This window comes from Thermosynechococcus sp. NK55a (assembly GCF_000505665.1).
GTDB lineage: Bacteria > Cyanobacteriota > Cyanobacteriia > Thermosynechococcales > Thermosynechococcaceae > Thermosynechococcus.
The window spans coordinates 1-57,671 of sequence record NC_023033.1; the positions used below are offsets into that span (position 1 = coordinate 1).

The following is a 57,671-nucleotide window of genomic DNA, read 5'->3' on the forward strand; positions in this document are numbered from 1 at the left end:
GTGATTAGCTCTGCCGAAGATCTCTGGCACCAAATTTTGGAGCGGTTGCAACTGTTACTCAGTCGACCGACCTTTGAAACTTGGATTAAGACGGCAACGGTGCAGTCCTTTGATGGCCAGACCTTGACTATTTGCACCCCCAATCCCTTTGCCCGCAATTGGCTGCAAAAGTACTATTTGAAAACCATTGCCGATGTGGCACGGGAAATTATTGGTCAGCCCGTGGAGATTGAGCTGGCGATCGCCCAAGGGGCAGAGCACGATACCAGCATTCGCCCCACCAGTCGTGCTGAAGTAGAGGCCACCCCCCCTGTGGCTCGCCATCGCGGCAGTGAACTGAATCCCAAGTATGTCTTTTCCCGCTATGTTGTTGGCCCCAATAACCGCATGGCCCATGCCGCCTGCTTGGCGGTGGCAGAATCACCGGGGCGGGAGTTTAATCCCCTCTTTCTCTGTGGCGGTGTTGGCTTGGGCAAGACCCATCTCATGCAGGCGATCGGTCACTATCGCTTAGAAATTGACCCCAATGCCAAGATCTTCTACGTCTCCACCGAGCAGTTTACGAATGATTTGATTGCTGCCATCCGCAAAGACAGTATGCAGAGCTTCCGCGAGCACTATCGGGCAGTGGATGTGATGCTCGTGGACGACATTCAATTTATTGAGGGCAAAGAATACACCCAAGAGGAGTTTTTCCACACCTTCAACACGCTGCACGAAGCTGGTAAGCAGGTGGTCTTGGCCAGCGATCGCCCCCCCAGTCAAATTCCCCGGCTGCAAGAGCGCCTGTGCTCCCGCTTTTCCATGGGACTCATTGCCGATATTCAACCCCCGGACTTGGAAACCCGCATGGCCATTCTCCAGAAAAAGGCAGAGTACGAGAATATCCGCCTGCCGCGGGAGGTGATTGAGTATATTGCCGCCAGCTACACTTCCAACATCCGGGAACTAGAGGGGGCACTGATTCGAGCGGTAGCCTATATTTCCATTTCTGGGTTGCCGATGACTGTGGAAAACATTGCCCCAGTCCTGAGTCCCACGGTGCGCAAAATTGAAACCTCCCCAGAGGTCATCCTGAAGGTGGTCTCTGAAGTCCTCAATGTCTCCATCAGTGATCTCAAGGGCAACTCTCGCCGCCGCGAAATTAGCATGGCTCGTCAGGTGGGGATGTATCTAATGCGCCAATACACGGGCTTGAGTCTGCCGAAAATTGGTGAAGAGTTTGGCGGCAAAGATCACACCACCGTCATGTATAGCTGCGACAAGGTGGCCGAACTGCAACGGACCGATCCAGAAATGGGCAGCCTGCTGCGGCAACTCAGCGATCGCATTAATTTGGCCAGCCGTTCCACAGAGCCATAGTGCCTAGAGCCTTCCTATGCCAAGATAAAAGCCAAGACAAAAACCGTCTTGAAAGGGGTATGAATGCACATCCTCATTCCTGCCGCCGGCATGGGTAAACGCATGGGGGCAAACCACAATAAACTGCGGTTGCAACTCTTGGGTAAGCCCCTTTTGGCATGGACATTAGAAGCGGTGGCGGCTGCCGAAGCGATTGAATGGATTGGGGTGATTGGCCAGCCAGAGGACTTTCCCCTTTGGGAAGCCCTCCTGGGGGAATTGAACCTACGGCAGCCCGTCCATCTCATCGCAGGGGGGCAGACCCGTCAAGCCTCAGTGTTTCATGGGTTACAGGCACTTCCCGAAACGGCTGAGCGGGTGCTGATCCATGATGGTGCCCGCTGTCTTGCCACCCCCAATCTGATTAATCGCTGTGCCCAAGCCCTAGGGACCTATGCGGGCTTAATTGCAGCGGTGCCCGTCAAAGATACAATTAAAATCGTTAATCGCGAAGGCGTTGTTGTCCAAACCCCAGAGCGAGACTCCCTTTGGGCCGCCCAAACTCCCCAAGGCTTTCGCGTCGAACCCTTGCGTATTGCCCATGAAATGGCTGTGGCTAAGGGCTGGGAAGTCACAGACGATGCTGCCCTCTTTGAACGCCTCGGCTATGCCGTACATATTGTTTTAGGCGAAGAAACAAATCTCAAGATAACCACCCCTAGCGACCTACCCCTTGCAGAACGAATCTTGGAGCATCGCCGGGAGCAAGACCAGAATGCCCTAGGCTAAAGTTTCCGGACAGTAGCCCAAGCCTTGAATAAACTGTTTGCGAAATGCCTCAATGTCATCGTAGTGGGGGTAGCCGTGGGAAACAATCGCCACTTGGTAACGGCGCATAACATCCACCATTGATTGGCCGGTTTCCAGGGCCCAGAATGCCATTTTGAGGGCGATCCCTGGTGTGTAGGAGAATCCCACCTCGTTCAAGAAGGCCCGGAAATCCCCTGCTTCTTTGTCGCTGAGGGGCGAATGCATTTTGATGCGGATTACCCACCCATCCACTTGATGAATCACGGTAACAAACTGAACTGGTAGCTTGGCGTATTCATGCAAGAACTGCACAACCCGCAGGGTAAGGCTGGCATTGTTAAGGTGATAAATGAAATCCATGGTGTTAACCTCTTACCCTTGATACCTTCATTTTCCGTGGCCGGGGGGGCGATCGCCTAGGGGAATTGTCCGCAATTTGTTGGGGGAACCTCCCTATCCTTAGGCCTGAGATAGTCGCTGCCGGGGAGTGCCACTGAGGAGATCATGGGCCGCTTGTAAAATCCTTGGAATCTTTTGCCGATGGGGACTGTGCTGTAAACAGGGGCCTAAATCCAAGTCTTTGATCCGTGCAGCATTTGCTCCCGGAAACCAGTGGCCACCGTTGCCCAGCAGGTTATAGCGCATACGGGCATAGTCCAGCAAATCGTAGGCCTGTACTAGGTTCCACAGCCAGAGAATGACGGGGATATTCACTTCACCGGGGGTGTGCTGGTAGTCTGGCAGTCCCTCATGCCAAGTGTGGTACCAGTCTTCCCCCAAGCGGTCAATGGCGGCTTGCTCCAGCCGTGCCAAGATCGGCGGTAGAATCTCACCTGCCTGATCCAGCAGCTCGAGGGCCTTGAGATGTTCATCAAAGTCACGGGGACGAGCAGCACCGATACTCAGGGTGTGCACCTGGGGATGGGAGAGGCAAAAGAGATCGTTAAAGACCATTGGGCTTAAGGGGGCACACAGTTCCACAAGGCGTTGGGGTGGTTTGTAGAGCATTCCCCCTTTGTCTGCTGGGCTAATGATAAAAACCCCCATATCATGGGCTTGAGCATCGAGGAGGGCGGGCCAATTCTGTTGATTGATGTAGTACCAGTGCAGATTAACGTAATCAAAGACATCGCTGGCGATCGCCTGGCGAATCACCTCTAAGCTGCCATGGGTAGAAAAACCAATGAAGCGAATCTTACCTGATGCTTGCCATTCCCGCGCCACGTCCAAGCATCCCCCGGGCCGCAGTACTTGCTCTAGATGCTCCGGTAGGTTTAGGCCATGGATAGCGAGTAAGTCAATGTAGTCTAACTCGAGATTCCGCAGTGACGTTTCTAGGGTTTCCCGAAATTCCTTGGCAGTGGGTCGCGGCCCCACCTTGGTTTGGACAATCAGCTTTTCGCGGGGCAGCCGCGGTAGAATTTTCCCCAACTGAATTTCAGAGGTGCCATAGCCGCGCGCTGTTTCAATGTGGGTGATGCCTAGCTCCAGAGCACGCTGAATGGTTGCCTCTAGGTTGCGTTGATTTTCTGCGGGAATGGTACTGGGATTGACATCCTGCCAAGAAAACTGATAGCGCATGCCGCCACAGGAAAAGACAGGCATTGGCAGTTCGGTACGACCAAAGCGACGGTAGCGCATACTGCACTCAACGAGAGTTCCTTTACTATTGTCTCGTACTGAGGAAACCCAGCAGCCAACACCCGCTATTCCTTTGAGCTAGGCTAGAAGAAATCACCGCAATTCTTTGTGTATGTCCCAAGGGAAAAGTCATTCTCTGCTGCCCCTACTCCTTTCCCTGCTGGCTACCCTCGGACTTCTGGGCATTGCTGGGGGGCTGGTGCTTCGCCTCATCAATAGCGGCGGAACCATGGGTAATGGCCGTCTCAATTTAGGAGCCAAGGGTCAATCCACCTTTACCCAGGTGAAGAATGTCCCCAGCGGTCTTTTTAATTACGGCGGTAGCACCACTTGGGCACCCATTCGCCGCGATGTCAATCCGCTGCTGCAAGCGGCTTGGCCCAATTTTCAACTGCGCTACGTAGACCCGCCCACAGGGACACCGGGATCGGGCAGGGGCATCCGCATGCTATTGAATGATCAACTGTCTTTCTCACAATCTTCCCGTCCCCTCAACGAGGAAGAGTTAGCCAAGGCGGCGGCTCGGGGCATGAAATTAACTGCCATTCCCGTTGCCATTGATGGGCTGGCGATCGCCGTCAATCCGAGGCTAGAGATTCCTGGACTGACCGTGCAACAAGTGGTGGATATTTATACGGGCAAAGTAACCAATTCGCAGCAGGTGGGTAGCCCCAACCAAAGGATTATCCCCTTCTCTCGCCGTCCGGAAGATGGTGGCACCGTTGAATACTTTATCCAAGAAGTGCTTGGGAAGCAGCCCTTTGGTTGCAATGTGGTTATGGTTCGGGATACTACCGATGGCCTACGGTGTGTTGCCGCGACACTGGGGAGCATTTACTATGCCTCTGCTCCAGAAGTGGTGGGTCAGTGCAGTGTCCACCCGCTTCCCCTCGGTCGCCAAGCCAATCAATATGTGCCTCCCTATCAAGAACCCTACGTTCCTGTGGAGCGTTGCCCCCAAGAGCGCCACCAACTGAATCACCGTGTATTTCAACAGGGGACTTATCCAATTACCCGCCGCCTATTTGTGATTGCCAAGGCGGACAATAGCCTCGATGCCAAGGCAGGCCGTGCCTATGCTGATCTCTTACTGACTGATCAAGGACAAGCGGCCATTGAAAAAGCAGGGTTTGTGCGCCTGCGCTAGGGGGCGATCGCCCACTGAATAAGCCTTTAGACAAAATCAGCATTCTGGCACCGCCACCCCAGATAATAGATCTTGCCACCTGCTTCTTAATCTGGATCCATGACCTACAAGCGACTCAGTGACAGCGAACGCCAGCGCGTCTTTCAACAGTACACTGCCGGACAAACGATCAAGGCGCTGGCAGCGGCATTTGGTGTTAGTGAAAACACAATTCGGCGTGTGATCAAACAAATGGAAGAGGAAGCGGCTGCCCCTGAAGCCCCTCTACTGGCTGTAGCGACGACGGATGAAGTGCCAGAGGAAGAGGATCTAGAAGAAGATGTAGAGACGCCAGAGGCCGTTGTTCTCGATGAGGATGACTACAGCGATGCAGCGGACGATGATCTCGAAGACGAGGATGAAGAGGAACTGGATGGTGACATTCCTCTCCCCGATCTCACCGATGTGGAAGTGGTGCAGTCCGTCGAGGTCATTCCCCTTTCCGAAGCGGTGCTGCCCCGTCCCTGCTACGTTGTCGTCGATCGGCGGGCGGAACTGCTCACCCGCCCCCTAGAAGCCTTTCGCGGTTTAGGTGCCCTCTCCAGTGAGGAAGCGCAACAAAGTACCCTACCCATTTTCGATAGCCGCCCTGTGGCTCTGCGCTATTCCCAACAAAACCAACGCCTCTATAAGGCCAGTGATGTCCAGTGGCGCAAGACCGTTGTCAAGGTACCTGACGGTGAAATGCTGCGGAAAGTGCGCAGCTATCTTCAGTCCAAAGGGATTACCCGCTTGCTTTACCATGGGCGGGTGTATGCCCTCGATTAAGGTAAGCTAGGGGCATTGATAATAGTGGGGGCAATTGCCCTAGACGTTTAAGGAGATTGGTAAAAGTTTTATGAAAGCAATGATCTTGGCGGCTGGAAAGGGCACGCGGGTACGCCCGATTACATACACCATTCCGAAGCCAATGATCCCAATTTTGCAAAAGCCCGTGATGGAATTTCTAGTGGAACTCCTGCGTCAGCATGGGTTTAACCAAATTATGGTAAATGTGAGCCACCTCGCCCATGAAATTGAAAGCTACTTTCAGGATGGGCAGCGGTTTGGAGTGGACATTGCCTATTCCTTTGAGGGCTATATCAAGGATGGCGAACTCGTTGGTAAAGCCCTAGGGTCTGCAGGGGGGATCAAGCGAATTCAGGATTTTAACCCCTTTTTTGATGACACCTTTGTGGTGCTGTGTGGGGATGCCCTCATTGACTTGGATTTGACAGCGGCCGTGGCTTGGCACCGCCAAAAGGGGGCGATCGCCACCGTGATTATGAAAACAGTGCCCAAAGAGGACGTCTCGAGCTATGGCGTTGTTGTTACCGATGAGAGCGATCGCATTGTTGCCTTCCAAGAAAAACCCAGTGTTGAAGAAGCCTTGAGCAACCATATCAACACGGGGATTTATATTTTTGAGCCAGAAGTGATCGACTATATCCCCTCCAATCAGGAATACGACATTGGCAGCCAGCTTTTCCCCAAACTGGTGGAAATGGGTGCCCCCTTCTATGGCTTGGCGATGGACTTTGAATGGATTGACATTGGTAAAGTCCCCGACTATTGGCAAGCGGTGCGCGGTGTTCTCAATGGCACGATTAAAAATGTTTCGATTCCCGGCCATGAGCAATTTCCCGGCATTTATACGGGGCTGAATGTGGCCGTCAACTGGGATAAGGTCACGATCCAGGGACCGGTCTACATTGGCGGCATGACGAAGATTGAAGATGGAGCGACAATTATTGGACCGACGATGATTGGCCCCAATTGCCACATTTGCAGCGGTGCCGTCGTCGATAACTGTGTCATTTTTGAATATTCTCGCCTGGGTTCTGACGTTCGTCTTGTGGATAAATTGGTCTTTGGTCGCTACTGTGTTGATAAAACAGGTACAACCATTGACCTGAAGGCCGCTGCCCTCGATTGGTTGATTACCGATTCACGGCAAACGGATATTCAGCCGAGTCCCCTCGGGTTGAAGGAGATTGTGTCCTAGACCCCGCTCTACGCCCATGACATTTGCGAATCAGTTGCAAAGTGGTTTTACCCTTTTTTGAGCCTACTGGTGGAGGCACTGCCGTTTCTACTGCTGGGCATTTTGCTCTCTAGCCTGCTGCTGCTATTTGTAGATGAGCAGGCACTGATTCGTCGCTTACCGCGATCGCCCCTGCTGGGGGCCTTGGTGGGCAGTTGCATCGGTTTTCTTTTTCCAGTGTGTGAGTGTGGCAATGTGCCAGTGGCGCGGCGATTACTGGTGCAGGGATTGCCCACATCCGTGGCCATTGGTTTTTTGTTGGCGGCACCCACAATCAACCCGATTGTGATTTGGGCAACTTGGACGGCCTTTCGCGATCAACCGGAGGTTGTTGTCTTCCGTGTCCTTTTTTCGCTGGCGATCGCCACCATTATTGGCTGGGTTTTTAGTTTCCAAAAGGATCTAACCCCCTTTTTGCAGCCCACGGTAACCAGTCTGATGCGTCGCCGCCAACCCCAGGCAACTGTTGTCCCTGCCCTGCTCCAGTCGGGCACCTACCTGTTGGGAACCCCCGGTCAACCCCTGGCCATGGAAACCCTAACGCTTTCGCCACCGACTGCAATGATTCCTTGGCAGCAACGCCTGCCCCAAGTCCTAGAGAATCTGGTGCAGGAATTTCGTGAATTGGGGGGGATTCTAGTTCTCGGTAGCCTAGTGGCAACAATTATTCAGGTGGCTGCTCCGCGGGAACTCATCCTTAGCCTTGGCCAAGGGCCAGTGAGCTCGATTGTGGCAATGATGATCCTGGGCACCGTGATTTCCATTTGCTCAACTGTTGATGCCTTCTTTGCCCTTGCCTTTGCTGCCACGTTTACGCCAGGGTCAATCCTTGCTTTTCTGGTCCTCGGGCCGATGGTCGATCTCAAGGGGCTAGGGTTATTGTTGACGATTTTTCGTCCCCGGGCTCTGATGTACATTTTTCTGTTGGTGGCCCAATTGACGTTTTCCCTTTGTTTGTTTTTGAATTTGCAGTGGAGTTAGCGGTGGTTGTGAAGCCAGAGTGGTTACGGGTCAAAGCACCCCAGTGGCAGCGGGTGGGTGCCGTCAAGGAGCTGTTGCAGGACTTAAACCTCAATACTGTTTGCGAAGAGGCCTCTTGCCCCAATATTGGTGAATGTTTCCATGGGGGAACGGCCACATTCTTAATGATGGGTCCAGCTTGCACCCGAGCTTGCCCCTACTGCGATATTGATTTTGAGAAAAAGCCACTGCCTCTGGATCCCACTGAACCCCAGCGACTAGCTGAAGCGGTGGTGCGGATGCGTCTCAATCATGTTGTCATTACCTCGGTGAATCGGGATGATTTGGCCGATGGGGGTGCCTCTCAGTTTGTGGCCACGATTGCGGCTGTGCGGCAGCGATCGCCCCAAACCACCATTGAAGTCCTGATTCCCGATCTCTGCGGCAACTGGCAGGCCTTGGATCAAATTCTTGCCGCCAGTCCGGAGGTGCTCAACCACAACACCGAAACCGTACCCCGTCTCTATCGGCGGGTGCGTCCCCAAGGCAGCTATCAGCGCAGTTTGGAACTGCTGCAGCGGGTGCGCGATCGCGCCCCTTGGATTTACTCAAAATCGGGCATCATGGTGGGTCTAGGGGAAACTAGCGAGGAAGTGGTGGCCCTCATGCAGGATTTGCGCCAAGTGGGTTGCGACATTCTCACCATTGGTCAGTATCTGCAGCCCAGTCCCAAACATCTAGCGGTACAAGCCTTTATTCCACCAGAGCAATTTGAGGAATGGCGCCGCCTGGGGGAATCGATGGGCTTCTTGCAGGTGGTTTCCTCTCCCCTCACCCGCAGTTCCTACCATGCTGAACAGGTGCGGGCTCTGATGCAGCAGTACCCACGTCAGCGCCCTGCCACAAGTCCTCTTGGATAAAGTTATTGCAATTTAGTTGCAACTAGTCTAGGCTAAGTAGTAGGAAAAATCTGCATTAAAAAACCCCCAACTTGGGGGAATTCTATGAACAACCATCAACTTATCCTAGGATTCGTTAACTCAGATTGCGGAAAACTACATCTTGAGGCTGTCATTGGCTAGGAAATGACCAATATGGTAAGCACGCTCCTCCGTTTTCAAGAGGATTTGATCGTAGAGGTAGGCCGTGGCGCGATCGCCCAAACTCTCAGCCTGGATTGCCTGTTGGCGCAGGATGGGAATGATGGCCTGCTCTGCTGCCAAATCATTGCTGAGCATTTGCCGGCAGTTGAAGGCACCTTCAGGTTCAGGGGTAAAGCAGCAGAGAGCCGCCAACTGCTGAAAACCGGCAACAGGAACAGCTCCCAGACCATTCAACCGTTCCCCCAAATCGTGAACATGCCCCTGCACCTGTTCATAGCAGTCTTGAAAGAACTGATGCAGTGGATAAAACTCTGCCCCCTCAACAACAAAATGATGTTTTTGGTACTGCAAGTACAGCGCTTGAAAACTGGCCAAAAGCCGGTTCATCCCCTCACATACCGGCGTGGTGGTGGCTTTCTCCAGCAACACAACCGTGTCACCCATCTCGCCAAAAGCTTGGCGTGGCAATGCACTAGTTGCCATAAGACAATGCTCCTTTGCGGACAGAATAGTGAAGCAGTCCAGTTACAGCCCTTTTTGCAAAATAGAGTCCTGTTAGTCCACCCTCAAAACGGCTCTATAGAAGGAGCAACTGATGCGGACATCGTCAAGACTCGCAGAAGAGCTGACACCTTTACAAGCCGATTTTAAACTATCCATCGCCACTTTTTCAATAAAGGAGTACTTATTGAATGTCTATAAACCCCCAGGTTATTGCAGTTCAGTGGCAATTACGTTGGCCAATTTATCAACGCTTGACCGAGCTAGAGGTGCCCTGTGAGTGTCTCCCCTATCAACCCCTTACTGTTGAAGTTCGCTCCCCCTTAGCTGCGCTGCAAGTCTGGTCAGTGGTGCGGCAGTTTTCTGCTTCCCGTGGCACCCTCGTCGATTGGCTAGAACAGTGCTGGCAGTGGAATTTGCCCAATTTCACTGAATATCCAGACTCTGCCGAGCGTTAGGGGAATGTACAACCGGCGGGGGGTGGAGCGCTGAATGTGGTAGCCGTGATATTCGTTACTGTCCCACTTGTATTGATCACCACACCACCGTTATTCGCGCTTAAATTAGGAAGAGCAACAATACTAGTATTGTTCAACCGGAAACCGGCACCACTGGTTTGGGTATTCCCAAATACGTTGGCACACAGTGTTGCATTACCATCAGCCCGCAGTTCCAAACTTCGCGTAGCGGAGTTTCCTTGAGTGAGGATATTATTGTTGACTGTAGCATTGAGACGAGAGGCATTTGGAGCAGTTGCAGTTGCGCGCAGTCGCACTGCTTCACCGACAGACGTTGTTTGGATACGGTTATTGCTAACTTCAAGTTGCAATGCAGCCTGGTTATTGGTATCAATCTCTATCCCGCGATCACTGACATTAGACAGCTCATTCCCAACAATTCTCACCCGTGCTGGTGCTGGACTAGCAGCATTCGTCGTGAACTCAATGTCAATGCCATCATTACTACCGCCAATACCACTCATAACATTATTCTCAATGTTCAACACCACTTGTCCCGCGCTATTCGACTCTAGAGTAATCCCATCATCATTGAGAATGTTGCTTATCTGATTATTGCGAATTGTGATGTTTGCAGTAGGGCTTGCAATTGGGGTGGCGCTGCTTACAATATCAAAGGTTATCCCTGCATCAGAAATACTGTTTATAACGTTACCCTCTAAAATAGCTGTGAGGTTAGCGCCATCTCCAATATTGAAGTCAATACCGTCGCTGCCATCAGTACCCGTGCCAATATTGCGAATCTGATTGTTCCGTACGATAACTGTTGCACTTGCGGGAGTGGTGCAATTCGCAAATTGATTATCAGTGAAGCGGTCAGCGACGTTGAAGCTATTTCCTCGACAAAGATTGAACTCAATGCCATCCACACGGTTCCCGGGCGTCAGATTGTTTTCAGTAACGTTATCCTCAATCGTGATATTGGCATTACCTCGATTATTTCGGATGAAGATACTTGCTTCCAGATTGGTATCTGTTGCTGTTTGACTAACATTGCGCACAGTGTTATTACGAATGATCACATTCCCAAGGGCATTATCTAGGCCAATTCCCTCCCCAATGCCACCATTAACAATGTTATCTTCAATCACAGCGTTAGTACTTTCAGTTATGCTAATTCCACGGCGGTTAAAGGCAGGCACAGTTGTACTTGTGATTGTAACCGCGTTACCACGCACAATAGGAGATTGAGCATTTGTTATCTGAATTCCGGCTGCATTAATTGCTGCAATTTGATTGTTAATAATACGAGCTGAATCGATATTATTACCAATGATTGCAACTTGGCCAGCGGGCGGTTGAATATTGAACCCATCAATGGTGTTGTTTCTAGCCAAAACAATATTGGCAGAGATGATCGGTCTTTGGATACTCGGCGTGAGCGCAGGAATAGTAATCGTTCCTATTGTACTTGGCAGTTGCCGATCCACAGTTGTGGAAAGAAGTTGAACGCCATCTTGGAGATTCACGCTGCCTTGACCTGCGGTATTACCATCGGTGTCAAGAACACCGACTAGGACAATGTCATGTTGAGCAAGAGGTAAATCATTAATCCGAGCAGCGCTACCGGTTCCAGTATCAACGGTAAAAATTCGATAGGGTTGGCTTGTTGTAGGGTTGATTGCTGGAATTTGATCCTGAACTCTTTCGTTATCAATGGTAACAAAGCCGACGCGCTCCAGGGATTCCCCCAAGCGAACTGCTATGTTTTGGCCGCTTTCAGGGGTACGGCGCCGACTGCCGGCTATACCCGGAAAAGACACCCCTATCCCAAACCAAGCTCGGGTACCAAAGCGATCATCATTTTGAACAGTCGCGCTTAGGCTGAGGTACTCAATGGGGCGCAAAGATAAGCGTGCACGGACGCCAACAAAATCAGCAATGCTTTCACCAGTATAGTAGTACAGACCTGCGTAGCCTCGCAGATAGTCCTTACCCAGTGCAACCAAAGGGGTACCCACTTCCAAGTCAAAACCAGTAAGTGCTTCCTGGAAAAGGCGATTGCGATTGAGGAGAATTTGGTTATTCTCAATGGTGCCAACCAATCCGACTGCTTCATTAAGGAGAACTTGCCGATTCCCTAGAGGAACATAACCGTTTATCCGGACATCAACATTGCCTAAGAGTTCTAGACCAATTCCCAGCTGGTTAAAGCCAGTACTCCCTGTGTTACGAAAGTCATAGGATAAGTAACCACCGAGAGAGAATTTCTGGTTCGCTATCAGCATTCGGTAGCCCAGCATCAGATTGTAAGCCAGGGCTGTGTTGGATGTGGGCATTAGGAGTTTACCTTCAAAGAAACCAATGCTAGCACCTGGTTTTTGGAAGAGAGGAATAAATGTCTCTGCACTGAGGTAGTTGTCAAAGCCAGCCCCTTCACTGTTGAAACGAATGGTGCCACGGGGCTGTATCCGGGATCCTAACAATTTCGCTGCTGCAGGTCGACCAATGGCTACATCGTTGAATCCTAAAATCACAGTCAGGCCAAGTAGGCAGCTCCCTAAAAGCTTGTACCAAGAACGCATATTCACTCCTCAACACCTAAATCTAATCTGCAGTAGCCAGTCATGGGCAACTGCTGCTTCTGTCTGTACAAAGATACTGGTTGAAGCTTAAGAAGTAATAAAGAAATGCTTAGGTTAACATTAAAGACTCGAATGTAACAGGGGACTGCAAGTACGATCGCTCCAAATCATCCGGATTGTTTTGTCAGTAATGCACTCCCATCAAGTAGCTAAGGGAGTTCCCCCAGGATGCTCTAGGCCTTGAATTCTGATTTTCCGGTTTTGTATTCTTGTGCTTTCACAAAGAAGGCATTTCATTAGCTATCGTGACTATCTTAAGTTTTTCTATCTGACCATATTGCCCCCACTGCCATTGGTGCGGTAGCATGGTGCCGGCCCTGAGTCTAGAGATGACTCCAGGAATGATGGGTTACTCAGGTTTGCACCAGAGCTATTGCGCAGGTGAAAGCTTGGATAGAACTAGGTGCAGTACTGCTACGCTAAGGGCAATGGGGGACGCAACAGCAATTATTCCCTAGCGAATGTATTCCTTGAGGACGCTATTGCGGTTGGGATGGCGCAGCTTCCGCAGTGCTTTTGCCTCAATTTGGCGAATGCGCTCACGGGTTACGTTAAAGAGTTGACCAATTTCCTCCAACGTTTTCATGCGACCATCGTCCAAGCCATAGCGCAGTTTTAAGACATCTCGCTCGCGGGGGCTAAGGGTGCACAACACCATTTCTAAATCTTCGCGCAGCAGGTGCTTCGACACTTGATCTTCAGGGGTTTCACCGTCGGATTCAATAAAGTCCCCGAGACGGGAATCCTCTTCTTTGCCAATGGGCGTTTCTAGGGAGATCGGGAGTTGTGCTGATTTGGCAATGAAGCGCAGTTTTTCAATCGTCATTTCCATGCGATCGGCAATTTCCTCTTCCGTGGGTTTGCGCCCCATTTCCTGGGAGAGGAGTTTGGTGGTTTTCTTAATCCGTGAAATGGTTTCGTACAGGTGCACGGGCAGACGAATGGTGCGGGATTGATCGGCAATGGCGCGGGTAATGGCTTGGCGAATCCACCATGTCGCATAGGTGGAAAATTTATAGCCCTTTTCGTGATCAAATTTCTCAGCAGCGCGGATGAGCCCTAGGCTGCCCTCTTGAATCAAGTCCTGAAAGGATAGCCCCCGGTTCATGTATTTTTTGGCGATTGACACCACCAGTCGCAGGTTGGACTGAACCATTTTTTCTTTGGCTTTGCGACCGACAAAAAGACGATGGCGAAATGCCGGCACCGTCATCCCCAGTTCTTTGGCCCAAGCTTCAGGATTCCGCTCTAGTTCTTCAGGCGTACAGCCCAGTTCTTGACACAGGCGATCGCGGACCCGCTCGATTTCTAGAAGGTCGGCAATTTTACGAGCTAGTTCAATTTCCTCATCGGCACGCAACAGACGAATGCGGCCAATTTCTTGCAAATAGAGGCGAATCGAGTCCTCGGTGTAATGTTTCTTCTTGACTTGGGTCCGTCGTCGACTGGCACGACCTTTTGTAGGCTTGTCGTCGAGATCATCGCTGACCTCCTCAAAGTCTTCGCTCTCTTCTTCCTCAATCTCTACAGCCTCAAGGCCATAGTCACTGAGCAGAGCCACCTCATCTTCAAGGGGGGCTGTTGCGGGGTCGTAAACGTCAAGTACATTTGCTTGGGTCATGCCGTTGTCCTCGTAAAATCTCCCTAAATATATGGTGTCGGTGTGTTGTCGGCAACCGTTGCCTTCGGTGACGCTAGCGTCAGCCACATTTCAATGATGGAATGCGGCTAAGGAAAGCGGTTGGACGGGGGAATAGGCTCTAGATTCCGCACACTGGTACCTTTGAGATGGTCTTGAAAGAAATCCTGTGTGACCCGTAGGGTCAGGGAACAGGCAATCGTCAGCGGTTGGTCTCGTGCAGGAATCTGTTGAGCAATTTTAGCTAAAACCTCATTGATTGTAGCCTTTCTAACAGAAATCGCCTACTCCGGATCAGGAGTTTTCCTTGGAATCCGTTACTCGCGATCGCTCGCGTCAACAACCGCTAACAAATTCTAATTTGTTGTTCTCAGATAAAATTTATATCCTGGCTAAGGGAAATGTCTTTCTTCTAGCCTAGCTAATTGGTGACTGTTTGGAAGCACCCCCTAGTTTTTGATGGCGTTGGCCCCCAGGAAAGCCACTGCCATAGGCAAGCGTTATTGATCAGTTGGTGTATTCACGCCTAGAGCTGCGGCTGCTGCCGATGCCAAGGGGTGGCCTGTTCATAGGCATAGGCAACGTGAAATAGGGTCTCTTCGCCTAGGACGTTGCCAATCAATTGCAGGCCAATGGGCAGCCCTTCCCTATCAAAGCCGCAGGGGAGGCTCAGGCCGGGTAAGCCCGCAAGGTTTACAGGGATGGTCATCAAGTCTGACAGGTACATACTTAGGGGGTCGGTGGTTTTCTCCCCTGCCTTAAAAGCAGTGGTGGGAGCGGTGGGGCAAACCAGGAGATCCACTTGTTCAAAGGCACGGGCAAAGTCTTCTTTGATCAGGGTGCGTACTTTTTGGGCTCGTAGGTAGTAGGCATCGTAGTAGCCGGCAGACAGGGCGTAGGTGCCAATCATAATCCGTCGCTTTACTTCGGGGCCAAAGCCTTGAGCGCGGGTTTTCATGTACATCTCAAGCAGATCAGCGGCCCCTTCAGCCCGAAAACCAAAGTTCACGCCATCATAGCGGGCTAAGTTCGCCGAGGCTTCTGAAGGGGCAATGATGTAGTAGGTGGGCAGGCCGTAGGCAAAGCGGGGACAGGAGAGTTCAACAATGGTTGCCCCCAATTCCTCTAGGGTTTTTAGGGCGGCTTCAAGGGCGGACTTCACCTCCGGTTGCACGCCTTCATCCACGGTTTCTTGAATAAGGCCAATGCGCATGCCTTTGAGATCAGGCTTGAGGGCTTGGGTGTAGTCGGGAATCGGCACGCTGAGACTGGTGGCATCCTTGGCATCGTGGCCGGCGATCGCCCCCAAGAGAATAGCTGCATCAGTCACCGTCGGCGCTAAGGGACCCACTTGATCGAGGGAGGAGGCATAGGCAACCAGACCATAGCGGGACACCAAACCATAGGTGGGCTTGAGACCCACTACTCCGCAGAAGGCGGCGGGTTGACGAATGGACCCACCAGTATCGGAGCCCAGAGCAGCGGCACATTCCCCGGCAGCAACGGCTGCAGCGGATCCCCCTGAGGAGCCGCCAGAAACCCGCTGCGGGTTCCAAGGATTGGCCGTGAAACCAAAGGCGGAATTTTCCGTGGAGCTGCCCATGGCAAATTCATCAAGGTTGGTTTTGCCCACCATAATCGCGCCAGCGGCCTGCAATTTTTCGGTTACGGTGGATTCGTAGGGGGGTACAAAGTGCTCCAGCATCTTAGAAGCACAGGTGGTGCGAACGCCGTAGGTGCAAAGGTTATCCTTGATGGCCAGGGGAATTCCTGTGAGCAAACCAATTTCTTCACCCGCAGCAAGGCGTTTATCCACCTCGGCAGCTTGGGCAAGGGCGCGATCGCGCGTTACCGTCAAAAAGCTGTGGAGTGTTGGTTCTACTTGATCAATGCGATCCAAATAGGCCTGGGTAATTTCAGTGGCGGAGCGCTCTTTGCGAACGAGTTGACGGTGTAGCTCCTGAATCACTGACATAAACGCAGCTTCCCTAGCAATTATCGAACAACAATGCAATACTGGCGATCGCGAGCAGTGCCGCAAACAAGCCAATCTTCAGTCTAGCAAGGGGTGGGTATCCGTGGGGCGTTTTGCCATCGGCGATATATTAGGAATGAAGGAAGCTAAGCCTCAATCTTTTTGGGTTCTTTTAGAGCAGACAACGGTAGGCATGGCCCTGCGGAGTATTGGATGAAACCCCTCGACCCCGTGGATCAGGAAGCCTTTACCAATCCCACATTGCAGCGATTGTGGTTCTTTGTCTATTTGCTGCCCATTTTTGGCATGATTCCAGCACTGTGGCAATTGAGTCGCCGGGGGAGCGATCGCCAGACGCGCCAAGTGAGTCGCCTTGCTCTTGTGATTGGTCTTAGTTGGCTGTTGGGCTATGGTCTGCTGAATGGGCTTGCCAGCCTGAGTGAAGCCCAGTCTCTGCAGCATGGCCTGGCGCTATTGCTGAATAGTCTCTGGGGATCGGCCTACTTTCTGGTGAACTTAGGGCTAATGGTGCGCCTATGGCGGCGGCAATCGCTGAAATTGCCCTTCTTGCAGCGTCTGATGAAATACCTGCCATGACCCCCAGACGTTGGTTTTGGCCACTTTTGGGATTTGGCGCTATTCTGGTGCTCATCCTCTGGCTGATCTCGGCACTGACGTGGCTCTATGTGCAGGTGGCTTTTACGGCCCCCTTTTTGGCCAATCTCTTGGTGTTGATTTTCATTGGCCTATTGGGGGGACTGCTCTATACGTTCTTTCGCTACCTGTATTTACTTGAACGCCAGGGGAAGCCCAAGCCCGCCACCGCTGTACCCCAAGCCCCTCTGGATAAAACGGAGGCTGCCGCCGAAAACCTCAAAGCCCTACGGCAGCAACTGAGTCAAATTGAAGATGAGGTGGCACGGCAAGCCCTCTTAGCACGGGCACGGGAGCTAGAGGAGGACTTTTGTCGCCACGAATTGCGCATTGTTGTTTTTGGCACCGGCTCGGCCGGTAAAACCTCCCTGGTCAATGCGTTGCTGGGGGAGATGGTGGGGGAAGTGGCCCCCACAATGGGTACGACTGCCGTCGGCCAAACCTATCGTTTTTGGTTACCGAATACTGAGCGGGAAATTCTCATTACCGACACCCCCGGCATTTTGGAAGCAGGGGTCGCTGGCACCTACCGCGAGCAACTGGCTCGACAACTGGCCGCAGAGGCAGATTTACTGCTGTTTGTTCTGGATGATGACCTGCGGCAGTCGGAATATACCCCCTTGGTCAACTTGGTGGAAATGGGCAAGCGATCGCTGTTGGTCCTCAATAAAATTGACTTGCGCTGTGAGGCTGATCAACTGGCTCTGCTGCGCCATCTGCGGCAGCGGGTTAAGGGGTTGATTCCGCCCCAAGATGTGGTAGGTATTGCCGCTCGTCCCCAACCGATCCAGCTCGATACCGGAGAGTGGTTAGAACCCGAACCCCATATTTGGCCCCTGATTCGGCGGATGAGTGCCATTCTCCGCCAGGAAGGGGATGACCTTGTGGCAGACAATATCCTCTTGCAGTCTCAACGCCTAGGGGAGCAAGCCCGCAAAATCATTGATCAGCAACGGCGCCGCCAAGCGGATAAGGTGGTGGAGCGCTACCAGTGGATTGGTGCAGGTGTCGTCTGTGTCACGCCGATTCCCGGGGTAGATCTGCTAGCTGCTGCCGCCGTGAATGCGCAAATGGTCATGGAAATTGGCAAGGTCTATGGCTGTGACTTGAATCGCGATCGCGCCCGCGAGTTGGCCCTTTCCTTGGGCAAAACCCTTGCTAGTCTTGGGATTGTCAAAGGTGCTATGAATCTGGTGGGGACGGCTCTCCAGTTAAGTGTCGGGGGGCTAGTCGTTGGTAAAGCAGTTCAAGGGATTACGGCCGCCTACCTCACTCGCATTGCGGGTAAAAGTTTTATTGAGTATTTTCGCCACAACCAAGACTGGGGGGATGGGGGTATTGGTGAAGTGGTGCAACGGCAGTTTCAACTCAATCGCCGCGATGAATTTATTCGCTCCTTTGTGCAGCAGGCGATCGCCCGCTTACCAGCACAACTGGGAACCGTGATTCCTGAGGAGATAAAAACTCCCCTCTCCCGTGAAGAGGAGTTCTCTTAAGGGATGCTGAGGATTCCCCCAAGGGTCTCGGCAAAAACCGCTACTATGTTCAGTAACGATTTCATGTTGCCGATTTCGGATGAGTCCCTCGACCCGCAGTCCTGATCTGGAGGTGGCACAACTGCCGCAGTTATTGCAGGCAGCGCGGTCTCGCTATTTGGCCGGGGAGCGATCGCCCGCTGTGATAAAGCCCCTCTCTCAAGCCCTGCGAGCCATCCTCGAGCGCAACATTGATCCCCATCTCAGCCAGCGGGGAGGATATCTCCAACGCTTAGTGGAAGCCTATTTTCGTCTGTTTCCTCGCTGCCTCCAGCACCTCAGCCGCGATCAACTGCAACAGCAGGCTGTGCAAAAAACGGTGCTACGGTTACTGCAAATTCCCACCACTGTGATTCAAGATGAGTACGATCGCCTCAATCGTGCTCAGTACAACCAGTCCCTCAAGCACCTGGTGCTTGCCTTTAGTCGCCCTGTCCTAGCCAACTGTAATCCAGTGCCCAAACTCACGGAGGCCGAGTGTTTCCTTGCCTTTTTTATTCAGTGCCTACGCCAAGAACTTGGCGCAACGGTTCTCCTATCCCCCCAGTTTCGTCACGAGTACCGCGATCTGCTGCGTACCGTGTGTCTGGGTAGCTCTGATCCCGAACTATGCCAAAGCAACCTCACGGGGTGGCTTTGGGAAGCAATGAAATCCTTTGACCCCCTCAAGCCCTTTGATGCCACTGGCCATGGTCGTCCCACCTTTGAAGCATGGGTGCGCACAGTCATTAGCAATAAACTTGCCGATGAAAAACGCAAACTCCTCAAGCGCGAGGCGGATGAACTGCTCTTCTACGACAACCGTGCCCTGCAAGTGTTTCAAGATCGTTACCAAGCGGCGCCCCCTGAGGTGCAGCGGGGGATTGATCCCAAAGCCTGCGCTCAGTTGATTACGATTGTGCAAACGGAGATTACGGATCCTCGCATTCGCGCTTCAACGACGCGTTTGCGGCAGCACATTGCCCAACTTTTGGGCTGGACACTTGAATATACGCGGGATATTCATCAGCAGGTGCGACGGATTCTCGGGCGGTATGTTCAGTCCACCCGCTCCCTCAACATTTCCTCCACCGACAGTAACCAAGAGTGGATTGACAACTATCCCGATACCCGCACACTGCCAACCAACAATGGTCAAGGGGTGGAGTGTATGGTGGAGTTTCTCAATGATCCGCAGACGCCGACATGGGTCAGGGATTGGTGTGAGCGTCGCCGTACCCAAGCAGAAATTGCCCGTGAACTCTTTGTGAGCCAGCCCACGATTTCTCGCTGCCTCGGTCGTGAATATCGTCTGTGGCTCTACCGTAAATTCTTTCAAGATCCCCAGATTCCGCAATGGATGAGGCGATGGTATGAAACCCAATCCATTCCCAGCCCCCACCAACGACGGCAAGCCCGCCGTGAAATTCACTCTGAGTATGCCCGTGGTCTTTGCACCGCAAAACAAATTGATGAGCAAATAGAAGCCAAGCTTGCCCAGTGGTGCGAGCGTAACGATATTTACTACCTTCCCTAGGCAGCCTGGCTTTTTCGTACTTCGTTTGGATGACGACGGCTATGACTTCCTTTTTGGCACCGACTGTTCCCATTCGTTCCCTGTCATTGGATGCCGCCCATGCGGTGCTTCAGGGATGTCGTCCCAGTCGGCAACGGCAAGTTCTGCCCTATTTGGTTGCGCTTTATTCGTTCATAGACTGGTGGGAAAATGAGGGTGTTCCCAGCAAGTGGGATGATCTTGAGGATCTGCCTGATGATCTAACCTTGAGTACGACTTGGTGTGAGCGGCCAGAGGTTCTTGACCTTGTGGACATTGCGGATCTCAACTTAGAAGGGGTGCAGTTATCTATCTATCCTGTCGAGCAGGGAGAGTCCCTGCGGATTCATTGCCCCACATTTTTGGGGGTGATGAATGCCGATTTGGCAGTTGCGGTTGGTTTGGATCGCGATCGCCGTCAGGCACAGATGCTCGGTTTTTGCGATCGCCAGACCCTCTTGGACTACTGGCAACACCATCCAGCGGATGCTCAAGGCTATGGCACCTTCCCCCTAGAGCAACTGCAACCCATCTTCTACTTGCCCGAGCAAATTAGCTTCCTCAATCCCCTGCCCCAAAGTACACCACTCACCATCAAGGGCAACACCTACGGCCAACCCCTCGAAAATATACCGCAGCTCACCCAGCGTATGACTGCTCCTGAACCTGAGCGGCTGGCCCTCGACAACGAAACCGCAATCCAACGCCTTCTGCAAGCGCTCCAAGGCTATACTGAAACCTCAGAAATTTCCCTCCCCAAAGATTAAGATTGCGCTTCTGGGGGCGATGTGTTTTCGGAGGGATGCTTATGGTAGTAGGCCTGTGTCCCCTCTTGGCTATGATTACTATGAATCTGACCGGGTTGAGGACGGCGGTGGGTTTGCAGCCCTTGGAGGACTTCTGACAAGGTCAGACCTTCCGGCAGGGGCGATCGCACTTCCCGCACCTTGTGCCACACTGAGCGCGACATCATCAAACTGCGACGAATAGGCTCAGCCCAGCTTTCGAGGTAAGCTTCTCGCTCCCCCTGGTAATCCGTCGAAGACAGCAGTAGAGGTACGGGTGGATAGGCCTGCACCAAGCGAGCAATATGGGTCAGTACCTCCGGATACAGATTTGTATAAGCAGGATGCACCGTTAAGTCTAGCCAGTGGGGCGTGTGTCCATTTTGAGTCGTATGGAGGGTGTAGGAGGCGATCGCTACCTTCCGCTGCGGTTCAAACACGTAAGCACGATGCACTTGTACCTGTTGCGACCAACTGGTCAAACTGTGGTGTAGCCAATCCAAAAGACTCGTTTGAAAATCCCGAGAGTGGCGATTAAAAACTTGGCGCACCAGTGCCGGCATCGACATTGTATCCAACTCATGGAGCAACCGTGCATCCGCATTGGTGACCTTTAGCAGATTAGGCAAGCAAGGCGTGCCCTGGGCCAGTTCTGCCAACTGATCCGCTGAAATCTGCCAATAGGTGAGATGCGCCAAGGGTTGAAAGCCATTTTGGCGATACAGGTCTAGTGCCTCGCGGTAGTCAATATTAATTTCCACTATCCACGTACGGGCTTCGACAAGGGTACCAAAACAGTGGCGCAGGAGTTGTGTCCCCACCTCCGTAAACTCTTGGGCAGACAATTGCTGCACCTGCCATGTGGTGCGACTTTCATTAAAGGGAGCAACCTGCACAACGCCTAGCACTTGGTTGTCCCGCTCCGCAACATAAATGCGCTGCTTGCTCATTCCCATTAGCCACTGCAGTAAATGCAGCGGTGAGGTCATCGGTCCACCCGCCAAGGACGGTAGACCAAAGGGTTGCTCATGTACCCCTTGATGGCGCAGCCACTGTTCCACCACCTCCACATCCCGATAGGCCAAGGGACGAATCATCAAATCACCAGTGGGGGGCAAGTCAGAAACCATCAGCGGGCACCAATTACTACTTCTATCTTAAGGACTCCAGCCCCAAAATAAAGGGGCGATGCCCCACAACAATCGCCCCAACAATATAAAACAATATAAATTGTATAAAATCGCCTTAGTAAAGTTCTTCCTCTTGGTTGGTGAGGATTTTGCAGTCAGAACGGGGATAGGCCACACAGGTGAGCACAAAACCCTTCTCAATTTGGTCATCATCCAAGAAGGACTGATCCGACTGATCCACTTCTCCTTCCAGAAGCTTACCGGCACAGGTGGAGCAAGCACCAGCACGGCAGGAGAAGGGCAGGTCTAGGCCTTGCTCTTCGGCCACATCCAGAATGTACTCATCTTCGGGCACGTCAATTGTTGTTTCGCTTCCATCAGGACGCACTAGCGTTACTTTGTAGGTTGCCATGAATCTTGTCCTCTCATGTATGGAAAAGGCAGGGAGCCATCACGCTCCAATTTAGATACTAGGGGAAAAGCCCAGCCTTGATAGGCCCATTCAAGTCCCTTTTTGTATCGTTTTCGTAATTTTAGGCTGCCAAGTTATCTGAAATACTTATAGACATTGAACCCTATGGAGAAAATTAAGCAAACTCGATGGCCGGCTCTATTCTCCGACTCGATGACCCGCAGGCACAACCCACTCCCCTGTCCGATACCGATTGATCATCGCCGTTAGGGCTTGCTCCATCTGGCGGCTAAAGCGTTGAGGATTCCACAGGGGCGCATGGCGTTTGGCTTGGCGTAGCTTCCAACTGACTTGCTGCCGCAGATGGGGTTCCGTCCCGAAACGAATTCCCCAATGCACATACTCCTCATCAGTGAAGGCAATCCCCTCCTCAACGCCGACATTTTTCAGGAACGTGTAGGTATGCCTTGCCACAAACTGCTGTCCCACCTTCGTCACAAGCGGCACCTCCAACCAGAGGGCCTCAAGGCTCATTGCCCCGCCTGCATAGGGATAGGTATCGAGCACCACATCCACATCATAGAGATTAGCACGGTGAATCTCTGGTAAGTTCGACGTTAAGAAATAGAGTTTATCTAAGTCAAACCCCTCAGCTTCGGCAAGACTGCGGCACCATTCCTCAAAGATGGGGCTACCACGGTGGTATTTGACAACCAACACCGCATTGGGGACAGCCTCAACAATGGCAAATTGCAGCTTAAGCATTTCTGGTTGAATTTTACTCGTGCGCTGGGCACACAGAAAGACCACCGCATCAGCACTCAGTCCTAATTGATCGCGAATGCCAGTTTTATTAGCTACCTCATAGCCATCGAGGGAAAGATAGCACTCAGGCAGTCGCCACAGCGTTTCTGTGTACCATGCTTGCGCCCCTTCGGGAAGAATGTAGGGGTCAACAATAAAGTAATCCACTGCTGGCAAGCCAATGGCATCAAAGCCTATCCATGTCGCCTGAACGGGTGCTGGTTTAAGTGTGAGAACTTGGTACGTGATGTCGCTCGTACAACTATCTAAGTCAATGAGAAGATCAATCTTATCTTCATAAATTTGCTCAGCTATCTCAGTGGCTTTTGTTTCACCGTGGTGGAAGTGATCAAAGCTTGCCTGAAACCAATAGGAAAGTTGATCTTGCTTACTGGTAGCAGACCATGGATTGTAAGCATAAAATTCAAACCGCTGGCGATCGTAAAGGCGAATAAAGGAACGCATTTGATGGCCAGCAGGATGTTCATGAAAACAACTACCGATAAATCCTACTTTAATTTTTTGAGGAGAGGGGGTTTTTGTGGCACTATTGATAGCTGGCTGGCAATTCCCATATCTATTCTGTACAGGCAGAAAGGAGTGAGCATTATCGTAAAATATTTGGTTGCGTTTATTATAGATTGGTTTGATAATTGCGGGAGCATCAAACTGATGCGTTAGATGAAAGTAGGAACAGATAACATAAAATACACTGCCAAAATCACTCTGTTCGGTGTTGATGTTTTCAGCAAGAAACTGATTACAGCGATCGGCATTCTTGAGCCATCTCTCACAAAGAGCCATAACCTCTTCAGAATAGTTGAGGTTATACTTAAACGTCTGCATTACGTGCAATTTAGATGTCAGGCTCAAGTCTTCGCCCAAAGGATTGAGTGAATAGTCAAAAAGCCTGTTCGCACAGTCAAGTGCCAACTCATGTAACTTACTTTGAGCGCAGGCACGGCAGAGAAATTCATACAGCCCCCATTTTTCTCTAGCAATTTTGAGGAAAGGTTCAGCCAATGTAGAAGCTAGGCGTGCAGGGTCGTTGTTGAGCAGTTCAAAGACTACCCTCTCTAGAGATGGTTGTATGGATGGATATTGGCCTAGCGCTTTGATAAACTCAGGTAACCCCTCTAGCTCACTGCTGTAACCCACCAAGCGCTGCACTGTATTGACAACATCCTCAGGGTTTATTTCCTCTAAGCCTCCATTGGGCGGCAATAAAGCAGTTAGCTGATGTAACAATTGAGTGATTTCCTGTGTACCTAATTTTAACTGAAGTGAGAGGTTCAGTAATTTCAGTCCTATCTTGAGGTTGGGGCTAAATTCGTAGGCGTAGCTTGTGAGAGCAAATCGCAGTTCCAAGGTATTGCGGGGCAAATTTGCGAGCTCCAATAGGATCGCTGCCCATGTTGCAGTCATCTCTGCTTGCTCTTCTTCAGTAAAGTCACTGAGATACACTGACCACAGAAGTTGCGCCTCTGACTCTTGGCCCTGGAAAATGTAGGTGGCGCCCTGATAGGCAACCCAGCCATGCTCCCCAGGAAACTGCTTACTCAAGGTCTCGCAGGCAGCTAGTACATCCTCATACCGTTGCTGCTCAAGGTAATCGCAAAGTCTGTGCTGCCAGTTGCCCAGCATCGGCACGGACTCTGTTAACACCTGTTCTAGAAATGCTTCCCATTCGCGGGCACGAACTGACCATGTGCAGTGGTGATTGATGTAGTCCACTTGAGCGCGGAGATGCGCCTCAAGGGCGGCATGGGCTTGAGGATCGTTGAACCGTTGAATTGCCCGATTGAGCAGGCGGCTATAGTCGGCCAGATAATTCTCCTGGGGAATGGGAATCAGGTCGGCAAAACCGGCGGTTGTTTCAGGAAGGGCACCCAGTTCACTGGTGATCAGATAGCAGCCACTGGCCATGGCTTCCATGGCGGCAATGCAGGAGGTTTCTGGAAATGTATTAGTATAGGCCCAAATGGCTGTGGATTTGAGGGCTTGAGCCAGTTCAGGCTGCCGTAGTGAACCCACATAGTTGACGTTAGCCAAATCATGGCAGCGTTGGTAAAGGTTGCCATACTCCTGTTGATCCTCAGACTCACTGGCTTGATAGACCTTCATACTGGAATAGACATTGAGACGAACGGAGGGATGGCTGACTTGTAGGGCGGGCATGAGGTCAAGGAGCAAATTCAAGCCGCGAAAGGGCGTACTCGTATAGGCCAGCGTCCAGGGTTGTGCCTTTGCCTTGAGAATAGACTCTGTAGAATCAAAAAGGTTTTCAAAGCAAGGGGCAATGGCATTACGCAGTACAGCGGTTTTCTCAGCAGGGATCTTGAATGCCTCAATATATTGCTCCTGCTGCCACTGACTAATTAAAACAATCCGTTCATAAACCTCTTGATGTTCAGGGGACCGCAAAGATTCAACGTCAGGTTGATCGGCAGCGTGGTGTGCCCACAATAATAAGGGAGTCTGAGGTGGCAAGACTAAACGAAGCTGGTCGGCCCCAAGGGTACTATTCAAAATAATGGCTATATCAGGTTTCAGCTGCTCAAGGAATGGCAGGGTCAGCCAAGCCAGCGGTAGATGCGGGACGTGGCGGATACATTCAATGTGCCGCGTGTTGTTAAAGAGCCAAACCTCGTGCCCCCGCTGTTGCAACTGCTCTGCTAAATAACAGAGTGCTGACTGTGTCCCTCCTAGGGGAGCTTCGTAGGGTGTATTGAGGGTGTACTGCCAACCAATCCCATCAATAAAGAGAAGGCGCATCGGAACCGAGGGGGCTAATTAGAGGAAATGGTTACCTACAGCAATTATTTTCCAATAAAAAAGCCAAGACTCCTGCATCTTGGCTTCTTTTCGGTATGACTCAATAGGGTCAACCTTGTTCTAATTTTTAAGGGCTTAAGCGGACAATCAACTTAGGAGCAGTCAGGAGCAGTGTTAGAATTGCCCGTTACGATCGTAGAAGTTGTAACACCATTTGCAACCGTTACACAACCCGTTACACCCGTCCCTTGAGGATCATTCGCTGTTGTCTTAGCAGTCGCCGAGTTACCACCATTAGCACTAATCGTAGGAGTTGTATACTGATCAGGTGTCGAGACCCCGAGCTTCAAAGTTGTTACATCAGGAGCGAATGCTGTGTTCTCCAGACGGTAGGCTTGCTGAGCACGGTTGATGGCACCAATCGCATTCTTGGCGCTGGACAGCCGAGCTTTAGATGCTTGGTTGAGCATAGAGGGCAGGGCAATAGCTGCCAGAATGCCAATGATGATGACCACTACGAGCAGTTCAATTAAAGTGAAGCCTTCGTTGGCTTTTTTCTTGGCCAGCAGGTGCTGGAGGAATTTAGCTTTCAGTTCGGTTTTCATAGTCTTGAGACTCCTTAGGTCAACAATCTTGTCTCTACGGTTAACATACCCAGCCATTGCCCCAGACTTAACACCCCCCTCAAAAAATTTTTTGCCTCAGGACAGGGTTGCCCTAGCTATGGGGAAGCGATTTGCCGTCTGCTACAGTTGGGGTAGCTGTCTTATTGGGCAATGCAGGCTTATGGAGAATCGTGGCAATGGTTTTGGCTGGGGGTTTCTGGTGGGTGCCCTCTTTGGTGGCATTACTGGCTCTCTGGTCACGCTCCTACTCAAGGACAGACTTGCGGCAGCGTCTACCGACAAGAGCCCACGGATCAAAGATCAGCGATCAGCTCCCCTCCAAGGGAATGACGAGCCTCTGATGGAGGCGATGCGCCTGGAGCTGGAGGCCAAAATTGCCCAGATCAATGAAGCGGTGGATGATCTGCAAAACCGACTCAGCCATGAGGACCAACCCTAAGCAGCCAACTGGTGGCACTTAGGGATAAACCCAGCTAATATACAAGAAAAGCACAAATAAAAGACTTGAGACATTCGAATGCTGCCTCAAGCCCAGTCGAATATTTAAGACCAGCTTCACAGAAATAGGGAACTAGTAGGCTAGACCCATGCTGCGGGTGGTTTCTGCACCCAAATAGACACGAATACTCAAAAAGTCAGTAGGGCAGGCGGTTTCACAACGTTTGCAGCCAACGCAATCTTCCGTGCGCGGGGAGGAGGCAATTTGGCCAGCTTTGCAACCATCCCAAGGCACCATTTCCAGCACATCGGTGGGGCAGGCCCGCACACACTGGGTGCAGCCAATGCAGGTATCGTAGATTTTGACAGTGTGAGCCATGTAATAACCGCTCCTAAAACGATCAGGATGACAGGTGGATGCCCTGCCGCCAACTCAGGAAGCCCCTAAGCTACGACAATAAGGGCAGTCTGGAGAGAAATACCGAGATTTAGGATACCGCAGTGGTTGATTGCTGGACGGACTGGATGAGCAAACTTCAAAGAATGTAACTTTTTTGTAAAGTCTAGTAAATTTACCTACTGTGCCTTCAATCTTGGCCAAAACGGTTTTTAATGGCTGCTGCTTGCCGGCGTTGGGGAACTTGAAGCAGTTCTCGGGATTCCAAGTAGAGTGTAGTCGGACGCGTTGTGTGTGGTGGTCAATGTCCTGGAAGTGGTTACCCCTTGCTCTGTGTAGTGCCGGTCTGCTGCCTGTGCCTTCACCCTATTCCTTGGCTCAGACTTCCCCGCGCACAGATGTGATTGCTCCGTGGGAGATCACGACCTATGCCCGTGTAGTTCTCGAAATTGAACCGATTCGCCAAAAATACTATCGCCAAGCTCAGGCAGCTTTCCAAGGTCAAGTGCCCCGAAACTCTTGCTTTGGCATGAATCCCCAAAATATCCCCAGTGGATTGGAGACCATTTGTGCCAACTATGGGCGGGAGGCAATGCAAGTGCTGAGAAAATATAATATGTCCCTAGAGCAATTCAATGCGATTACACTGCGAGCACAGCAAGATGGCGCCTTTAGCCAACGTATCCAGGCCGAAATGCTGCGATTGCAACAACCTTAATCATCAAGTCCATATCAGGTCTGACAGGTGCTCGGCAGCGTTATAGGTGGCTGTAATCAAGGAAATAGATGGGAGGTCTGCCACACTGGATCGCAACTAATGAGAAATGACGAGGACAATCTCCTCCTCTTGATTGTATAGAGTGGGTGGGGCGATCGCCTCGTCATTATCTACTGTTACAGATTGTAACTTCTAGGCAGAGCCACAGCCACAACCTGAGTGGCCACAGCCGTTACTCTCTTTGCAGGTGCCATTGGCACAGACTTCAGAGCAGTAGGGTTTGCCGTCGACCATGATTGCATCGCTGAGGGAGACAATGCACAGGCAGTGGGGACAGGCGCATTTCATTTGGGTAACAGTTGTCATGGCTTTTCCTCCAAATGGCCAAGATCAGTGAGGTTGTTTTCCACCTCTACTTCAATATATCTGAACAACTGTTCATATGTCAATTGGTTATTGCCTAACCAGCGCCTATGATGAAGATATGAATACTCTTGATCCTCATCATCCAGAGGCTTTAGCGCAGGTGAGCGATCGCTTGCTCTCTACGGAAAAAGCCCAGCGGATGGCGCAGTTTTTTGGTCTACTGGCTGACACGAATCGATTGCGAATTGTGGACCTGCTTGCCCAGGGGGAGTTTTGTGTCAGGGATATCGCCGTGGCTCTAGAAATGAGCGAATCCGCTGTCTCCCACCAATTGCGGATGCTGAAGGCGCTGCGACTGGTGCGTTTTCGCCGCCAAGGACGTCATATCTTTTATCAGTTACTAGATCACCATGTCCTCACGCTTTACAAGGCAGCGGCAGAACATTTAGATGAAGAAGAATCAGACACTTCAGGGGGTGGGATCGGGACAGGCCGGTGGTGATGCTGTGCTTGAACCAGAGGGAGCAGCTTCTAAAATTTGGGTTGTGGTCAATGTTGTATACGTCGCGTAGGTACAACCTGTAAATGCCTTTAATTCTGCTCGCTCAGGGGTGGCTTGGAATTGAGCATAGTCACTGTCGGCATGGCTGATTTGATACTCATAGTCGGGTGTATCACTAAAGCCGATTTGTAAACTTGCTAGGTCGTCGGTGAAGGTTGGATTTGCCAAGCGGTAGGCCTGTTGGGCACGGTTAACTGCACCGATATTGGTTTTGGCTTGGGACTCGCGGGCTTTAATGGCCTGATTCAACATCGAGGGAAGGGCGATCGCCCCCAAGATAGCGATAATAATGACAACAACGAGTAGTTCAATGAGGGTTAGGCCTTTGCAGGTAAGGAGCGATCGATAGAACCAAGGCAGGTTAGAACGATAGGGAGACATAGGAATGCTCCAACTTTGGACTCGTCTTTATCCTAAAGTGTTCCCACAGTTCTTCGTGAAATTACAGGGATCTCCTCTAAAGCCCCAGCAGTTTTTTCTTCGCAGCTTGGAACTCTGCCTCTGAGAGCAGACCCTGCTGATACATGGCCATCAGTTGTTGCAGTTGCTCTAACCCCGAGGAACTTGCTGAAGCAGTGGTTTCAGGTGTTGGTTCGGTTTGGGGCAGGGGCGGTTCAGGGGCAGCGGGTGTTGGCATTGGACTAGGAGCTGATGTTCCTTGAGCCAATTGATAGGTTTGGATCACCTCTTGGAGAATCGCGGCTTCCCGCTTGTATTCAAGGCTGTCGCGTCCTCCCGCTTTGTGGAGTTCTTCCTCGCGTTGCTTCAAGTAGTTTAGTAAATGCTCATAGAGAGTTTGCTTTTGCTGGGGGGTTTCTGCGGCTTTGAGAATCACGGTCACTTGGCGCTGAATTTCCTCTAAGTCGGGACGGCAGGCCAGCACCTCTAGGACTTGAGTCACCTCTTCCCAGTTGGCAGCCAGATCCACTTCCTCAAGGCCGACGGCGGTATGGCGGGCATAGCGGATTGTCACTTCACGGGTGGCACGATTTTCCGCCTGTTTCAGAACACTCAGGGCCCGAGCTGTCACTACCAGTTTCAAAAGTTGTGGGTTTTCCGGAAACACATCCCAAAAGGGAGGATCCTTTTGTAGATGCACGGGAATCGGCAAATCGCGGTTTTCTCCTCGCAGGCGGGCCCGCTTGGCGGTAATCATTTGGCCGCGCCAATCTTGATAGGACTGGCGCAGTTCGGGCATGCCTTCAATACAGCGCAATGAAAAGCCCCCCATTTCTTGGACAAAAACAATGCGATGCCGCTCGCGATCGCCTAAAGGCTTGATGTCTTCACTGGTAATACTCTGGCCGTTGGGCTTGACAAGGTTCTTGAGGAGAGGAATGAGCTTTTTGGCAGCCAAATCGGCGGTATTTTCACCCCCCACAATGGCAATATTCGTATTTACGGAGGGGGTAAAGCCGGCATCGCGCCCACTCATCACCGCCTGGGAGAGGAGTAGCAGGGGCTTAGACTTTTGGTAGGCGAGGCGCAGAACACTCAGGATTTCTCCTTCGTCGTTGCGATAGAGCTGTAACAGGCGATCGCAGGCGGTGAGATCCCGCACAAGGCGGCTTTCTTCCGGAGCATTTTGCACGGTGCGCCGTACTGTTTCCTCGATAATCTCAGCCAGGTCACTTTCTTGGACATCCGCCAGTTGCGCTACATCCAATAGGCGCATCACCTCATTGGCAGCGCGGGTTTCCTTCCACAGGGGACTTGCCTCCTGCAACACTGTTGTCGCTGTTGTGGTACAGAGTTGATTGAGGCCAATGGTGAATGTGGACTCTACCCCTGTGTTGGCACCGGCATAGCGCTCGACGAGGTCTTGATAGAGGCCGTTGAGTTCTTGGCGATCGTAAAGCTTCACCCCATTGATCCGCAGGGCATCTGCACTATCGGCTTGACTATCGGCCATTGCCTTGAAGCCATCCCGTAAATTGAGGAGCCGTTGGTTGAGCTTGGCAAGACGTGCTTCCATCCCCTGTAGCCACTCCTCCAATTTGGCCATCACCTCTTTGGCAAGTACCCGTGCTTTGGCTTGAATGATGGCATTGAAACTCCCCTCAATTCCTTCTAGGGCCTGCTGGCAAAATTCCTCCATTTTTGCTTGCTTGGAGATGCCAAACAGGGTACTGAAGTGGTTAATGTCCTGGAGGGCATTTTCGTATTGCCGCTGACGATTGGTGATGTTGGGCTGCCAAGTGTTCTGGAGCTCGCGGTCGTACTTTTCCCTTTGGCTAAGAAAAATCTGGCGAATTTGCAGCAGAAAGGCCTGGGCAAACTTCGGCCCTCGGTTGCGATCTTCAACGATGCGATAGAACTCCTCCTCAAGACTTTGGCGAGCCTGCTGGATGATTTGATTGCGGTTGTCGTACATGCGCTGGAAAAAGTCACCGTGGAGGCGCTCATCGGGGCTTAGTTCGCGCAAGTGGGCAGCTCGGTAATTGTCCACCTGTTCAGTTAGCCAGGGCACAAATTGCAAAATTTTGCCTCTTTCCGCACCAATCATACCCCCCAACCCCTGTTGGGTACATTCAAGGAGGTTTTCACGGCTAATTTGATGGCGCAGATCGTTGACCCAGCGGGAAATTTCCTGCATATAGGGGCGATCGCCGGCTGCCGCCAGGGCCAGCACCAAATCCATATCCAGCAAGTTCATGGGTTTCAGGAGGCTCTGGGTCAGCTCCAACAGTTGCGGCGGCAATTGCACCGATTCATTTAGCCACCAGTGAATAACGTCTTGACAGAGGCGATAGGTCAAGGAGGCGCGAATTTGGGCAATGGGAATTTCAATACTGGAGAGGCCAAAGCTCATGAAGTTTTTGGGGTAGCCGCGCCCGCCGGCATCCTGAGACGCCCAAGCCGCCTTAATGTTGTCCCGAATGGAGCGTTTGTGGGGAGCAAAGTCCGAGGTGAGATCCAAAAAGATATTTTGGGCGATCATTTCGCGGATCTCATCCAGCTTGAATTCACTCTCGCCATTTTTGGTGCCCACGAGGTAGGTAAAGTCAAAGGGAGGGCAGTTGTAACGCACTTCATCGGCCAGGCTACTGCTAAATTGAGCAACGTACTCAGTGCGGTAGTCGGAAAAGTAGCTGAGTTCCATGAGGGCGGCATAGCCATTGGCAAGGACGCGATCGCCGACACTAATAGCAGCAAAAGCATTGGGCATGGGCACAATTCCCGTGACGAGGGGACTCGACTGCCCCTTGAGCCAGTGGCGGACACAATAGCCGAGGTCAATGAGCATGCCGCTACCCGTACCCCCAGAGAGCGAACCGGTAATAAAGACATTGAGGCTACTATTGTTGACCCTGAGGCCGTAGCGGCTTTGCATAAAACTTTCGTGACCTTTGACGCGATCGCTAGCCGCTTGGAACTTTTGTTGAATCGCATGGTAGTTGCAAAAGAAGGCAAAACGACCACAGGCACGGATTTGACCTGCCCCTGCCTCTAGGGCAGTAATGTTGCGCTCCAGTTCCTTGGGAAACCAAGAGGCAATCCAGGGGTAGTTGTCGAGGTTTTGAATAATTTGCTGCACGTTTTTGCCACTGACACTGGCCCAGTGCTTTTCGTTGTCCTTGAGGGGAGATCCAGCGGCGAGGGGATTGCTGACTTTGTAGTCGCGATCGGTGTCAATGGCCAGGAAGCTAATCACAGGAAACTGTTTCAGGCTGCCGTAGGTTTCTTCAACTAAACGCCGCACCCGCGAGAGCACTTCAATGCCTGTGCCACCCACCCCCACAATGACCGTCGGCACAATTGATTTTTCCTCCACCTGTACAGGCATGGTTACTCTCTCCACCGCAAGTCACCCCGATCCTAGCAAGGATGTCCGCGAAATGTTTCATAAGAAAATTTGGCAGCAATGCAATTTGATTGCTTTATCCGCTGGGGGTCACCGCAGCAGCCTGGCGACCTGCGAGCAGTTGGGTGACCTTTTGCAGTAACCCTTGGGGTTGAAAGGGCTTGGTGATGTAGTCATTGGCACCCAGTTGAAAGGCCTTTTGGCGGTGGGTATCCCCTCCCCGTGAAGTTAACATTGCAACGGGTAAATGGTGTAAAGGCGTCGAAAGACGAATCGCCTCTAGTAAGCCATAACCATCGAGGCGGGGCATCTCGATATCCGTGATCACAAGGGAGACTTGATCCCCTTGGCCAAGGAGAAAATCCAAGGCTTCTTTGCCATCGCGGCATTGTACAACATCGTAGCCCGCCTGCCGCAGCACACGATCCAGGAGCCGTCGCACGGTGATGGAGTCATCAACAATGAGCACTTGGGGAATCGTGCGCTGCTGGGGTCTTGCCATGATCGGGGAGGCCGGTACCGCCATGGGCCTAAGCAGCACCGTAAAGTTATCGGGAGCCAGAACCGGCACCACTTCACCGCTTCCCAGAACCGTACACCCCATGACGTAGGGGGGCACGGGTACCGTTTGATCAAAGGGCTTGACCACTAACTCCCGCTCGGCAATAAGATAGTTCACCGCCAAAGCCACCGCCTGACCGGCCACATCCACAACCACACCTACACCAAGGGGCTGCGTTGGCGCACTCAGGGGACGATGATAGGGCAGTAATTGATGCAGGGGGCACAGGGGAATGGATTGTCCTTGCCAATCAATGGTGGGGCTGGGGTGGCGAATATCTGTGTATTCCTTGAGGGCAATGACTTCGCGGATACTCAGGTCTGGGATGGCCAAGGTGAGCTCCCCGACTTGACACAGTACCATGGGCAGCAGACTCAGGGTCAAGGGGAGGGTAAGGGTGAAGGTCGTTCCCTGCTGGGGTTCGGTGGTGATCTGCAGACGACCCCGCGATCGCTGGACTTGCTCACGCACCACATCGAGTCCCACCCCACGACCGGAGAGATCACTCACCTCCTTGGCGGTTGAAAACCCCGGTACAAAGAGAAATTCCAAAATCTGCTCGCGGCTCAGGTGAGGAACTTTTTCGGCAGAGCAAAGCTGCAGTTCCATCGCTTTTTGACTGACCCGTTGCAGATCTATTCCCCGACCATCATCGGCCACCTGAATTTCCACGGCATTCCCCCGCAGTCGCGCCCGTAGCCAAATGGTTCCCGTCGGGGACTTGCCCAGTTGCTGCCGCTGTGCGGGTGGCTCAAGACCGTGGTCAAAGGCGTTGCGCACCAGATGGGTCAGGGGTGCCTTGAGTTGCTGCAAAATCACTTGATCGACAAGGGTATCGCCCCCCTCAATCACCAGTTGAACCGGTTTATGGTGGCGATCGCCCAAGGCTTGCACAGCGGTCACAAACTTTTCTGCCAGTTGGCGAAAGGGCACTAAGCGAGAATTCGTCAGTTCAGCGTAGAGACTATTTAAGTGCTGGCGGTTGAGATCCAGGGCTTCTTGGAGATCGCGGTTGAGCAGATCAATATCGGCGCCTGTCTCCTGAATCCGCACCAGCAATTCTTGAAAATCTTGGAGGGCGGTGTGCAGTTCTGTGTAGTGGTCAAATTGCAGGGCATCAAAGTCATCAACGTCATCAACGTCATCAAAGTCATTGTGGCCATTCGTTGGCCGACCTCGACCGCCAAGGGGGGTGGCCAAGCGATCGTAAACAGTCTGCACCTGATCGCGAATGGGCCGAAATTGCTCAAGGCGGTGCTTAAGTTCGCGATTGGCCCGCAAAAACTGCTGTTGATAGAGGGTGAAGCGTTCTTGGCCAATGAGCAATTCGCTGACAGTGTTACCGAGGCGATCCAGCCGGCTGACGGGAATGCGCAGATAGCTGTCTTGGGGGGGAGTTGTTTCCGCAGGCGGGGTAGGGGTCGGTTCAGGCGGCAGTAACTTGACCAGTTCTGCCTGCTGCAATTGACGACACTCAGCGACAATGGCGGGCACTAATTCCCCAAGGGGCAAATCCGCTGCTAACTTCGGTAATTCGGCGGCCAGTTGCTGCAACCAAGGCAGTGCGTACTGTTTCCCTAAGGTGTGGGCAGTGGCAATTAGGTGAGCCAAGGCCGTCTCCCGCTCTGCATCCGTGGCACTGGCCTCTAGGATCTGCAAGGACTCCTCAAGGGTCTGGGTCAAGGCGGTGCGCAGATCGGGGGGAGCTGCAGTGGGGGGCGAGGGGAGGGCTGAGACGGTGCTGAGGAGTTCCGTGAGGGCTGCAAGAAGGGCTTGATAGGGGGGTGTTGGTGTTAAGGAATGATTCTGTTTGGCGGCGGCCAAGAGTTCTTGGGCTTGCTCAATGCCTTGAACTAGAAGATGATGAGCACGGGGGCGATCGCCCAGGCGACCCTCCTTGAGGGCTTCCAGAACATCCTCTAGGCGATGACTCAAGACCTGTAGCTCACTCAGTTGGGCAATCCCAGCCCCCCCTTTGAGGGAATGCGCCGCCCGCATCAACCTGTTGTAATCCTCAGCCGTATAGTGACGCTCGGGATTGCTGATCACCTCCTCTGCCCATTGTTCGAGGAGCAGTAAATACTCCGGGGCATCCTCGTAGAGGAAGCAATGGCGCGCTTCTTGGGTAATTGCATCAAGCTCAGTCGCATCAAGGGTCATAGGTTACCCGTCCTCAAGGATCCACACGGAACCGCGATACCGAGGCCTGCAGTTCTGCGGCAAGGGCTACTAGACTTTCCATGGCATCCACCACAGCAGCAGCGGCTGAAGTTGTTGTTTGTGCCATCTGGGCAACCCGCTGCATAATCTGCGTCACTTCTGCAGCCGTGGCGGTTTGGGAGGCGGTGCGCTCAGAAATCATTTGCAGTCGTGAATCAATCTGCTGGTTGAGGCGAGCGAGTCCCTGTAACGTTGCTTTGGTTTGACTCACCAACTGGGTGCCCTTGACCACTTGCGCTGTACTGACTTCCATTTCCTGAAGCACCTCAGCCGTCTCCTGCTGAATCCCCGTCACTAACTGTTCAATATCCCGTGTTGAATCTGTGACTCGCTCGGCCAGGCGGCGCACCTCATCGGCCACCACCCGGAAGCCTTGGCCGTGCTCCCCAGCGCGGGCAGCTTCAATCGAAGCATTAAAGGCCAAAAGGTTGGTTTTCTCAGAGATGTTGGAGATGATGTTGATGATTTTGGAGATTTCTTGGGAGGATTCAGCGAGGCGTTTCATTTTCTTGGCAGTCTCGGCCACGCTGAGGCGGATATTCTCCATGCTCTCTACGGTAGTGTCCATAGTTGCATCCCCCAATTGTGCTGCCGTCAGCCCCTCTGCGGCGATCGCTGCTGCTTCTTGGGCAGACTGGGCTACTGCTTGCACTGAGGCGGCCATTGTTTCGACCGCTTCCACACTGCGATCAATGTCGGCAGCTTGCTGGGTTGCCCCGGCAACCAGTCCGGCGATCGCCCCCTGGGTGGTTTGGGCAGCGGTTTGGACTTGGTTGGCAGCGGTTTGGACTTGGACGACAATTTGACGCAAACTACGCACTGTGGCATTGAAAGCATCGGCAATGGAACCCATTTCCCCTTCGTCCACCTTGGCGCGTACGGTGAGATCTCCCCGCTGGGCTCCCTCAATATCCAGCAATAGGTTAATCACTGCCTCCTGCATTTTCATCCGTTCTTGGCGCTGCCGCTGTACTTCCCCTTGACGTTGCGCTTCAAGGGTTTGAATCTGATCCTGCTGCTGCTGGAGCTGAGCGACCAAGACGGCAATTCCTTGGCCAATGGCGGCGAGTTGAGGATCCTTAAACGCAGGCAAGGGGCTATCCCACTCCTGTTGCTGGAGTTGCACTAGCCATGTTTCTAAGGTGTGCAGCCCCTGCCGCAACTGTTTGATTTGACCCCGTCCTAGGGGAATGGGGGTAGCGGCAACGGGGGCACTTGGCAGTGGGGGGAGCGGGGGAGGCGCAGGGCTTGTCTGCAATAGTGCCAAGGCATGGCGGGCACTTTGACCAAAAATTCCCTGATCTGCTGCGGCGATCGCCTGATAAAGGGCTTTGGCGGCAGTGACATCACCCGCCTGTTCTAGGGCAGTGGCTAGGGTTAACTGTACCAAATGATCAGTGGGTTCTTCCTCAAGGAGGGCCCGCAGGGTCGGGATATCCTGAGTGAGAATGGCATTAAAGTAGCGATCGCTCAGGGATGAGGTTGGCGGGGTGGAATTGGCAAGGGAGGTCATAGGGCTGGAGCGGCTGAATGGGCAACAGCTTCAAAAACGGCTTCAACATTCAATAGTAAAATTGGCAGGCGATCCAACCGCACAAAACCCTGCAAATACTGGTGCACCTGCCGTTGAAGTTGCTGAGGCACCGGTTGCCGCTGCTGTGGGGAGACATGAATAATGCCCCGCAGTTGACTCACCACACAAGCCAGTTGACGCGGCGAAGATCCGTCAGTATCGCGCATGACCAGTGCCGTCCAACGTTGGTGGGGCGATCGCTCCCAAGCATGCTCCACCCCCAGCAATTTCAATAGGTCAAGCATCCACAATAACTGCCCCCGGTGGTTACTAATACCCAAAAGAGCAGCTGAAACCCCCGGCACCAGACAAATATCCCGTGGCTCAACGCTTAAAACCTGAGCCGTTTGCCCAAGGGGAATGGCCACATTCACCCGTTGGGGCAGTTCCACATGAAAGTATTCCTGAAGGACTGGGGCACTCACAGACATCATTGAGGCAAGGGAGGTAAGTACTCGTTAATGGTTTCAATTAAATCTTCCGGTTCAAAGGGTTTCGTAATGTAGGCATTCCCCCCCTGACGCAACGCCCAAAAACGATCAAAGTCCTGATCCTTAGAGGAGCAAAAGATAATCGGCACCGTCTTGAGGAGGGAATTCGCCCGTACTTCGCGGCAGAGTTCAAAGCCATTGGCCCCTGGCATCACAATATCGAGGACAATCAAATCCGGTGGCTGATGCGTAGCCAACCATTCCATGGCTTTTTCCGCTGTTTCCGCCACATGGGCCTGGTGTCCCAATTTCTCTAAAATTGAGACAATCATGGTTTGCTCTGTGCGGCAATCCTCAACGACGAGCACCTGCTTCATGAATGACTCTCCATTGCTGCAGTCCGAGTAAATCGCTCCGCTAACGATAGTAACTCCTGCGGGGTAAAGGGTTTCGTTAAATACTCCGTGGCCCCTGCCATCCGTGCTCGAATCCGATCCACTAGCCCGTCGCGCCCTGTGAGCATGACTACTGGCACATCCTTAAGGGCTTCTGTTTGCCGCAGTTGACGGCAGAGCTCATAGCCATCCATTTCTGGCATTGAGATATCCATCAAGACTAAGTCAGGCTTAGTATCATTGAGGGCACTTAGGGCATGGGTTGGTTTCATCAAGCCTAGCACCCGATAACCACAGGTTTCCAAAATCAGGCGGACATTGCGCTGAATGGTGCGGCTATCGTCAATACAAGCCACGATGGGGCGAGTATCACTGGTGGGGATAGTGTAGGGATGCTGGGCAACCAAACCATTGACTAAGGCGGGTTGCAGTAACTGAGCAGTGGCGATCGCCTCCCTGCGCAACTGAGTCGCCACTTCATAGAGTACGGGGGTCTGCTCCAAGAGTTGAGGCAAGGCAGCGGCAATATTGCGGCCATAGTCCATTGGCCACAGATCAGCGGGAACTCGCTCGGTTGTGGTTAGCACCAGTCGTTGCAGCGGCGAGTTCAAATAGGTGCGCACCTGTACTGCTTGGGTAATGGCTTGCCGCAGTTGACTGAGAGTTTCCTTGATTGGCACACAGAGAACCAAGGGATCAAGACCCGCCACCCGCTCCATCTGCAACGCGGCTTGGGGCATAGCAAAGATATGAACCAGCGCTTCTTGACTAAAGAGAAAGAGTAGCCTACGCAGTTGGGGAAGGGTCAATTGCCCCTGTTGCCAAAGACGACAGAGATACTGATACTCCGTTTCATCGGTTGCGAGTGTGGTGCTGAGTTGAGGGCAATAGCGTTGACACAGGTAGTTGAAGCGTTCCTGATGCCCAACAGTGCTATTGGCGTAATGTAGTTGACCATTGCCCACATACAGGTTCCAGCCGATGGAGGGGTCCCTCGGATCGGTAAATATTAAGTGACCGGAGAGGCGATCGCCAATCACCCTCTGAATCACCCGTGCTGGAAATGCCAATGCTTTGTTGCCCACTGGCGCTACTGAACTTGACGTAGGTGTGCTTGCTGTCATAGAAATTGTTCCTTTAACAATCCGATAGATCGCTAATAGTTCGCTGAATCAGTAATAGACAACTGCGGCGTTAAAAGTCTATAAATTTTTTGATATCGTTAGGGCCAGAAGTAAAAGCTTAAAGTACCCAATGCTAAATCCTTAGGCTTGCTGTACAAAGAAAACTGTTTTATTCCCCTTGTTATCAGAATTGAACAGACACAAGGCAGTGAAAATCGTTTTCACACACGTTCACCGCTTCTGTAGTCGAAAATAATATCATGGAAAGGAAAAACCTGTAGCTACTCCAATTTTTCCAATCATTCCCCCAATCTCTATATTTTTCAGTATTTTTGCTCTATCTTGCATTGTAAAGCTCCTGTCTTCCCGAAAAATGTATTCTACTTAACGTTTCCTTGACGTTCTTTATTAGGATCCTTATAGTTATAGGCTTTTCCTAATGTCCCGCTCCGAATGGTTGACCAGCCTATTCCCGCTTTGGGTAATGCTTACGGCAATTGTGGCGCTAGTGTATCCACCCCTATTTTTGTGGGTCAGCAGCGATCTCATTGTCTGGATCTTGATGATTGTCATGCTGGGGATGGGAATCACGCTGAGTTGGCAGGAGTTCCAGGCCGTGGGGTTAATGCCTCGCACGGTTGCCCTCGGATTTGTTGGCCAGTACGTGATTATGCCGACGGCGGGATGGCTGGTTGCACAGCTATATCAATTGCCCACGCCCTTTGCCGTAGGACTAATTTTAGTCGCTTGCTGCCCTGGTGGAACGGCCTCCAATGTGGTGACGTTTATTGCCCGTGCCCATGTGGCGTTGTCAGTCGTCATGACCCTTTGCTCAACGCTGGCAGCGATTATTTTGACACCCCTATTAACCAAGCTACTGGCAGGTCAATACGTTGAAGTAAACGCCCTGCAACTATTTTGGGGCACAGTCCAAGTGGTATTGCTGCCCATTGTGATCGGCTTAGCTTTGAATACCAAAGCCCCCAACTTGGTGAAAAAAGTGCTCCCTATTTCTCCCTTGATTTCAGTTTTGGGCATTTGTGTCATCTGTGGTGGCGTGTTTGCAGCAAGTGCCAAGGCAATTCTCAGTCATGGTTTGCAACTGTTGGCAGCTGTTGTGTCCCTCCACAGTTTGGGCTTTCTTGGCGGCTACTATCTTGCTCGAGCTGTGGGCTATTCAGAGCGCACCTGTCGGACAATCGCCATCGAGGTGGGCATGCAAAACTCTGGGCTAGGGGTGGCGTTAGCGCGGCAAGCCTTTGCAAATCCCCTCACTGCAGTACCCTGTGCGATTTCGGGGGTGGTGCATTCCCTAATTGGCAGTCTCTTGGCGGGTATTTGGCGGTGGCAGCAGGGAGCAGCAGCTGTTCCAAAAATCTGAGGCTCCTTCACGATAGATTGAAAAATGTTTGCGCCCTGAGTATTGTCATGACAGCTTCTTCTCCCATTTCGACAACAACTGCGCCTTCCCTGACCCCAGTACCAGTACCCCGCTGGGATCTCACTGTTCCGCTGTGGTTGGCGCTGGCGATCGCTGCCGTTGCCACGGTCATCCTCTACATTTTCTTTTTGCCCTTTCAGGGCACCTACCTTGGCCAACTGCTTCTCAATCGCGGCTGGACGCAACCCGTGGCTGTCTTTTTTGCGTGGACGGTTTTGGTGTTTACAATTTTGAAGGCGATTGCTCTGTTTCAACAGACCCCCAGCCTGCGTCAAATCTGGATCCCCGCCAACTACCCCTTCACCGCGATGCGGGATATTTTGCAATTGCAGCAAACCCTTGCCCAACGGCGGACGCTCCTTCCCAATCGCTGTGCTCGTGTTTTAGGGGCATTTCTCAGTAGTGGCCAGCGGGAGATTGCTGTTGAAGCCGCCGCAGAAGACAGTGGCAGTGCCGCAGCCGCCACCGATGCCTCCTATACGATTCCCCGGGTTCTAGTCTGGGCAATTCCCCTGTTGGGTTTTATTGGCACGGTGGTGGGGATTAGCCAAGCGGTCAGTGGCTTTTCCAGCTTTTTGGAGACAGCTCAGGACGTGAACCAAATCAAGGAGGGGATTGGTGGTGTGACGACGGGGCTAGCGGTGGCCTTTGATACTACCCTTGTAGCCTTAGTGCTGAGTGTGCTGGTGATGATCCCAATGGTAATCATTGAACGCTGGGAGAATAAGTTGCTGCTGCAAATTGACACCTACATTAACGATCAACTGCTGCCCCGCCTCCCCGTTACGAATATGACCGCAGGGGTGGATGGTGAACCCCTCCAACAAGTGATTCAGGAAACTATTCGCACGGCGTTGCCCACAGAAGAAAAGCTACAAAAACTGTTGGAGAACTTAAATCAACTGGCCCTTACTGTGATCAGGGATCGGCAGCAATTTGTGGCTACGCTCGAGGAGCGGCAGCAACAGTCCATTGAGCAGTTTGAGCGCCTTGTAACCCAGATTCAGCACAGCCAAAGGGAACTGCGGGCGCAGGTCAACCAGGAACAGACCGCCATTGCCCAAGAACTGCGGCAACAGAGCCAGTACATGGCCCAACTTTTGGCCGAGAGCGATCGCACCCTGCAACAGCGGTTACAACTGTTAGAAACCCTCAACCAAGCCCTGCAGGCCCTCGCGGATACAGGGAATCTGCAACTGCTTCTCGATCGCCTCAACGACACGCTGGGGCATCTGCAACCCGTATTACGGCAACTGGCACAGCCCCGACGAATGATGCTGGTGGAGCAACCCGGCTCCTTGGAGGGGGGCGATCGCCCGCTTTAGAGGCTAGACCGCGAGGAACCGCTGAATCACCTCTTGGCTGAGATCACTGGTAGGGCCAGAGGCAACAATGCCCCCCTTTTGCATTGCATAGTACCAGTCCGCCTCACGGACAAAGTGGAGGTGCTGTTCCACTAGGAGAACAGAAATGCCTCGGGCGGCAATAATGCGACGAACCGCCGCCTCAATCTCAAGGATGATCGAGGGTTGAATGCCTTCGGTGGGTTCATCCAGCAAAAGCAGTTTGGGTTCTCCCATTAGGGCGCGAGCGATCGCCAACTGTTGCTGCTGCCCACCGCTGAGATCTCCCCCCATGCGGTGGAGCATTTTCTTCAGGATAGGAAAGAGTTCAAAAATTTCCTCTGAAATCTCCTGTTTTGCCCGCTGACGGGGACGCGCCTCCAAGCCAAGGAGGAGATTCTCCTTCACCGTCAACCGGGGAATAATTTCCCGTCCTTGAGGTACATAGCCAATTCCCAGCTTGGCTCGCTGATCCGGACGCAACGGCAAGAGAGATTCTCCTTGACAGTCCAGCTGGCCACTGCGGGGCTTGATCAGGCCAATGACTGTTTTCAGGAGTGTGGTTTTGCCGACGCCATTACGGCCAATGAGGCACACCATTTTGCCAGGGGGCACACTCAGGTCAATATCCCGCAGGATATGGCTTTCGCCGTAATAGACATTGAGGCCACGAATGCGCAGCATCCAATCGGCATCCACTGCTGTCCTCGCTAGGGGGTAGTGATCAACGCGAGTCATGGTTGTTGTGCTAAGTCGGATTCTTCGAGGGGAGCACCTAAATAGACTTCAATCACGCGGGGATCATTTTGTACGGTTTCAATAGAACCTTCGCAAAGTACCGAGCCCTCATGGAGAACCGTAACCGTGCGAGCAATTTGGCGGACAAACTCCATATCGTGCTCAATGACAATAATGGAGTGGCTTTCGGCCAGGGCCACTAGAAGCTCTCCCGTTAGGTGGGTCTCCTCATCCGTGAGACCTGCCACCGGTTCATCCACCAATAGCAAATCGGGGGATTGTGCCACCAGCATGCCAATTTCTAGCCACTGCTTTTCACCATGGGAGAGGAGTCCTGCCGGAAAGTTAGCTTTTGGCCGCAGACCAATGGTATCAATGGTATCAATCAAGCTGTGCAAGCGATCGCGCTCCTCGCGGGACAGTGGCTGAAACAGCATTGCCAAGACACTCTTACGGCGGGCTACTGCTAACTCCAAATTTTCCTGCACTGTTAGGTTGAGATAGACGCGGGGAGTTTGAAACTTGCGACCAATGCCCATACGGGCAATTTGATCTTCGCTATAGCGACGCAGATTGCGCCCTTTGAAGAGCACTCGCCCCTGTGTCGGCTTGACTTTGCCCGTAATCACATCGAGGAACGTGGTTTTACCAGCACCATTGGGGCCAATAATCACCCGTAGTTCCCCCGCCTGCATCTGAAACGAGAGATGATTTAGGGCATTGAAACCATCAAAGCTAACGGTGAGATCCTCAATCTCAAGGATAGGTGTCATGGCAATTATTTGCCCTCCTGCTCGAGAACTTGACGCTCATATTGCACCTCAGGATCAAACTCCAACTCTGGATATGTTGCCACGGGTTGCGGTCGCCCCAAGAGTTTCGCAATCAGGTTGGGGGCTTCGGTGCGCAGCCAGCCAACAATTCCCGTAGGTAGTGCCAACACCACAATTAAAAACAGTGCCCCTTGAAAAAAGAGCCAAATATCGGCAAATTGCTCACTCAACAGACTGCGGGCAAAGTTGACCAAGAGTGCTCCCAGCACGGCTCCAATGAGGGTGGCACGGCCGCCAACCGCCACCCAGATCACCATCTCAATTGAGAAGGCAATGTCCATCGCTCGTGGTGAAATGATGCCTGTGCGCAGGGTAAAGAAAGCGCCACCGATCCCTGCCAAGGCAGCGGAAATAGCAAAAACGAGTACCTTATAACTGGTCGGATTGTATCCTGAAAAACGGACGCGGACTTCATCATCGCGAATAGCAACCAGTAGGCGGCCAAAGCGTCCCATTGTCAGACAACGGCAAAGAAGATAGGCCAAGGCCAAGAAAATTACTGTTATGACATAGAACCAATACTGGGTCTGGGCATTGCGCACAGGGAACCCCAGCAGGGTTTGAAAATCCGTCAGGCCATTGGTGCCGTTAAAAAGTTTTTGCTGACCATTAAAGAAGTTAAAAAAGACGATGATGGCTGCCTGAGTAAGGATAGAGAAATAGACCCCTCGGATGCGGTTGCGGAAGACAAGGTACCCTAAGAGTGCCGCCAATAGGGCTGGGATCAGCACCACTGCTGCGACAGCAAAGGCAAAGGAATAGAAGGGATACCAAAACCACGGCAACTCCGTGACCCCGTAGAGGGACATAAAGTCCGGCAGTGGACTAGGGGCAGTGGTGGGTACCTGTAGTTTCAAATGCATGGCGATCGCGTACCCCCCCAAAGCAAAGAAAATGCCATGACCAAGGCTGAGCAACCCCGTAAACCCCCAAATCAGATCAATCCCCAAAGCCACAATCGCCAGAGCCAGATAGCGGTGCAGCAAATCCAAGCGAAACCCCGGCAACAGAGGTGGCATCACGAAAATCAGGATCAAAGCAAGGATAGCCACCACGATTAACTCGCGACCACTGAGGCGATCTTTCGGAAAAAAGAACTGCGATAGCTTAGGCATCGACCATCCGTCCTTTTTGTGGAAAAAGACCAGCGGGACGCAGTTGTAGGAAAGCAATAATCAGGATGAAGACCATCACCCGTGCCATGCTGGTACTAGCAAAAAATTCAAAGAAGTCAAACAGTGCTGTTTGCGGTTCAAGAAAGCGGGTCATCAACCCCGAACCAATGACATAGTTGACAAAGCCAATGCCAAGGGCAGCCACAATCGAACCGACAATTTTACCGACTCCCCCCACGACAACAACCATGAAGGCTTCAACAATGTAGTTCTGACCCGTATTGGGGCTCACAGAACCCAAAAGGCTAATGGCACAGCCTGCTACTCCCGCTAGACCAGAGCCAAGGGCAAAGGTGAGGGTATCAACCGTTTGGGTGGGAATACCCAAGCAGGCACTCATACTGCGGTTTTGAGTTACGGCGCGAATCCGTAGGCCCCATTGCGATCGCAGAAGAAAGAAGTAAATCGCCGCCAGACACACCACCGTCAGGGCAATAATAAAGAGGCGCACAAAGGGAAACTGCACCCCCCAAAGATTCACTCCTCTCCGCAGCCAACTGGGAGCGGTCACATCCACCCCCTGAGCACCAAACCAGGGCTTCGTCATTGCCAGGCCCACCGTGCCCCCAGCCACGAGGCTAGCCGTCAGGCTAATCCCGAAAGAGAGCACCAGTAACACTGGCGATACCCAAGCCTGCCAACGGGGAGCGATCGCCCGTTTAGAGAGGAGCCAGCGGCCACCAAAGAAGAGCAGACAAAAGAGGGCGATCTGCAGCGTCATCTGCCAACTTATACTGCGCACCAACTGTTGCAGGATCAAACTCACACCCCAAGTGGCCAAGAGGGTTTCAAGGGGGCGACCATAGAGATAGCGAATGACTCCCCGCTCAAGAACGACACCGATCCCCGCTGCCACGGCAAAGGCTAAGGGCACTGCTATTAATAGATAGGCATCAAACCAACCCTCCCCCAATTGACGGAAGCCATTTTGTACCACGAGGGTAGTGTAGGCTCCCAGCATCATCAGTTCGCCGTGGGCAAGGTTAATCACGCCCATAATGCCAAAAACAATCGCCAGCCCCAGTGCGGTTAACAGCAACACCGCACCGATACTCATGCCATTGAAGACACTTTCTAGCAAAAAGGTCATGGTTCTAAAACCTGTCAGAAAAAAGCCACCCCAGACAGCCAACTGTGATTGTCAAGCGCCTTAGGGGGCAAAAACTGTTTTTAGGACTACTAAATTTCGGAAATTAGGGAATCAAGCCCCCCCAGCCTTAAATTTGCCGGGGTTATCCACATCAGTGCGCGTCCAATCGCAGGCGAAACCCTTGGTTTCCGGCACAAACTGGTTCCAAGGCAGTGGATCCACGGGCTGGGGTGTGGAGTAAACAATCTTAAAGAGACCATCTTCACCCACCTCACCAATGCGCACTGTTTTGGAAATGTGGTGGTTCGGGAACATCTTCACGGGACCTTCCGGGGCATTAAACGTCTGGCCAATGGCAGCTTGGCGCACTTTTTCCAAATCGTCAGCTGTGCCTGCCTGTTCCACGGCCTGTTTCCAGAGGTGAACGGCAATGTAGGCGGCCTCCATTGGATCATTGGTGACGCGGTTTTGGCCAAACTTCGCTTTGAAGGCCTCGACAAACGATTTATTTTCAGGGGTATCCACAGTCATAAAGTAGTTCCAAGCAGCATACTGCCCCTTGAGGTACTCAACGCCAATGGCTTGAACCTCTTCCTCAGCAATACTGACGGACATCGTTGGGTATTTATCTGGTGTCAGACCTGCTCCCTGCAACTGCTTAAAGAAGGCCACATTGCTATCGCCGTTGAGGGTGTTGAAAATCACACCGCCATCGGGCAAGGCATTGCGAATGCGAGTAATGATGGGCGTGACTTCGGTGTTACCCAAGGGCAGATAGTCTTCACCCACTGTTTCACCACCTTTAGCCGCCAGTTGTGCCTTGATAATTGTGTTGGCCGTGCGGGGAAAGACGTAGTCTGAGCCCACTAAGAAAAATTTCTTACCCTTGTTTTGCAGGAGCCAATCTACGGCAGGTTCGATTTGCTGGTTGGGAGCGGCACCCGTGTAAAAAATGTTTTTCGAGCACTCTTGACCTTCGTACTGCACAGGGTACCAAAGCATGTGATTCTTGGATTCAAAAACCGGCAGTACTGCTTTCCGAGAAGCAGAAGTCCAGCAGCCAAAAACCGCTACCACTTTATCTTGATCGATTAATTTCGTGGCTTTTTCGGCAAAGGTCGGCCAGTCAGATGCCCCATCCTCCAGAATAGGTTGAATCTGCTTGCCCAGAACCCCCCCCGCTTGGTTGATTTGCTCAATGGCCAGTTGGGTAGCATCCACCACACTCTTTTCACTAATGGCCATGGTGCCACTTAAAGAATGCAAAATCCCCACTTTAATAGTGTCACCACCAGCGGCGGTTGGTTGTCCACCACCTCCGGTTTCTGTAGCTGGAGCACACCCTTTAATCAGAAGGCTCGTTCCCAATGCGGCTGAGCCATAGACTAAAAATTTCCGGCGTCCAAGTCCAAATTGTTGAGCCATGGGGTTTTGTTCTCTCGTATAAGCAATAATCTCCCATAGATTAAAAGACATGATTGGTGTAAACTGTACTCTAGGCTACAAAGTTTCAGCGATCGCTCCCCATGGCTAAGTACCCTTTGTCAAGAAGTGGATTGACTGCTAGACAAGTTTAGCTCGGACCTTAGCCCGGTGGCCATTGCATGGGTCGCCCACCCAACAAGTGTAAGTGCAGATGATAGACTGTTTGCCCACCGTCGGGACCATTGTTAATGACAACGCGATAGCCATTCGTTAGACCCTCTGCCTCGGCAATGCGTTTCGCAGTCAGCAGCAGGTGCCCCAGCACGCGGTGATCTTCAGGTTCTGCCAGGCTTAGTTGGGGAATCGGCTTTTTGGGGATCACCAGAATATGTACAGGGGCTTGGGGGTTGATGTCGCGAAAGGCCAGACACAGCTCATCTTCATGGACAATGTCCGCAGGAATCTCGCGGCGAAGGATGCGGCTAAAAATGGTTTCCGTGGTCATGTTTTGCTCCTCACAGATACTTGATAGTTTAGGGATCAACCCAGCGGCCATCGGCCTTGATTAATTCCACAAGGGCAGCCACGCCTTCCGCTTCTGGGACTTTCTTAACTTCCTCACGGCCGCGATAGAGGGAGATGTAGCCCGGCTGTTTGCCCACATAGCCATAGTCGGCGTCGGCCATTTCCCCCGGCCCATTGACAATGCAGCCCATGACGGCAATATTCAGACCCGTCAGGTGTTTGGTAGCTTCACGGACTTTGTGCAGCACTTCCTCAAGGTTAAAGAGCGTCCGCCCACAGGAGGGACAGGCCACATACTCCACCATGGTTCGCCGCAGGCCCAAGGCTTGCAAAATGCCGTAGCAAACCGGAATTTCTTTTTCGGGAGCTTCAGTGAGGGACACACGAATTGTGTCGCCAATCCCTTCGGCAAGGAGGGTGGCAATGCCTGCGGTGGATTTGATGCGGCCATACTCGCCATCCCCAGCTTCGGTGACGCCCAAGTGGAGGGGGTAGTCCATGCCCAGTTCGTCCATGCGCTTGACCATCAGGCGGTTGGCAGCAATCATCACCGGTACCCGTGAGGCCTTGAGGGAAATTTCCAGGTTGTAGAAGTTCAACGACTCGCAGATGCGGATAAATTCCAGGGCCGATTCCACCATTCCTTCTGGGGTATCGCCATAGGTAAAGAGCATCCGCTCAGCAAGGGAACCGTGATTGACGCCAATGCGCATGGATTTGCCCTGATCGCGCAGCGAGATCACCAGTGGCTCAAGGGTTTCGCGAATTTTGGCACCAATTTCCTCAAATTCCGCTTGGGTATATTCAGTGCGATTGGGCTTGGGTTTCTCAAAGACGTAGAGCCCCGGATTGATGCGTACATTGTCCACATACTTGGCAACTTCAAGGGCAATTTTCATGCCGTTGTGGTGGACATCGGCAACAAGGGGCACAGGTTTGTAGGTTTTGTAGAGGCGATCGCGAATCTCTTCCATGGCCTTGGCATGGGCAAGGCTGGGTACTGTCACCCGCACAATTTCACAGCCAATTTCATGGAGACGACGAATGGCGGCCACTGAGCCTTCAATATCTAGCGTGTCTTCATTGATCATTGACTGCACCGCCACGGGATGACCGCCCCCAATGATGACAGAGCCAATGGGCACTGGACGGGTTTTGCGACGGACAATGGCGGTTTCTGTCGGAGTAGCTTGAACAGGACTCGGCAGCGTTTGCATAGGATCTAAGTGGCCAAATTGTGCAACTTCTCCCTTTCAGGATGCCATAGAAGCGGCAAACTGCGGCAGGCGATCGCCCCCCAAGACATTTGCCATAATTCTCTGGGAACTTAAACAATTCTCAAGCGTCCCCTTTGCTATTAGCAGCAGCCTTTAACAACTCTAAGGCTGTTTCCAGCAACTGAATTGCCCTAGCCGGAGGTAAGTGACGCAATTTGCCAAGAATCTCAGCCACCAGTTGTTCTTCTTCTGGATAGGTGACTTCCGTTTCATTGAGGTAGGCCATAAAGCTCTCTAAATTATTAAAGCCAAAAACCCGACTTAACTTTAACAGGTTTGCGGTATTTGGAAATGACACCATATTTTCCCATTTTTGCAAGCAGGTATAGGAGATTCCTAACTCAGCGGCAAAGGCACGTTGACTGCGCATCCCCCGTTTATAACGTAGAAGCTTAGAGAGTTGCTTTTGAGAGAGTGGACTAACCATGGGGAACCGAAATACATCCCTAGACAGGGCATTGTGTTTCTCAATAACTTTACATGTTAATCTCATCTAATAACTTTACATGTTAATTTTAACTAATAACTTTACATGTTAATCTCATCAACGCCCACTTTCGCTACACTGTCAAAAGTTGTCACTTGACAACCTTACTGCCTGCAATTAAACTACAGTTAAAACTTTGTCGGGCAGAAGTTTATAACAGCATTATGCATCCCGAGGACATCAAGGCAGAACTGCGGAAGCGGGGTTGGAATGGTGCCAAAATTGGCAAAAAGCTAGGGGTTTCGCGCCACTGTGTATCGGCAGTGATTCATGGCCGCTCGCGCTCGGCAATGGTTGAAAAGGAAATAGCAACGATTCTTAACAAGCCCCTTTACGTTGTTTTTCCCGATTACTACAGTTACCAACCGCCTTCGGATTAGATTTTTTCTGTCTAATCGCCTATCCTTAGGATAGCCGAACAATTAGAAAAACTGTAATCTAGCAAACAATCTGTAATACTTAGTGTGTTCCTGAAATATTTTTTATCATCACAAACCTTACTTTGATATGGGCTTAAACAAAACAAATGACGGACACACTTGCTGAGTATATTCGCCTTTTTCCGGAGCCGATCGCGATCGTCAACGGTAGCGGTGAAATTCTAGCGATCAACGATGGTGCTTCACTTTTTTGGCAGCGGCATACCCAAGAATTAATTGGTGAATCCCTCGCACTGCTGCTCCAGCAATCGCAGGAGCAGGTACAGGGATGGTTAAAGCTGTGCCAAGGGAATGCCCAGATGTTGGCTGCCCATTTTCCGGTTCCCCAGCCTGAAGGAAATCACTGGGTCCTTGAAGGCGTTGGTGTCAATCTGCATGATGAACCCGTTATTTTGACACGGATTGTGCCTAGCTTTTCCCACAATCAGCAGTTACTCGCTCGCCAGTTGCAGCAACTACAGAGGGAATTGGCTCGGCAAATCGCCCTTGTGAAGGAATTGCAGCAATGCCAACAAGCCCTAGAGCAGGAAAAACAGCACCTCCAGAGCCTTGCGGAACAGGATGCCTTGACAGGGTTAGGCAATCGTCGCTTTTTTGACGCGGCACTGAATCGTCTCTGGCAACAGACTCAAGCCGAAGGTCAGGCTTTGACGGTGGCACTGATTGATATTGATGACTTCAAAGCCTATAACGACTGCTGTGGTCATTTGGCGGGCGATCGCGTCCTACAACAGGTGGCTCAAACCCTTAAGGCCCATTTGCGCTCCAACGATGTCATTGCCCGTTATGGGGGTGAGGAGTTTGCCCTTGTACTCCCCTATGTTTCCGCTGGCGCGGCTCTACAAATCCTTGAACGGATGCTCCATCACGTGCGGGAACTGAAAATCCCCCAAGCAGACACGGCGCACCATCGCTACATAACAGTCAGTGCTGGGCTATGCTTTGTCCCTGCCGGGGAAAGTCAGAGCACCTTAACTGAGATGCTTGCCATTGCTGATACTGCGCTTTATCAGGCCAAAAAACAGGGGCGCGATCGCGCTATTCTTCTTGAATGGTCGCAAGAGGCTGTCCCTAGGCCTCGGTGTTGGGATACCAGTTGGCGATCGCCCCCACCTCCGCTAGGATAAACCTCAGTGAAGTTGTCGCTAGTGCTCAGCTATGAATCCTGCACCCAACTACTTTATTGCCAGCCAAATGCGGATCGAGCCACAAATTATCGTGGCACAAAAATTCAAAGACACGTTGGGGGAAGACTTTTCTAAGGCGTGGGCAAACTTTGTCGATTCGGGCCAACTGTGGGCACTGATTATTGGTCTGGCCATTGGTTGGATCTTTGGTAAGCTCCTAAACTTTTAGCTCTGCGAACTGCCTGTGACTGCCCAACCCCAGCCCTGGAGCCAACGCTTTGAACAAGCCCTCCATCCAGCGATCGCTCGCTTTAATGCCAGTATTGGTTTTGACATTCGCCTCATTGAATACGATCTGACCGGCTCCCAAGCCCATGCGCGCATGCTGGCAAAAACGGGGATTATTTCCCCTGAGGAAGCAGAAACGCTGCTCCAAGGCCTAGAGCAAATTCGCCAAGAATACCGAGCCGGCCAGTTTACCCCCGGCATTGAAGCCGAGGATGTTCACTTTGCCGTCGAACGCCGCCTCACAGAATTGGTTGGGGAGGTGGGTAAGAAACTGCACACGGCGCGCTCGCGCAACGATCAGGTGGGCACCGATATTCGCCTCTATTTGCGCTCAGAAATTGACCACATTCTTCAACAACTGCGGCAGTGGCAGCGCACCCTGCTAGATTTAGCAGAATCCCATGTGGAAACCCTCATCCCTGGTTACACCCACCTGCAACGGGCACAACCGCTGAGCTTGGCTCACCATCTGCTGGCCTATGTGGAAATGGCGCAGCGGGACATTGAGCGACTGCGGCAAATTCGGGAGCGGGTAAATGTCTCTCCCTTGGGGGCTGGGGCACTGGCGGGCACAACGTTCCCCATCGATCGCCACTACACAGCGGAATTATTGGGCTTTCGGGAACCCTATCGCAATAGCCTCGATGCCGTCAGCGATCGCGATTTTGCCATTGAATTTCTCTGTGCCGCTAGCCTGATCATGGTGCACCTATCGCGGCTCGCGGAGGAGATTATTCTCTGGGCCTCTGAGGAGTTTGCCTTTGTGCGGCTCACCGATAGCTGTGCCACCGGTTCTAGTATCATGCCCCAAAAGAAAAATCCCGATGTACCAGAATTGGTGCGGGGGAAAAGCGGCCGCGTCTTTGGCCATTTGCAAGCCCTCTTGGTGATGATGAAGGGACTACCCTTGGCCTACAACAAGGATTTGCAAGAAGATAAAGAAGCCCTTTTCGATGCCGTTGATACGGTGCGTGCCTGCCTAGGGGCGATGACAATCCTGATGGCCGAGGGGCTGGTGTTCCAAACCCAACGCTTGGCGGCGGCGGTGGAGAGTGATTTTGCCAATGCCACGGATGTGGCCGACTACTTGGCCAGCAAAGGGGTGCCCTTCCGCGAGGCCTATAACTTGGTGGGGCAAGTGGTGAAAACCTGTGTTGCTCAGAAGAAGCTCCTCAAAGACCTCACCCTTGAGGAATGGCAAGCCCTGCACCCCGCCTTTGGGGCGGATATTTACCAACGGATCGCCCCCCGCCAAGTGGTGGCTGCCCGCAATAGCTATGGCGGGACGGGGTTTGATCAGGTGCGCCAAGCCCTCGCGGCGGCCCGCGATCGCCTTAATGATTTTTAATGAAAAAGGGTGTCATTTGCCCTTAGTCTGAAAAATAGACTGTGGTGACGGTCGTTTTTAGAAACAAAACATTGCAAATCTTTAAGAAGGATCTCGTGATGACGACGTCTCTAGCGACGAAATTGCGCGAAGGCACCAAAAAAGCCCATACCATGGCCGAGAACGTTGGCTTTGTGCGCTGCTTCCTCAAAGGCACCGTAGAAAAAAGCTCCTACCGCAAGCTCGTTGCCAGCCTCTATCACGTTTACAGCGCCATGGAACAGGAGATGGAGCGGCTCAAAGATCATCCCATTGTTGGCAAAATTTACTTTCCGGAGCTGAACCGCAAAAGTAGCCTTGAGCGAGATCTCACCTATTACTTTGGCTCCAATTGGCGCGAGGAAATTACCCCCTCGCCAGCCACGCAGGCCTATGTTGCCCGCATCCATGAAGTGGCCAATACTGCTCCGGAACTTTTGGTGGCCCACTCCTACACCCGCTACCTAGGGGATCTTTCGGGCGGCCAAATCCTCAAAGGGATTGCTGAGCGGGCGATGAATTTGCAAGATGGCGAAGGTACAGCGTTTTATCGGTTCGAGTCCATTAGTGACGAAAAGGCCTTTAAGCAACTCTATCGCCAACGCCTCGATGAACTGCCGGTGGATGAGGCCACTGCAGACCAGATTGTGGATGAGGCCAATGCCGCCTTTGGCATGAACATGAAGCTCTTCCAGGAACTGGAGGGCAACCTGATCAAGGCCATTGGGCAGTTGCTCTTTAATACGCTGACTCGTCGCAAACAGCGCGGCAGCACTGAACTGGCCACCGCCGAGTAACTTAGGAGTAACCTAGAGCGTAAACTGAAAGGCTTTGACGAGCATCCCCGGCACCGTAATGCCCCCAAGGGAGCGGCGTTCGTAGGTATCGGTGTTGGCGATCCAAAGGGGGGTGTCCGTCAAGGCTTCTAGGTTATTGCCCCAAAAGTCATACAGACTGTCATCAAACCGCAGATCGCTAATCGGGGCAACGATTTTGCCCTGCTCTACCCAAAAACAGGCGTAGCGGGTCATGCCTGTTATTCGTCCATTGGGGCGATCGCTCCAGTTCAGGTAGTGCAAATTGCCGACGTACAGCCCTGTATCGAGGGCAGCAAGCGCATCCACCGCTGGCAGGGTACCGGCCAGCACTAGGGGCGATCGCAGGCTTTCTTGGCGGTTGGCACCATTGGCCACCAGGTTGTATTCCTGAGCCGTGCGCCGACTAATAAGCAGCGTTTGCAATTGGCCGCGCTCAATTAAAGACAGGTAGGGCGGAGCGATATCGCCATCGCTATTGAAGCGGGGCACTGTGCCGCTGGTAAAGTCCTCCTGCAAATTGAAAAGGGGGGATAGAGTAACCCCTTCCCGTAACTTGGCGAGGGCACTGCCCCCTTGACGATAGGCGGCCTCACTGACGGCTCCCCAGGAGAGCATCCCCACGAGTTCAGCGACAGCAGCGGGGGCAAAGTAGGTGCGATAGCGTCCTGGCGGCAGCTGGCGCGGCGGCTGTGCCAACTGGGCTAACTGCTGGCGATCGCTGGCAATTTGGGCTTCGTAGGTGGCAGTGTCCCAATGGGTACTGGCATAGCTATTTTTGACTGCCTTGCCCGTGTCTGTAAAGAGGGAATAATCCAAGCAAAAGGTTTCCGTGGCAAACCAGTGCTCCTGGCCTGCGGAGTTAAAGCTACCGCGAGCGATGGTGCCGCCACTATAAATGCCGACAAAATCAAGGTCTTGCACGGGTTTGAGGAGGGTTTCTACAACCGAGTCAGGATCAGGCAAGCGGCCAAGGTAGGTGTCTTGAATAGAGCCCGTATCCGTTGGTGGCACTAGGTAGGGATCCACAGGGAGCTGAACCGTTTCTGAGCGCAATTGCGCCAAATACTCTAGGGCAGCCGCCAGATCTGCCGTCCCCGTATAGGGAAAGGAAGTGCTCGCCGTCCGTTGCTGGACTTGCAACCGCAGTGTCACCACCGTATCTTCTACGGTGCCAATTTGACGAACCCGCGCCCGATTGAAGCGAATAAACTGGCTGGATTCACTTGCAATTTTAACGAAAAGCACCTCTGTTGGTTTCAGGGCAGCAAACAACTGATGGCTAAGGTGCTGAGCAGCAGAAAAGTCAAGTGTCATGCGGCACAGAGTTCTGATGAAGATTCTCAAGGGTATTCCTTAAGTTAACCCATTCTCGACCTGTTCTCTATGGCCACTGATCAGATTTCCTCAAAAAATGTTATTTGGTATTATTTGGCGTATGTTTGGAGTACTGCTGCGGGGTAGTTGTACGACTGCCGGACAAAACCCCACTAAAAGTTAAGGTAGCGATTTTGTGATTTTTAGGGGAGATTATCAAAAAGATTATCAAAACAGGCGTACTTTATCCCTATGTGGTAAAGGCTCTTACTATTTATTACTATTTAATTATTACTATTTAAGTGTGTATCAACATCGTGTTTGATCAGTACTTCGCCAACCGCAAAGTAACTAGCTGCCACTTTCATGCATATAAAAAGCAAGCAGTCGGCTCACAATAACTTAGCTACAAAAGATAATGACCATAAAATTTATTACTTCATAAATTCAAGAGTCTTGCATTGTGGCTCCCCCTAGGGCACGCTGAGACAAGAATCCTTTAATGGTTGCGCTTCATGTACTTGGTTACGGGTGCCACAGGACAACTAGGTTTGCGGGTGGTGCGCCGCTGTATCGCGTTGGGGCTACCTGTACGGGCGTTTGTGCGCCTAACGAGCCAATACGATCTTCTCAAGGAATGGGGTGCTGAGATTTTCATTGGTGATCTGCAACAGCCTCGCGATATTCAGGCTGCCATGGGGGGAGTGGAGGCGGTCATTTGCTGCCATGGTAGTCAGTTACTCAGCCGTGCCATTCAAGCGATTGATTACCGTGCCACCTTGGATGTGATTCAGGTGGCTCAGGAACAGGGGGTGCGCTATCTAGCGCTGATTTCTCCTCTGGCGGTGACGGGCGATCGCCAGCAGTCCCCCTTTCTCAAGGCCAAGTACGAAGTCGAGCAGGTGCTCATCAGCAGTGGTCTCAACTACGGCATTTTTCGCTGTCCCACCCTGATGTCGAGTTTGCTTCCCCTTGCGGCGCGCTTTCAGCAGACGGGGGTTTACATTGTCCTTGGGGAGCCGCAGCATCGGCTGCAACTGCTCAGTCCCGACGATTTAGCCCGCTGTATTCTCATTGCCAGCCAAGCCCGTCAGCCAGCGATTTTTAGCATGGCGCATCCAGAGGTTTTAACCCGCCAAGAGATTGCTGATCGCCTTGGTCGCTTTTTCAATAAACGCCCCTTTGTCATGACACTGCCCCTGAGTGTCATTGATGGTGCTCGCCAGTTGCTTGGCGTCATGAGTCGTGATTTGGAAGCCAGTCTTGGGACGCTGCGGACGCTGTTGGCCTATGAAAGTCTTTGCCCTGCCAGTGAAATTGAGCGTGCCCAAACCTATTTTCAACTCTCCTTTGAGTCCCTAGAGACATTCTTGGATCGCTACTTTTAGCGAGGGGGATCTCCACAGGGGCGATCGCGATAGAGCTGCCAATAGCGCTTAAATTTAACCCAATCAAAGCTACGCGGATCGATACGTTCCCCGGAGCGATCGACCGCCGCATGGGTTGTTACCCGTTGGCGATCAATTCCTGTTTGCGCCACTAGCCACGCCAAGGTGCGGTATTGGGCATCGGTGTAACCAGTATGGCTAGAGCCATTGTGGCGCCCCTGGGGCGGTGTTTCTAGGGAAAAGTGGAGGGCAAAATTATTCACCGAAGGGGCAAGGCGGGGGTTTGTCTGCGCCGCTTCCTTGCCAAAGGCGGAATTGCCGGCACCATAGGCTCGCTTCGACCAAGGCACTAAGTGCAGCAGCCAACCGTTGAGGGTAATCAATTCATGGTAGCTGGCCTGTTCTTCATCGCGGGGATGCGGTGTTTGGAAAAAGTTGAGGGCTGATCCGGCAGAGGCCACCGTTTCATGTAAAACAATCAGGGGTTGATGATCCAACACTTGAGGCCGAAAATCGGTACGGTAGCGATCGCCAAAATTAGTGGGGTCGGCGGGCACACTGTACCAAGGGGGGGCAGCTGCACACTGTTGATGAACTTGGCGCACTTGAGCAAAGAGGCGATCGTAGGCAGCGCCGTCACTGCGCTGGAGAGGCAGCAGCGGATTCTCAGGGGAGGACTCTGGCAAGGGGGGCAACGATTCCGCTGGCGTATCAAATTCTGGATCATTAATAGATACGGCTTGGCTGAGATCAAGGGGCAGATCCCCCTTGGGAATAGAGCCAATCATGGCGCTCCAAAGGGAGAGCACAACCACGGTGGCGATCGCTAGGGAAATCAGAAACCGCAGGCCTTGGGAACGACGCAACATAGGCAGAATCGAACCAATTTGGCAAAATACAATCAAACCCTAAGCCAAAAATTTAGGATCAGCAAGCTGATGATTATTGTTCTAAGAAGTGGCACCCCCAGTGAAGAAATTGAGCGGGTCAGCAGTGAAATGCAAAGTTGGGGATTGACCCCTGAAAAAATTGTTGGCAAGCATAAAGTGGTGATTGGCCTGGTCGGAGAAACGGCAGAACTCGATCCGCTGCGCATTCAAGAAATTAGCCCTTGGATTGAACACGTTTTGCGGGTCGAGCAACCCTTCAAGCGAGCCAGCCGCGAGTATCGCCACGGCGAACCCAGTGAAGTGGTGGTATCAACGCCCAATGGAGAGGTTATCTTCGGCGAAGGCCATGATGTGGTGGTTGTGGCGGGGCCTTGCTCGGTTGAGAATGAGGCCATGATCATTGAAACGGCGCAGCGGGTGAAAGCAGCGGGGGCCAAATTCCTGCGCGGCGGCGCCTACAAACCCCGTACCTCCCCCTATGCCTTCCAGGGGCATGGCGAAAGTGCCCTTGAGCTGCTGGCGGCAGCAAAAGCAGCAACCGGTTTGGGCATCATTACCGAAGTGATGGACGCAGCGGA

General features: G+C 52.3%; 52 protein-coding genes and 1 pseudogene (1 of these 53 running past the window's edge). 24 read left to right on the top strand and 29 right to left on the bottom strand.

Annotated features, from left to right (window positions below):
- The gene (dnaA, locus tag NK55_RS00005) at positions 1-1,362 is read left to right on the top strand and encodes a chromosomal replication initiator protein DnaA (protein ID WP_024123817.1); all 1,362 of its coding nucleotides are present in this window, start codon (positions 1-3) and stop codon (positions 1,360-1,362) included.
- Between the two features lie 63 nt (positions 1,363-1,425).
- Positions 1,426-2,130 (top strand): 2-C-methyl-D-erythritol 4-phosphate cytidylyltransferase, encoded by a 705-nt coding sequence (gene ispD / locus NK55_RS00010; protein WP_024123818.1) that lies wholly within the window; start codon positions 1,426-1,428, stop codon positions 2,128-2,130.
- Here ispD and NK55_RS00015 read toward each other — a convergent pair.
- The gene (locus tag NK55_RS00015) at positions 2,122-2,511 is read right to left on the bottom strand and encodes a hypothetical protein (RefSeq protein WP_024123819.1); all 390 of its coding nucleotides are present in this window, start codon (positions 2,509-2,511) and stop codon (positions 2,122-2,124) included. The genes ispD and NK55_RS00015 overlap by 9 nt on opposite strands.
- 99 nt (positions 2,512-2,610) lie before the next feature.
- Positions 2,611-3,792 carry an aldo/keto reductase gene (locus NK55_RS00020; RefSeq protein WP_024123820.1) on the bottom strand — a complete coding sequence of 394 codons (1,182 nt, stop codon included), beginning with the start codon at positions 3,790-3,792 and terminating at the stop codon, positions 2,611-2,613.
- A 112-nt stretch (positions 3,793-3,904) separates the two neighbouring features.
- Between NK55_RS00020 and NK55_RS00025 the strand changes: the two genes are divergently transcribed.
- The 5 genes and pseudogenes from NK55_RS00025 (at position 3,905) to lipA (ending at position 8,881) form a co-directional block, all read left to right on the top strand.
- Positions 3,905-4,939 carry a PstS family phosphate ABC transporter substrate-binding protein gene (locus NK55_RS00025; RefSeq protein WP_024123821.1) on the top strand — a complete coding sequence of 345 codons (1,035 nt, stop codon included), beginning with the start codon at positions 3,905-3,907 and terminating at the stop codon, positions 4,937-4,939.
- A gap of 99 nt (positions 4,940-5,038) precedes the next feature.
- The gene (locus NK55_RS00030) at positions 5,039-5,746 is read left to right on the top strand and encodes a helix-turn-helix domain-containing protein (RefSeq protein ID WP_024123822.1); all 708 of its coding nucleotides are present in this window, start codon (positions 5,039-5,041) and stop codon (positions 5,744-5,746) included.
- A gap of 70 nt (positions 5,747-5,816) precedes the next feature.
- Positions 5,817-6,962 carry a sugar phosphate nucleotidyltransferase gene (locus NK55_RS00035; RefSeq protein WP_024123823.1) on the top strand — a complete coding sequence of 382 codons (1,146 nt, stop codon included), beginning with the start codon at positions 5,817-5,819 and terminating at the stop codon, positions 6,960-6,962.
- Positions 6,963-6,978: 16 nt separating this feature from the next.
- Positions 6,979-7,982 (top strand): annotated as a pseudogene (locus NK55_RS00040) (permease).
- Between the two features lie 2 nt (positions 7,983-7,984).
- Positions 7,985-8,881 carry a lipoyl synthase gene (lipA, locus tag NK55_RS00045; protein ID WP_024123825.1) on the top strand — a complete coding sequence of 299 codons (897 nt, stop codon included), beginning with the start codon at positions 7,985-7,987 and terminating at the stop codon, positions 8,879-8,881.
- Positions 8,882-9,016: 135 nt separating this feature from the next.
- On the opposite strand, the gene NK55_RS00050 is transcribed toward lipA, so the two are convergent.
- On the bottom strand, positions 9,017-9,547 hold the full coding sequence (locus tag NK55_RS00050) for a Dps family protein (protein ID WP_024123826.1): 531 nt from the start codon (positions 9,545-9,547) through the stop codon (positions 9,017-9,019).
- Between the two features lie 209 nt (positions 9,548-9,756).
- Here NK55_RS00050 and NK55_RS00055 point away from each other — a divergent pair, with 209 nt between their 5' ends.
- Positions 9,757-10,023, top strand: a complete 267-nt coding sequence (locus NK55_RS00055; RefSeq protein WP_024123827.1) for an Asr1405/Asl0597 family protein — start codon at positions 9,757-9,759, stop codon at positions 10,021-10,023.
- On the opposite strand, the gene NK55_RS00060 is transcribed toward NK55_RS00055, so the two are convergent.
- From NK55_RS00060 to gatA, 3 genes are all read right to left on the bottom strand, one after another.
- Positions 10,020-12,608: a right-handed parallel beta-helix repeat-containing protein gene (locus tag NK55_RS00060; RefSeq protein ID WP_024123828.1), complete on the bottom strand. Its 2,589-nt coding sequence runs from the start codon at positions 12,606-12,608 to the stop codon at positions 10,020-10,022. The genes NK55_RS00055 and NK55_RS00060 overlap by 4 nt on opposite strands.
- Positions 12,609-13,122: 514 nt before the next feature.
- Positions 13,123-14,289 (bottom strand): RNA polymerase sigma factor RpoD, encoded by a 1,167-nt coding sequence (gene rpoD / locus NK55_RS00065; protein WP_024123829.1) that lies wholly within the window; start codon positions 14,287-14,289, stop codon positions 13,123-13,125.
- Positions 14,290-14,833: 544 nt separating this feature from the next.
- Positions 14,834-16,282: an Asp-tRNA(Asn)/Glu-tRNA(Gln) amidotransferase subunit GatA gene (gene gatA / locus NK55_RS00070; RefSeq protein WP_024123830.1), complete on the bottom strand. Its 1,449-nt coding sequence runs from the start codon at positions 16,280-16,282 to the stop codon at positions 14,834-14,836.
- A 213-nt stretch (positions 16,283-16,495) separates the two neighbouring features.
- Between gatA and NK55_RS00075 the strand changes: the two genes are divergently transcribed.
- From NK55_RS00075 to NK55_RS00090, 4 genes are all read left to right on the top strand, one after another.
- Positions 16,496-16,879 (top strand): hypothetical protein, encoded by a 384-nt coding sequence (locus tag NK55_RS00075; protein WP_024123831.1) that lies wholly within the window; start codon positions 16,496-16,498, stop codon positions 16,877-16,879.
- The gene (locus tag NK55_RS00080) at positions 16,876-18,432 is read left to right on the top strand and encodes a DUF697 domain-containing protein (RefSeq protein WP_024123832.1); all 1,557 of its coding nucleotides are present in this window, start codon (positions 16,876-16,878) and stop codon (positions 18,430-18,432) included. The genes NK55_RS00075 and NK55_RS00080 overlap by 4 nt, the downstream gene beginning before the upstream one ends.
- Positions 18,433-18,511: 79 nt before the next feature.
- Positions 18,512-19,987, top strand: a complete 1,476-nt coding sequence (locus tag NK55_RS00085; RefSeq protein WP_024123833.1) for a hypothetical protein — start codon at positions 18,512-18,514, stop codon at positions 19,985-19,987.
- 41 nt (positions 19,988-20,028) lie between these two features.
- Entirely contained in the window at positions 20,029-20,772 is a 744-nt protein-coding gene (locus tag NK55_RS00090; protein ID WP_024123834.1) for a hypothetical protein, read from the top strand.
- Here the strand turns inward: NK55_RS00090 and NK55_RS00095 are convergent.
- From NK55_RS00095 to NK55_RS00110, 4 genes are all read right to left on the bottom strand, one after another.
- Complete coding sequence (locus NK55_RS00095) at positions 20,769-21,920, bottom strand: GNAT family N-acetyltransferase (protein ID WP_024123835.1); 1,152 nt, start codon at positions 21,918-21,920, stop codon at positions 20,769-20,771. The two genes, NK55_RS00090 and NK55_RS00095, sit on opposite strands and share 4 nt — an antisense overlap.
- Positions 21,921-22,035: 115 nt before the next feature.
- Entirely contained in the window at positions 22,036-22,332 is a 297-nt protein-coding gene (gene petF1 / locus NK55_RS00100) for a ferredoxin PetF1 (protein ID WP_011056851.1), read from the bottom strand.
- Between the two features lie 198 nt (positions 22,333-22,530).
- Positions 22,531-25,911, bottom strand: coding sequence for a glycosyltransferase (locus NK55_RS12205; RefSeq protein WP_024123836.1), 3,381 nt, complete (start codon positions 25,909-25,911; stop codon positions 22,531-22,533).
- Between the two features lie 152 nt (positions 25,912-26,063).
- Positions 26,064-26,516 carry a type IV pilin protein gene (locus NK55_RS00110; RefSeq protein WP_024123837.1) on the bottom strand — a complete coding sequence of 151 codons (453 nt, stop codon included), beginning with the start codon at positions 26,514-26,516 and terminating at the stop codon, positions 26,064-26,066.
- Positions 26,517-26,697: 181 nt separating this feature from the next.
- Between NK55_RS00110 and NK55_RS00115 the strand changes: the two genes are divergently transcribed.
- Entirely contained in the window at positions 26,698-26,976 is a 279-nt protein-coding gene (locus NK55_RS00115) for a hypothetical protein (RefSeq protein WP_024123838.1), read from the top strand.
- A 132-nt stretch (positions 26,977-27,108) separates the two neighbouring features.
- On the opposite strand, the gene psaC is transcribed toward NK55_RS00115, so the two are convergent.
- Complete coding sequence (psaC, locus tag NK55_RS00120) at positions 27,109-27,354, bottom strand: photosystem I iron-sulfur center protein PsaC (RefSeq protein WP_011056855.1); 246 nt, start codon at positions 27,352-27,354, stop codon at positions 27,109-27,111.
- Between the two features lie 322 nt (positions 27,355-27,676).
- Here psaC and NK55_RS00125 point away from each other — a divergent pair, with 322 nt between their 5' ends.
- The gene (locus NK55_RS00125; protein ID WP_024123839.1) at positions 27,677-28,090 is read left to right on the top strand and encodes a DUF4168 domain-containing protein; all 414 of its coding nucleotides are present in this window, start codon (positions 27,677-27,679) and stop codon (positions 28,088-28,090) included.
- Positions 28,091-28,282: 192 nt separating this feature from the next.
- Here the strand turns inward: NK55_RS00125 and NK55_RS00130 are convergent, their stop codons facing one another.
- A complete protein-coding gene (locus NK55_RS00130; protein ID WP_024123840.1) occupies positions 28,283-28,456 on the bottom strand; it encodes a metallothionein in 174 nt (57 codons plus the stop codon).
- A gap of 118 nt (positions 28,457-28,574) precedes the next feature.
- Between NK55_RS00130 and NK55_RS00135 the strand changes: the two genes are divergently transcribed.
- On the top strand, positions 28,575-28,958 hold the full coding sequence (locus NK55_RS00135; protein ID WP_051372866.1) for a helix-turn-helix transcriptional regulator: 384 nt from the start codon (positions 28,575-28,577) through the stop codon (positions 28,956-28,958).
- On the opposite strand, the gene NK55_RS00140 is transcribed toward NK55_RS00135, so the two are convergent.
- The 7 genes from NK55_RS00140 to NK55_RS00170 all read right to left on the bottom strand — a co-directional run bounded on the left by NK55_RS00140 (position 28,926) and on the right by NK55_RS00170 (position 39,128).
- Positions 28,926-29,399, bottom strand: coding sequence for a type IV pilin-like G/H family protein (locus NK55_RS00140; protein ID WP_024123842.1), 474 nt, complete (start codon positions 29,397-29,399; stop codon positions 28,926-28,928). The genes NK55_RS00135 and NK55_RS00140 overlap by 33 nt on opposite strands.
- Positions 29,400-29,475: 76 nt before the next feature.
- Positions 29,476-32,805, bottom strand: coding sequence for a tubulin-like doman-containing protein (locus tag NK55_RS00145; protein ID WP_024123843.1), 3,330 nt, complete (start codon positions 32,803-32,805; stop codon positions 29,476-29,478).
- A 94-nt stretch (positions 32,806-32,899) separates the two neighbouring features.
- Positions 32,900-35,545, bottom strand: coding sequence for a hybrid sensor histidine kinase/response regulator (locus NK55_RS00150; RefSeq protein ID WP_024123844.1), 2,646 nt, complete (start codon positions 35,543-35,545; stop codon positions 32,900-32,902).
- Positions 35,546-35,558: 13 nt separating this feature from the next.
- Positions 35,559-37,118, bottom strand: coding sequence for a methyl-accepting chemotaxis protein (locus NK55_RS00155; protein WP_024123845.1), 1,560 nt, complete (start codon positions 37,116-37,118; stop codon positions 35,559-35,561).
- Positions 37,115-37,603, bottom strand: coding sequence for a chemotaxis protein CheW (locus tag NK55_RS00160; RefSeq protein ID WP_024123846.1), 489 nt, complete (start codon positions 37,601-37,603; stop codon positions 37,115-37,117). The genes NK55_RS00155 and NK55_RS00160 overlap by 4 nt, the downstream gene beginning before the upstream one ends.
- 5 nt (positions 37,604-37,608) lie before the next feature.
- Entirely contained in the window at positions 37,609-37,986 is a 378-nt protein-coding gene (locus NK55_RS00165) for a response regulator transcription factor (protein ID WP_024123847.1), read from the bottom strand.
- Positions 37,983-39,128, bottom strand: coding sequence for a response regulator (locus NK55_RS00170; protein WP_024123848.1), 1,146 nt, complete (start codon positions 39,126-39,128; stop codon positions 37,983-37,985). The genes NK55_RS00165 and NK55_RS00170 overlap by 4 nt, the downstream gene beginning before the upstream one ends.
- 439 nt (positions 39,129-39,567) lie before the next feature.
- Here NK55_RS00170 and NK55_RS00175 point away from each other — a divergent pair, with 439 nt between their 5' ends.
- Both NK55_RS00175 and NK55_RS00180 read left to right on the top strand, forming a co-directional pair.
- Positions 39,568-40,509 carry a bile acid:sodium symporter family protein gene (locus NK55_RS00175; RefSeq protein WP_024123849.1) on the top strand — a complete coding sequence of 314 codons (942 nt, stop codon included), beginning with the start codon at positions 39,568-39,570 and terminating at the stop codon, positions 40,507-40,509.
- Between the two features lie 47 nt (positions 40,510-40,556).
- Complete coding sequence (locus tag NK55_RS00180) at positions 40,557-41,894, top strand: MotA/TolQ/ExbB proton channel family protein (RefSeq protein ID WP_225871761.1); 1,338 nt, start codon at positions 40,557-40,559, stop codon at positions 41,892-41,894.
- 3 nt (positions 41,895-41,897) lie between these two features.
- Here the strand turns inward: NK55_RS00180 and urtE are convergent, their stop codons facing one another.
- The 8 genes from urtE to NK55_RS00220 all read right to left on the bottom strand — a co-directional run bounded on the left by urtE (position 41,898) and on the right by NK55_RS00220 (position 49,345).
- On the bottom strand, positions 41,898-42,596 hold the full coding sequence (urtE, locus tag NK55_RS00185; RefSeq protein ID WP_041429339.1) for an urea ABC transporter ATP-binding subunit UrtE: 699 nt from the start codon (positions 42,594-42,596) through the stop codon (positions 41,898-41,900).
- Positions 42,597-42,646: 50 nt separating this feature from the next.
- Positions 42,647-43,423, bottom strand: coding sequence for an urea ABC transporter ATP-binding protein UrtD (urtD, locus tag NK55_RS00190; protein ID WP_024123852.1), 777 nt, complete (start codon positions 43,421-43,423; stop codon positions 42,647-42,649).
- Positions 43,424-43,428: 5 nt separating this feature from the next.
- Positions 43,429-44,598 (bottom strand): urea ABC transporter permease subunit UrtC, encoded by a 1,170-nt coding sequence (gene urtC / locus NK55_RS00195; RefSeq protein WP_024123853.1) that lies wholly within the window; start codon positions 44,596-44,598, stop codon positions 43,429-43,431.
- Complete coding sequence (locus tag NK55_RS00200; RefSeq protein WP_024123854.1) at positions 44,591-45,748, bottom strand: ABC transporter permease subunit; 1,158 nt, start codon at positions 45,746-45,748, stop codon at positions 44,591-44,593. The genes urtC and NK55_RS00200 overlap by 8 nt, the downstream gene beginning before the upstream one ends.
- A gap of 111 nt (positions 45,749-45,859) precedes the next feature.
- A complete protein-coding gene (gene urtA, locus NK55_RS00205; RefSeq protein ID WP_024123855.1) occupies positions 45,860-47,173 on the bottom strand; it encodes an urea ABC transporter substrate-binding protein in 1,314 nt (437 codons plus the stop codon).
- Positions 47,174-47,333: 160 nt separating this feature from the next.
- The gene (locus NK55_RS00210; RefSeq protein WP_024123856.1) at positions 47,334-47,678 is read right to left on the bottom strand and encodes a histidine triad nucleotide-binding protein; all 345 of its coding nucleotides are present in this window, start codon (positions 47,676-47,678) and stop codon (positions 47,334-47,336) included.
- Positions 47,679-47,706: 28 nt separating this feature from the next.
- Positions 47,707-48,915: a (E)-4-hydroxy-3-methylbut-2-enyl-diphosphate synthase gene (ispG, locus tag NK55_RS00215; RefSeq protein ID WP_024123857.1), complete on the bottom strand. Its 1,209-nt coding sequence runs from the start codon at positions 48,913-48,915 to the stop codon at positions 47,707-47,709.
- 121 nt (positions 48,916-49,036) lie between these two features.
- Positions 49,037-49,345, bottom strand: coding sequence for a helix-turn-helix domain-containing protein (locus tag NK55_RS00220; protein WP_157869603.1), 309 nt, complete (start codon positions 49,343-49,345; stop codon positions 49,037-49,039).
- A gap of 281 nt (positions 49,346-49,626) precedes the next feature.
- Between NK55_RS00220 and NK55_RS00225 the strand changes: the two genes are divergently transcribed.
- From NK55_RS00225 to NK55_RS00245, 5 genes are all read left to right on the top strand, one after another.
- The gene (locus NK55_RS00225; protein ID WP_024123859.1) at positions 49,627-49,842 is read left to right on the top strand and encodes a helix-turn-helix domain-containing protein; all 216 of its coding nucleotides are present in this window, start codon (positions 49,627-49,629) and stop codon (positions 49,840-49,842) included.
- Positions 49,843-49,988: 146 nt separating this feature from the next.
- Entirely contained in the window at positions 49,989-51,029 is a 1,041-nt protein-coding gene (locus NK55_RS12210; RefSeq protein ID WP_024123860.1) for a GGDEF domain-containing protein, read from the top strand.
- 31 nt (positions 51,030-51,060) lie between these two features.
- Positions 51,061-51,258, top strand: coding sequence for a hypothetical protein (locus tag NK55_RS00235; RefSeq protein WP_024123861.1), 198 nt, complete (start codon positions 51,061-51,063; stop codon positions 51,256-51,258).
- A gap of 15 nt (positions 51,259-51,273) precedes the next feature.
- The gene (argH, locus tag NK55_RS00240; protein ID WP_024123862.1) at positions 51,274-52,665 is read left to right on the top strand and encodes an argininosuccinate lyase; all 1,392 of its coding nucleotides are present in this window, start codon (positions 51,274-51,276) and stop codon (positions 52,663-52,665) included.
- Between the two features lie 98 nt (positions 52,666-52,763).
- The gene (locus tag NK55_RS00245) at positions 52,764-53,480 is read left to right on the top strand and encodes a heme oxygenase (biliverdin-producing) (protein WP_024123863.1); all 717 of its coding nucleotides are present in this window, start codon (positions 52,764-52,766) and stop codon (positions 53,478-53,480) included.
- 12 nt (positions 53,481-53,492) lie between these two features.
- On the opposite strand, the gene NK55_RS00250 is transcribed toward NK55_RS00245, so the two are convergent.
- Positions 53,493-54,815, bottom strand: a complete 1,323-nt coding sequence (locus tag NK55_RS00250; RefSeq protein WP_024123864.1) for a TldD/PmbA family protein — start codon at positions 54,813-54,815, stop codon at positions 53,493-53,495.
- 515 nt (positions 54,816-55,330) lie between these two features.
- Between NK55_RS00250 and NK55_RS00255 the strand changes: the two genes are divergently transcribed.
- Positions 55,331-56,203, top strand: coding sequence for an SDR family oxidoreductase (locus NK55_RS00255; protein ID WP_024123865.1), 873 nt, complete (start codon positions 55,331-55,333; stop codon positions 56,201-56,203).
- Here the strand turns inward: NK55_RS00255 and NK55_RS00260 are convergent.
- Positions 56,200-57,072, bottom strand: a complete 873-nt coding sequence (locus NK55_RS00260) for a peptidoglycan recognition family protein (RefSeq protein ID WP_024123866.1) — start codon at positions 57,070-57,072, stop codon at positions 56,200-56,202. The genes NK55_RS00255 and NK55_RS00260 overlap by 4 nt on opposite strands.
- Positions 57,073-57,141: 69 nt before the next feature.
- Between NK55_RS00260 and aroF the strand changes: the two genes are divergently transcribed.
- Positions 57,142-57,671, top strand: partial view of a 3-deoxy-7-phosphoheptulonate synthase gene (gene aroF / locus NK55_RS00265; RefSeq protein ID WP_024123867.1) — the 5' portion only. It continues 502 nt past the right edge of the window; only the first 530 of its 1,032 coding nucleotides appear in the window; the start codon lies at positions 57,142-57,144; the stop codon falls past the right edge of the window.

Bases quoted from the DNA above. Each gene is read 5' to 3' on its own strand.
- NK55_RS00050 (WP_024123826.1), bottom strand. From the start codon at position 9,547: ATGGCAACTAGTGCATTGCCACGCCAAGCTTTTGGCGAGATGGGTGAC.
- petF1 (WP_011056851.1), bottom strand. From the start codon at position 22,332: ATGGCAACCTACAAAGTAACGCTAGTGCGTCCTGATGGAAGCGAAACA.
- NK55_RS00220 (WP_157869603.1), bottom strand. From the start codon at position 49,345: ATGCGCAGTCAACGTGCCTTTGCCGCTGAGTTAGGAATCTCCTATACC.
- NK55_RS00080 (WP_024123832.1), top strand. From the start codon at position 16,876: ATGACCCCCAGACGTTGGTTTTGGCCACTTTTGGGATTTGGCGCTATT.
- NK55_RS00090 (WP_024123834.1), top strand. From the start codon at position 20,029: ATGACTTCCTTTTTGGCACCGACTGTTCCCATTCGTTCCCTGTCATTG.
- NK55_RS00150 (WP_024123844.1), bottom strand. From the start codon at position 35,545: ATGACCCTTGATGCGACTGAGCTTGATGCAATTACCCAAGAAGCGCGC.
- NK55_RS00210 (WP_024123856.1), bottom strand. From the start codon at position 47,678: ATGACCACGGAAACCATTTTTAGCCGCATCCTTCGCCGCGAGATTCCT.
- NK55_RS00255 (WP_024123865.1), top strand. From the start codon at position 55,331: ATGTACTTGGTTACGGGTGCCACAGGACAACTAGGTTTGCGGGTGGTG.
- NK55_RS00110 (WP_024123837.1), bottom strand. From the start codon at position 26,516: ATGAAAACCGAACTGAAAGCTAAATTCCTCCAGCACCTGCTGGCCAAG.
- ispG (WP_024123857.1), bottom strand. From the start codon at position 48,915: ATGCAAACGCTGCCGAGTCCTGTTCAAGCTACTCCGACAGAAACCGCC.
- NK55_RS00155 (WP_024123845.1), bottom strand. From the start codon at position 37,118: ATGACCTCCCTTGCCAATTCCACCCCGCCAACCTCATCCCTGAGCGAT.
- NK55_RS00125 (WP_024123839.1), top strand. From the start codon at position 27,677: ATGTCCTGGAAGTGGTTACCCCTTGCTCTGTGTAGTGCCGGTCTGCTG.
- NK55_RS00030 (WP_024123822.1), top strand. From the start codon at position 5,039: ATGACCTACAAGCGACTCAGTGACAGCGAACGCCAGCGCGTCTTTCAA.
- NK55_RS00145 (WP_024123843.1), bottom strand. From the start codon at position 32,805: ATGCCTGTACAGGTGGAGGAAAAATCAATTGTGCCGACGGTCATTGTG.
- NK55_RS00140 (WP_024123842.1), bottom strand. From the start codon at position 29,399: ATGTCTCCCTATCGTTCTAACCTGCCTTGGTTCTATCGATCGCTCCTT.
- ispD (WP_024123818.1), top strand. From the start codon at position 1,426: ATGCACATCCTCATTCCTGCCGCCGGCATGGGTAAACGCATGGGGGCA.
- NK55_RS00165 (WP_024123847.1), bottom strand. From the start codon at position 37,986: ATGAAGCAGGTGCTCGTCGTTGAGGATTGCCGCACAGAGCAAACCATG.
- NK55_RS00135 (WP_051372866.1), top strand. From the start codon at position 28,575: ATGAATACTCTTGATCCTCATCATCCAGAGGCTTTAGCGCAGGTGAGC.
- NK55_RS00260 (WP_024123866.1), bottom strand. From the start codon at position 57,072: ATGTTGCGTCGTTCCCAAGGCCTGCGGTTTCTGATTTCCCTAGCGATC.
- NK55_RS00170 (WP_024123848.1), bottom strand. From the start codon at position 39,128: ATGACAGCAAGCACACCTACGTCAAGTTCAGTAGCGCCAGTGGGCAAC.
- NK55_RS00130 (WP_024123840.1), bottom strand. From the start codon at position 28,456: ATGACAACTGTTACCCAAATGAAATGCGCCTGTCCCCACTGCCTGTGC.
- NK55_RS00180 (WP_225871761.1), top strand. From the start codon at position 40,557: ATGACAGCTTCTTCTCCCATTTCGACAACAACTGCGCCTTCCCTGACC.
- NK55_RS00175 (WP_024123849.1), top strand. From the start codon at position 39,568: ATGTCCCGCTCCGAATGGTTGACCAGCCTATTCCCGCTTTGGGTAATG.
- gatA (WP_024123830.1), bottom strand. From the start codon at position 16,282: ATGTCAGTGATTCAGGAGCTACACCGTCAACTCGTTCGCAAAGAGCGC.
- NK55_RS12210 (WP_024123860.1), top strand. From the start codon at position 49,989: ATGACGGACACACTTGCTGAGTATATTCGCCTTTTTCCGGAGCCGATC.
- rpoD (WP_024123829.1), bottom strand. From the start codon at position 14,289: ATGACCCAAGCAAATGTACTTGACGTTTACGACCCCGCAACAGCCCCC.
- NK55_RS00085 (WP_024123833.1), top strand. From the start codon at position 18,512: ATGAGTCCCTCGACCCGCAGTCCTGATCTGGAGGTGGCACAACTGCCG.
- urtC (WP_024123853.1), bottom strand. From the start codon at position 44,598: ATGCCTAAGCTATCGCAGTTCTTTTTTCCGAAAGATCGCCTCAGTGGT.
- NK55_RS00060 (WP_024123828.1), bottom strand. From the start codon at position 12,608: ATGCGTTCTTGGTACAAGCTTTTAGGGAGCTGCCTACTTGGCCTGACT.
- NK55_RS00020 (WP_024123820.1), bottom strand. From the start codon at position 3,792: ATGCGCTACCGTCGCTTTGGTCGTACCGAACTGCCAATGCCTGTCTTT.
- NK55_RS00235 (WP_024123861.1), top strand. From the start codon at position 51,061: ATGAATCCTGCACCCAACTACTTTATTGCCAGCCAAATGCGGATCGAG.
- NK55_RS00035 (WP_024123823.1), top strand. From the start codon at position 5,817: ATGAAAGCAATGATCTTGGCGGCTGGAAAGGGCACGCGGGTACGCCCG.
- NK55_RS00225 (WP_024123859.1), top strand. From the start codon at position 49,627: ATGCATCCCGAGGACATCAAGGCAGAACTGCGGAAGCGGGGTTGGAAT.
- urtA (WP_024123855.1), bottom strand. From the start codon at position 47,173: ATGGCTCAACAATTTGGACTTGGACGCCGGAAATTTTTAGTCTATGGC.
- NK55_RS00245 (WP_024123863.1), top strand. From the start codon at position 52,764: ATGACGACGTCTCTAGCGACGAAATTGCGCGAAGGCACCAAAAAAGCC.
- NK55_RS00250 (WP_024123864.1), bottom strand. From the start codon at position 54,815: ATGACACTTGACTTTTCTGCTGCTCAGCACCTTAGCCATCAGTTGTTT.
- NK55_RS00200 (WP_024123854.1), bottom strand. From the start codon at position 45,748: ATGACCTTTTTGCTAGAAAGTGTCTTCAATGGCATGAGTATCGGTGCG.
- psaC (WP_011056855.1), bottom strand. From the start codon at position 27,354: ATGGCTCACACTGTCAAAATCTACGATACCTGCATTGGCTGCACCCAG.
- urtD (WP_024123852.1), bottom strand. From the start codon at position 43,423: ATGACACCTATCCTTGAGATTGAGGATCTCACCGTTAGCTTTGATGGT.
- NK55_RS00115 (WP_024123838.1), top strand. From the start codon at position 26,698: ATGGAGAATCGTGGCAATGGTTTTGGCTGGGGGTTTCTGGTGGGTGCC.
- NK55_RS00025 (WP_024123821.1), top strand. From the start codon at position 3,905: ATGTCCCAAGGGAAAAGTCATTCTCTGCTGCCCCTACTCCTTTCCCTG.
- NK55_RS00075 (WP_024123831.1), top strand. From the start codon at position 16,496: ATGAAACCCCTCGACCCCGTGGATCAGGAAGCCTTTACCAATCCCACA.
- NK55_RS00095 (WP_024123835.1), bottom strand. From the start codon at position 21,920: ATGGTTTCTGACTTGCCCCCCACTGGTGATTTGATGATTCGTCCCTTG.
- NK55_RS00055 (WP_024123827.1), top strand. From the start codon at position 9,757: ATGTCTATAAACCCCCAGGTTATTGCAGTTCAGTGGCAATTACGTTGG.
- NK55_RS00015 (WP_024123819.1), bottom strand. From the start codon at position 2,511: ATGGATTTCATTTATCACCTTAACAATGCCAGCCTTACCCTGCGGGTT.
- urtE (WP_041429339.1), bottom strand. From the start codon at position 42,596: ATGCTGCGCATTCGTGGCCTCAATGTCTATTACGGCGAAAGCCATATC.
- NK55_RS12205 (WP_024123836.1), bottom strand. From the start codon at position 25,911: ATGCGCCTTCTCTTTATTGATGGGATTGGTTGGCAGTACACCCTCAAT.